Consider the following 57,671-nt stretch of genomic DNA (forward strand, 5'->3'; position numbering starts at 1 on the left):
CTCGACTTCGAGTGCCACTCCAGCGTGACAAAGCGGACGTGGAGAGCGATGGCGGGCGTGGAGCGCGCCGGATGGCGCGGAGAGCGGGGAGCCGGCATTACCTACGACGTAATCGACATGGGTACCTGCGCGGTCGACCATCGACGCATGCCTACGTTAGAGACCGCCGACCGCACCGATATCCACTACACCGATACCGGGTCCGGGCCGGTGCTGGTGTTCACCCACTCGTGGGGACTCAACTCGGGCCAGTGGAATCAGGTGATCGACCGCCTGGTGGACAAGGGCTTTCGGTGTGTCTCCTATGACCGGCGTGGGCACGGAAGCTCGGGCGCCTATGACGGTGACTGGACCGTGGATCTGCTGGCCGACGACCTGGCCCGAGTGCTCGAACACCTGGATCTCGACGATGTGACGCTGGTGGGGCATTCGCTGGGCTGCGGGGAGATTGTGCGCTACCTCAGCAGACACGGGACGGCACGGGTGAACCGCGCGGTGCTGGTGGCGGGGCAACTCCCGCTGGTGGTCAAGACACCGGACAACCCGGACGGTGTTCCAGAGGAGATGCTCGACGGCGTCCTCGTCGAGCTGGAACGCGATGTGCGGCAATGGTGTATCGACAACGCCCCGCCGTTCTTCGGGGCCCACACCGTGGCGCCCGAGATCGTCGACTGGACGGTGGACCAGATCGCCGCCGTGCCCGTCGAGAACCTGCTCGGCACCCAGAGCATGGGCGCCCACACCGACTACCGGGCCGAGCTCGCCGAACTCGACCTTCCGGTGCTGCTGGTCCACGGCGACGCCGACGCATCGACACCCATCGAACTCACCGGGCGACGCACCGCAGCGCTGCTGCCGCACGCGCAGCTCATCGAGATCCCCGGTGCCGCCCACGGGCTGTACGTCACCCACACCGACCGCATCGTCGATGCGATCTGCGGAGTCTCAGCCGTACCCGCTGCTACTCCAGCGATCGGCAGTTAGCGGCGGGTGCCGAGCAGGTCGATCACCTGCTGGACCAGGTCGTCGATGACGGCGCCCGTCGTGTCGAGCACCAGATCGGGGTTCTCGGGGGCCTCGTAGGGGGCGTCGACCCCGGTGAGCCCGGTGAGCTCGCCGGCGCGGGCCCGGGCGTAGAGGCCCTTGGGGTCCCGGCGTGCGCATTCCTCGACGGGCGTCGCCACATGCACCTCGATGAACGGCAGCTTGGCGGCGTCGTTGAGGGCCCGCGCAGTATCCCGATCCGACTTCAGCGGTGAGACGAGCGAGGCCAGGGCCACGACGCCGGCATCGGCCAGCAGCCGGGTCAAATGTCCGACGCGGCGGATGTTCTCGGTCCGGTCGCCGGCGGAGAAGCCGAGATCATCGGACAGGCCGTGGCGCAGATTGTCGCCGTCGAGCAGATACGCCACCTGACCCGATTCGACCAGGGCCCGCTCGACCGCCACCGCCAGCGTGGACTTGCCGGATGCGGGCAGGCCGGTGAACCAGATCGTGGCGCCGCGTTGTCCCGTGCTGTTCCAGCGGTAGTCGCGGTCCAGCGACGAGGGGTGCCATTTGATGTCGGAGCGGTTGTGCCCGCTCGGCTTGAGTTCCCGGGCCTGCAGGATTATCCCGGCGCCGACGGTGTCGTTGGACACCTCGTCGATCAGGATAAACGCGCCGTTGTCGCGGTTGTCGGCGTAATTGTCGGCGACGAGCACCGAGCTGGTGCGCAGCGTGACCGAGCCGATGTCGTTGAGTGCCAGCTCAACCGGAGTCTCGACCTCGTCCAGGGTTTCCGGGTCCAGCTTGGTGTGCAACTCCTGGACCGTGGCCCGCACCGTGCGGGCGCCCTGCTTGAGCGCCAGCCGGTCGCCGGCGCGCAGCGGATCGTCGAAGAACCAGCACACCGTCGCGTCGACCTCACGGGCCAGCGCCGGCAGCGCCGGGTCCGAGAGGCCACTGACGAGGACGTCGCCGCGGCCCACATCGATGTCGTCGGCCAGCTCGATCGAAACCGACAGCGGCGCAACGCCCACCGACCGGTCATCGTCGAGCGTGTCCAGGTCCGTCACGACCGAGCGGGTACCGGCCGGCAGGCTCACTACGGGGTCACCGACCTGAAGCGTGCCCGCGGACAGACGGCCGGTGTAGCGACGGCGCTGTTCCGCAGTCGGCCGCGACACCCATTGGACGGCGAGTCGCAGACTGGCCGGATCGGCATGCGGCGCAGACAGTTCGACGTTTTCGAGATATTCGAGCAGGGTCGGTCCGTCGTACCAGGGGGTGTTCTCGGAGCGGTGCACCACGTTGTCGCCGAGCTTGGCCGCGATCGGGATGACCGTCAGATCCAGCCCGCCGAGCCGGTCGGCGACCTGCTGCAGCTCCCGTTCGACCTCGGCGAACCGGCCCTTGTCGAAGTCGACCAGGTCGATCTTGTTGACCGTCGCGACGAAGTGCGTGATACCCAACAGCTTCGCGATGCGGGCGTGGCGACGGGTCTGGCGCAGCACTCCGGCCCGGGCATCGACCAGCAGGATCGCCACATGCGCATTGGAGGCGCCGGTGAACATGTTGCGGGTGTAGCGCTCGTGCCCGGGGGTGTCGGCCAGGATGTAGCTGCGGGTGGCGGTGGAGAAGAAACGGTAGGCGACATCGATGGTGATGCCCTGTTCGCGTTCGGCGCGCAGCCCGTCGGACAGCGCAGCCAGATCGGCAATGCCTTCCGAATCGGTCACGGCCTCAAGATGATCCAGCGGCAGGCTGTCGGTGTCATGCAGCAGGCGGCCGATCAGGGTGCTCTTGCCGTCGTCCACCGAACCGGCGGTGGTGATGCGCAGCAGTTGACGCGTGGACATCAGGATCCTCGGTTCTTCGCGCGAGCGCTCATCAGAAATAACCCTCCCGTTTCCGGTCTTCCATCGCCGCCACGGACGTTCGGTCATCGGCGCGGGTCTCGCCGCGTTCGGAGACGGTGGCCGCCGAGATCTCGGTGATCACCCCGTCGATGGTGGTGGCCCGCGACCGCACTGCCCCGGTGATGGTCAGGTCGCCGACGGTGCGGTAGCGCACCCACTCCACCGCCGCCTTCTCGGCGCCGGCGGGCGCGGCGTACTCGGACACCGCGAGCAGGATGCCGTCGCGCTCGAACACCTCGCGCTCGTGGGCGAAGTAGATCGACGGCAGCTCAAGGTTTTCCAGTTCGATGTAGCGCCAGATGTCGAGTTCGGTCCAGTTCGAGAGCGGGAACACCCGCACCTGCTCACCCTTGCGGATCCGGCCGTTGTACAGCGACCACGGCTCGGGGCGCTGAGCCCGCGGATCCCACTGACCGAACTCGTCACGGAAGCTGAGGATGCGTTCCTTGGCCCTGGCCCGTTCTTCGTCACGGCGGGCGCCGCCGAACGCCGCGTCGAATCCGCCGGCCTCCAGCGCGTCGAGCAGCGTGCGCGTCTGCTGGCGGTTGCGTGAGGCACCCGGCCCCGGATCGGCCACCCGACCGCTGTCGATGGTCTCCTGTACCGAGGCCACCACCAGCTTGTGCCCGAGCCCGGTGGTGCGGCGGTCGCGGAACTCGATGACCTCGTCGAAGTTGTGCCCGGTATCCACATGAAGCACCGGAAACGGCAACGGTGAGGGACGAAAAGCTTTCTCGGCCAACCGCAAAAGGACGATCGAATCCTTGCCCGCCGAGAACAGCAGCACCGGGCGCTGCAGTTCGGCGACGACCTCGCGGATGATGTGCACCGCCTCGGCTTCCAGCAGTCGCAGCTCGTCGACGTGCACGGTGTCAGTGCATGGTGCTCTTCGCGCGAGCGGCTCATCGGCGCTCGTCATACCGGCAACCCCTCCTTCTCGGCATCGCGGCGGTAGCGGTCCGCCCATTCGTCGGATCGCTGATCTGCCTGACGTTCCAGAACCGGCTGCGGCGCCAGTCGCGGGTCGAGGCCCAGTGCCTCCAGCACCGTGGCCACCACGGTCGTCAGGTTGCGCCACAGATACGGGTACGACACGTCGATGGGGGAGATGTTCTCCTCTGCGAACCAGGCGCGCCAGCCCTCCTCCTGGGCCTGCAGCAGCCGGATCACATGGGCGATGGCACCCGCGTGGTACTCGGCGCGGGCATCGCGCACCGGATCGGCCCGGCCGCGCCACACCCTGGTCTGCACCGCCCGCCAGAACGAAACCGCCTGCGACACAACGTCAGGACGGTAGACGTGGACGAGCACCGGGTCGCTGCCGGTGACATCGCGGATCGCGGCGAGCAGGCCGGGCCCGGATCGTTCGGGCAGACCCTCGGCACGCTCCAGCAGCAGGGGTGTCTGATTCCACATCAGCTTCCCGCCCCACACCCCGTTGGGAGTCCGGCCGACGGTGCGAATGTAGTCACGCCAGATCTCGGCCGGGGCCAGGTCCGGCTTGCCCTCGACCAGCGGGTCGAGCAGCCGCAGGATCGATTCGTCCTCGACACCGGCGAACCATTCCCGCGGCTGCGGCGACATACTCGTGGTCGGCAGGTACTGGAAAAACTCCTGGGGCTCACCGGCCATGCCGGTGGCACGCAGGGATTCCACCAGCAAGGTGCTGCCGCTGCGCTGAGACGCGAGCACCAGGTAGGCCGTCGGATGATCTGGCATGGGCGAGACTCTAACCATGATTTGTTTGCGGCGCCTATTTAACTCGGCGTCAAGAGTTTTCGTTCATCGTGAGGAAAACTATTGGCGGGTATCGGTGATGCCGCGGTCGGCGGCGATGGCCGATCTGCTGGTGGCCGGGCGGCCGTGGATATGCAGATACGTCTCGGTGTAACGCTCCGATATGCGGGTGCCGGCGAATTCGGAGGGAATGACATCGAGCGTCTTCTCGCGCCAGTCGTTGAGTAACAGTGCCAGGTCGTTGGCGATCGCCTCGGCCTTGTCGGTGACGTCCGCTCCCAGCAGGTTGTTGCTCTCGGTCGGGTCCGCGACGAGGTCGTACAGTTCGCGGCCGGGACGGGGGCTCAGGACGGTATCGCCGAGTGCGCGTCCCGAGGGGCTGTCGGCGATATCCCACGGCAGGTCCAACAATGGCCGCGCCGCGTAATTCTCGATATAGCTGTATTCCTTTGTGCGAATGGCGCGAATCGGGTCGAAAGAATCGTGATAGGTCTTTGTCGTATACACCTCGGACCGGACCTCTGCCGTTTCCGTAGGCGTCGCCGTGAGGTTGCTGGCGTGCGACAGGCCCTCGACCTCGTCGGGGATCTCGACGCCGAGGAGGTCCAGCAGGGTGGGCAGCAGATCGACCCCGCTGAACAGTTCGTCATAGCGGCGTGGCGCTATGCGGGCGCCCCGCGGTGGGCGCACGATCACCGCGATGCCGGTGCCCGCGTCGTACAGCGTCGACTTGGCCCGGGGCAACGCCGGCCCGTGGTCGGTCATGAACACCACCCACGTGCTCTCGTCGAGACCGGTCGCGGCCAACGTGGCCAGCAGTTCACCCACCTTCGCGTCGGCGATCGCGATCGATCCGTAGAACTCCGCGAGGTCGTCGCGCACCTCGGCGGTGTCAGGCAGATAGTCGGGAGGCTCGACGGACCCCGAATCGGCCGGTTCGTATCGCTCACGCGGGTACGGTCGGTGCGTTTCGAAGAAGCCGGCGGTCAGCAGGAACGGTTGCCGCGGCGGAGCGGTCAGCCAGGCGTTGACCTGCTCGACGACGTATTCGCAGAACGAGTTCGACACGTCGTACTCGGCGTACCCCAGATTGGCCGGCTGCGAGGTTTCGTGTTGCATACCGAACAGGGCTGTGTGCCAGCCCGATTCGGCAAGGAAGTGCGGGAGCGTGCGTATCCCGGCGCGGTACTCCCAGCCGTGATGGGCCAGGCCCACCAGTCCGTTGCTCTGCGGGTAGCGACCGGTGAACAGCGAGCCCCGCGACGGTGAGCACAGCGGGGCGGTGGCGTGGGCACGGGTGAACAGCACCCCCTCGGCGGCGAGACGGTCGAGGTGCGGGCTGGTCACGTCCGAGTGGCCATATACGCCGAGGTAGCGCCCCAGATCATGCCAGTGCACGATCAGCAGGTTCTGCCGTTGCGGCTCCGTCACGTCACATCCTTTCCGTCCACCCTACGACCGAACAGCCTGAATGCGCCGCCCGCAACCGTTTGACTCATCGAGAGCTACTTATCCGGCGTATCGGGTGCGATGCCGTCGGTAGGGTGGACCCATGCCGACCGCCACCGATCCCGCTGCGGTCAGCGGTTATGAGGCCCGCTGGGAGCAGCACAACACCGAGCGGCGTGCCCAGATCCTGCAGGCAGCGGTGGCATTGGTCGAGGAGAATCCGCCGGGCACGGAAATCTCGATGGTGCGCATCGCGGAGCGCGCCGGGCTGGCGAAGTCGGTGGTGTACCGGCAGTTCACCGGTAAGGACGAGCTTGAGCGGCGGGTCCGGTCCTGGGTGTTCGACGATTTTGCCGCGGTTCTCGACACCAACCTCGATGTCTCGAACGGCTCCTTGCGCGACATCCTGACCCGCACCGTGGCGGCGGTTGCCGATTGGATGCTTGATCACCCGCGGCTCGATGACTTCGTCCGGCGCGGTCCGACGTTCGAGGGCGACGGCACACTCGACGCGGTCAGCGAGCTGAAGCTCCGGATGACCAGGCAGTCCGAGGAGGTCATCGCCGCGATCGCCCAAACTATCGGAGTGGACGACAGCGCGTTCAAGACCGTGCCGTTCGCGGTGGTGACGATGGTGGAAGCCACCTTGTCGGCGTGGATCCGTGGCGCGGCGCCAGAGCGCTCACGCGAAGAGGTCGTGACGCACCTCGCCGACTTCGCCTGGTACGTCCTGGACGGCGCGGCGCGCGCGAGCGGCCTGGAGATCAACCGCGACGACGAGTTCACGGCCGTGATCGCCGCGCTGACCAAGCGCTAGCTAGAGCAGTCCGGCGTTGTAATCGTCGACCAGGCTCCGCACGGTTTCCTGGGCGCAGGACTTGTTGGTCCCGATGAAGCCGGTCGGCCCACGTTTGATCCAGCCGGTCACGTACACGCCGCGCGTGACCCGGCCGCCCTCATGCGGGACCGTCGCGGTGTCTTCGTCGAACGGCAGTCCCGCCACCGGCCGGCCTCGGTAACCGATGGACGTCAGCACCAGGCCGGCGTCGATAACCCGTTCGCGCCCACTCGATTTCACCCGCACTGATCCGTCAGCCGCGGCCACCAGCTCGTTATGGACGAACTCCACACCCGTGGCTGCGGACCGGCCGCGGATCGCGGTCGGTGACAGCAGATATTCGAGCGCGATCCGGCGATGGCCCGCTCCGCGTGGCGCGGCGCGCAGAATCGCGGACCGGGGATCCGACCCGGGCAACATCCGCAGGTCCTCTTCACGCACGACGACGTCGACACCCGGTGTGGAGCACAGCCCGACCAGCTCGGGGATGGTGAACGCGGACTGCTCGATCCCGCGCCGCCCGACCACGACCACCTCTTCGATTGCACTGTGGCGCAGCGCTTCCAGGGCTGTGGGCGCGATGGCCGTACCCGCGAGCAGGTCCGGGTCGATCGTGAGGATGCGTGCGACGTCGAGTGCGACATTGCCGTTGCCGATCACAACGGCGCGTCGATGAGCCAGATCGAAGGAGCGGCCCGCGTGATCGGGATGACCGTTGTACCAGGCGACGAAGTCGGTGGCCGAGGTGACGCCGGGCAGGTCGATGCCGGGGATGTCGAGCCGACGGTCGGTTGAGGCACCGACGGCGTAGATGACGGCGTGGTGCTCATTCAGCAGCTCGTCATGGGTGATGTCGCTGCCGACCTCGACGCCCAGGCGCATCGACAGCCGGGGGTCGGCGGTGATCTGGTCGAACTGCCGGGCGACCCCGCGGGTGCGCTGGTGATCGGGGGCCACCCCGTACCGGGCCAAACCGTAGGGCTGCGTGAGCTTTTCATAGATCCGGACCCGGGCGCCGGGAATGGTCAGCACCTCTTCGGCGGCATACATCGCGGCCGGGCCCGATCCGACGATCGCCACGCGCAGGTCGCCCGCGCGCACCTGTAACGGCGGCACCACCGGGGCCAGCACCGGTCGGTGGCGCGGTGTGGCGTAGAAATCGGCGTTCAGTGTGGTGAACACGTCTTCCGCGGCGGTCAGCTTGGTATGCGGTTTGATCGCATCCACTGGGCATGCCGACACGCACGCGCCGCAATCGACACACTCGACCGGGTCGACGTAGAGCATCTGGGCGGTGCGGAAGTCAGGTTCGTCAGGCGTGGGGTGGATGCAGTTCACCGGGCAGGCATAGACGCACGAGGCGTCGCTGCAGCAGGACTGTGTGATGACGTGCGGCATCAGGCGAGCGCAACCGCTTCACGGTCCGGCACGCCGCGGTAGCGGGCGGCCTCGCCGTCGATGCCGCAGCGCTTCCACACCCACCGGCCGACCCGGTTCATCAGCCCGAGCTCCTCGCTGAGAGAACGCATCTCGCCGAAGTATCCGGACAGGATCTTGCGTGAGTGTGGGCTGCGCCAGAACGCGTCCTTGATCACCGCCCGCGGAATCCCGAACTCCTCGCCGAACGACTTCGGGGGCGCCACGATCTCATGGGCCAGCCAGCGCAGCGTCAACGGAAATGCCACACACGCGAACGCCTTCATCTGCCACGAGCGTTCCGGCATATGGGTTTTGAGGAACTCGTGCGCCCAGGAGATGTGGCGGGCCTCTTCGGCGATGTGGATCTGCATGGTGCGCAGCACCGCGGGCGGAATGTTGGCGCCCTCGCGGATCAGGCCTTTCTGGAAATGGTCGATCGGCTCTTCACCGGCGAGGATGCCCGCCATGAACGCCGTCGGCGAGTACTGGCCGACCAGGCCGATGTACGGCGACAACCGACGGAACAGCGGCCGCATGCCGGGCACGTCGACGCCTGACCGGTTGACCAGCTCCTGGAACATCTGGATGTGGTTGCACTCCTCGGTCATCTCGTGCAATGCGTAACGGAACTCGGGCGAGTTGTTGGGCAGCTTCATGATGAACGCCATCAACCCGCGGATGAGGATGCTCTCGAACGCCGCGCCGACCTTGACGGAGTTGAGCGTCCGCCACCGGCCGATCTCGATCTGCCGGGCCAGCGGCTGGCTCTGATACCAGGCGGTGGCGCCGAGTGGGTCGACGTTCGGTGACAGCACCCACCTCGGATCGTCCAGGTCGATCGCCAGATCGGGGGAGTCCCACGCGATGTCCAGATAGGGATCGAAGCGGCGGCGCACGGAACCCTCGGACAGCGTCTGCAACAGGTCCCGGTAGTCCGCATCCTGCCGTGCGGTGTCGGGAGAGGTGGAAGCCATGGCGACAATTTACCGAGACATTGGGTCTCGGTAAATACCGGATTTGTGGTGGAGTTTGCTACGGGTGGTACGGCACGCCGACCGCACGGAACACGTACTCCGGGCCGACATCGAAGGCCAGCGACCGGCGCGGCAGCCGCGTCAGCACCTCGTCCGGGATCTCGGTCTTGTAGTGCAGCGACAGTTTCCCGTGACCGCGCTTGTCGATCTGGGCCACGTCGGCCTGCAGCGTGAGCCCGGTCTCGCTGAGCTCGGCGTGCACCGCACCGACCTGCGGGGCCGACCAGGGCTGGTCGATGCTGCGGCCGGCGAGCTTGGGCAGGGTGGACATGGTGGCCAGTACCCGGTAGTTGGTGAGGACCAGTGAACCGGCGTAGCTGGCGACGCTCCCTGCCGATCGCGTTCCCGGGATCGATCCGGTGAAACGCCTGGTCACCGGGATGTACTCAGCGAGGAAGAGGATGCCTTCGGCTTCGGCCTCTGCCCGCAGACCCTCTGGCAGCCCGCCGATGTGCATCAGCTTTCGCAGGATCAGAGCCATGCCTTCGACGGTAGCGCGCAAACATGGCAAATCGATGGGAGCTGGTAGAGATTATCTGGTGGGAACTCGTGCCCGATGGCTGATCGTGACTGCGGCCCTGGCCGCCGTGCTGTACGTGGCGCTGTGGATCGGTTACGCGATGCAGTGGACCTGGCTGGCCGATGTCGACGCCGCGGGCCTGGCAGGTCCATACCGGTACGGCTCGGCGCATCCCGGCTGGGTGACCGCGTGGGACGTGTTCTGCACCGTGCTCGGGCCGTTCGCCTTCCGGTTGCTGGCTTTGGTGATGATCGTCGTCGCGCTGGTGCGCCGCCGGTGGCGCATCGCGTGGTACCTGGTGTTGACCATCGAGCTCAGCGCCGTGATCACCGAGGCGGCCAAGTTCCTGGTCGACCGTCCGCGGCCGTCCACCGCGCTGGTCCACGCCCTGTCCACCTCGTTCCCGTCCGGGCACGCGCTGGGGGTGATGGTCTCGGTACTGACTCTGTTGGCCCTGGCGTGGCCGGCACTGCGCCCCAACCTGCGGGCGTGGTGGGTGGCCGCAGGCGTGCTCGTCATCGTCGCGATCGGCGTGGGCCGGGTGGTGCTCAACGTCCACCATCCCTCGGATGTGCTGGCCGGCTGGGCGTTGGGCTACGTCTGGTTCGCGGCCGTGTTCCTGCTGTACCCGCCGTACCCGTCGGCGATCACGGCAGCGGACAAAACACCGGTAGCGCCCGGTACCGCACGGTGAAGCTGGCCTCGCTGAGCGCCTCACCAACCTCCCCGTCGTGGGCCAGTGTGGTGGGCCCGTCGACCACGACGAACCGGAACTCCGGCACCTGAAGCTCGTGATAGAGCGGGCTGCGTTCGAGCCGTCCCAACGCGACGGCCGTCGCGATGCGCAGCCGGCTGAACCGTCGCCCGGTCTCCAGGATCCGCACGTCAATCAGTCCGTCGTCGAGACGCGGCCGCCGTGATGGCGCGAACCCGGACGGGAAGTACGTCGAATTGCCCAGGAAGAACAGCTCCGTCTCAAGGGTTTTGTCGTCGTAGCTGATCCGCACCGGCGCTTCCCGGCGCAGCGTCAGATACAGCGCGTACATCCCGGCCAGTCGCTTGCCCATCCGGTGTTCGAGCTTCTCCCGCATCCGCACGTAGTTCGGGTAGGCGCCGATGCTGGCGGTGTTGATCACCATGCGTTCCTCGTTGAGGCACACCAGGTCGACGTAGGCCGCGGCGCCGTCCTTGATCGCCGCCACGGTGCGGGCCACCGTGTCGCAACCGATGTCCTTGGCGAAGTGGTTGAACGTCCCGCCGGGGAACACCGCGAGCGGGACCCCTGCCTCGACGGCGATGCCCGCCGCGCACGCCACCGTGCCGTCGCCGCCGCCCACCGCGAGCACGTCGACGCGGGCCGCCGTCTCGCGTAACACCGTCTCGATGTCATCGTCGTCACCGAGTTCGACGATCTCGGTGCGCGGCAGAGCGTTACGCACGTCGTCGACGATCCGTGCGCCTGTCCCGTCACCGGAGGCCGGGTTGATCACCAGTGCCACGCCGGCACCGTCCGGTCGGGGCTCGGTGCGATATCGCAGCGGTTCGGAGCGGGGCAGGGTGGCGGTCGGGATGGTCGGGACGATGCGGGCGCCGAGGACCGCGATCGCGGCGCCGATGCCGAACCCGGCGAACACGTCGCCGGGATAGTGCGCACCGGTGGCCACCCGGGACAGCCCGACCAGGCCGGCGAGCAGCGCCAGCGGCAGGCCGGCGGCCGGGGACTCCAGGCCTACGGCCACCGCGAAGGCCGCCGCGCTCGCGGAGTGTCCCGACGGCAGGGAATGCGAGGTGGGGACGCGTCGGGTCCGCCGGGCCAACGGGATCAGACTGCGGTCGGGGCGGGGCCGCCGCCAGATCCGTTTGGCCACCTGGTTGGTCACCAGGCTGGTTATCGCCAGGCTGACGACGCCTCGCGCGGCGCCACGCCGCAGCGATGTGCCGCCCAGCGCACCCATGGCGGCCGCGATGGCAAACCACAGCTTGGAATGATCTGCGGCCCGGGTCAGCCCGGGCATCACGGAATCCAGTAGCGGGCTCGGTGACTCGGCGACCGCTTCGAAGACCTCGCGGTCCAGTGTGCCGAGGCCCTTGCCGATCGCGCGCACGTCCATGTCGCCAACGTAGCCGGTCGCGACCGGATCGTGCTCCAAGCTTTATCCGCCCGAGAGGCACGCCGACGACGATGGACGGATGCGCCGACTGCTCGCCATGCTGTGTGCCGGGGTGTTGGCGCTGGCATGCGCGCCCACGGCCGGCGCCGTCGACCCGCCCTGGTTCGCCCCGTCAGTGGGCAACGCCACCCAGGTGATTTCCGTTGTCGGAGTGGGTGGTTCGAAGGCGAAGATGGATGTCTGGCAGCGCGGGCCGGCAGGCTGGCAGCCGGTGGCCGCCGGGATTCCGGCCAACATCGGCTCCAATGGCATGGCCCCGCAGACCCATGACGGGGAGATGAAGACGCCTATGGGCGTCTTCAGCCTCGACTTCGCGTTCGGTACCGCCCCCAATCCCGGTGGCGGGCTGCAGTACGTCCAGGTGACGCCTGATCACTGGTGGGACGGGGACATGAAGAGCCCGACCTACAACACCATGCAGGTGTGCAAGAAGGCGCAGTGCCCGTTCAACACCGACCCGGCCAGCGGCACCGAGAACCTCGACATCACCGCCTACAAACACGCCATCGTGATGGGCGTCAACAAGGCACGGGTGCCCGGCAACGGTGGCGCGTTCTTCGTGCACACCACTGATGGCGGGCCGACCGCCGGTTGCGTGGCGATCGACGACGCCATGCTCGTCAAGATCATGCAGTGGCTACGGCCGGGCGCCGTGATCGCCGTCGCGAAATAGCTCAAAGATTGAGGGCGGCACCGGGCTCGAGCTTGAAGTTGAGCCCCTCCAGCGAGAGGGTGGCGTCGTAGGTGCGGTCGTAGCCGGTGCTGCTGATCTTCCAGCCGTCGGCGGTGCGGCGGTAGGTGTCGTGGTAGAACGCCGAGCCGAACAGCATGAAGTTCATGCTGGGGACGATCACGCGGTCCTGGAGGTACCAGGTGGCGGTGGCGTCGTCGCCGTTGACCTCGATCTCGGGGTGGGCGACGCGATGCTCGGTGATGACCTCGGGACCCAGCGAGGCCTTCATGTACTCCACCAGCGAGTCGCGCTCGGTGAAGTGCAGCGTCTTGCCCATGGACTGTCCGTAGTCGCCCGCGACGTCCTCGGTGAGGGTGTCGGCGAACTCGTCCCAGTGCTTGGTGTCGAGCGCACGCAGGTACCGGTATTTGACTTGCTTGATGTCGTCGATGTCACCCATGCCCGACATTGGAGCACACCGGCCACAGCGGGTGTGACGCTATGCCGAACGCGTGAGGTCGCGGGTGGCCGGTCCCTCGATCAGGGTGCCGTCCGGCGCGAAGCGGGACCCGTGTAGCGGGCAGTCCCAGGACTTGTCGGCGTCGTTCCAGTTCACGATGCCGCCCAGGTGGGGGCACACGGGCGACACGGTGCGCTCGACTCCGTCGACGACGCTGCGTGCTTGCAGACGCCACGGCGGCCCGCTGACCACGCCGCAGTCCTCGGTGGCGGACCTACCGATGCGGGTGACCGGAGCGATCCAGCCCTTGGCCATGTTCAGTCCGACGGTCAGATTGGCCTGCACCGCAGTGGCGATGCCGGACAGCTCGTGCGGGCTCCAGCTTGCGAAGGCCTCGGCCCAGTCCATCCGACCGCCCAGGATCCGGCCCGTCAGCGCCAGTGCGGCGGCCACCCCGTTGGTCATGCCCCATTTGTCGAAACCCGTTGCCACCAAGATCTCTTCGTGCCCCGGCAGGATCGGGCCGACGTAAGGAAGTGCGTCGATGGGTGAATAGTCCTGTGCGGACCAGAAGTGCGTCTGGAGGGACCCGGGCCAGTGCTGCTTGGCCCACGACGCCAGCTCGTCGGTGGCGGCAGCGGGGTCGCTGCCGCGCCCGACTGGGTGGCCGGCACCGCCGACGATGAGCCGCTCGCCGTCGGCAGTCGGCGCCGAACGTATTGAGCGGGTTGGGGAGTCGGTCGAGATGAACATGCCGCGGGTGATATCGCCCGGTACCTGGAATGCCATGCAGTAGGAGCGGTGAGGAGTCAGTCGCGCGAAGAATCCACCCCGGTCCAGAATAGGAACGCCGGTGGCCAGTACGCAGCGATCGGCGACTACGTCGATCTCGTTGCCGGTATTCGTCCGCACCCGGAGTTTGAGGCGAGCCCCACCCTCATGGCTTACGCGTTGCACCCTGGCGCCCTCGACCAGTCGCCCTTCGCGTTCGTGCAGTTCGGCGGTCAGGCTGTCCAGGAACGGCATGGGATCGAACTGAGCCTGATCGGCCAACCGGACTCCACCATGGAACGGAAAGGGCACGTCGGCGTCATCGACCCATTCGACATCGAGGCCCGCGGCCTGGCAGGCCTTCAGTTCGGCCTTGGCCTTTGCCATCCCGCTGGGTGACTGCGCGTAGGTGTAGGCGTCCTCGTGCTGCAGGCCGATCTGCCGCTGCTCGCAATAGTCGATCAGCCACTGCTGACCTTCGAGGTTGCCCTGGGCGTACTGTCGGGCCACGTCGGGCGAATGCTTGCCCACGATGTCGGTCATCCGGGTGTGTTGCAGCAGACTGATCTTCGCGGTGGTGTTGCCGGTCGCCCCGGCACCCGCGGTGCGCCCCTCCAGGACCAGCACATCTCGCCCGGCCCGTGCCAGTAGGACGGCGGTGACCAGGCCGGTGATCCCGGCGCCGACCACGACGACGTCCGCGCTCCGCGCGGATTCCTCGTCGAGAGTGGGCACGATGCGGTGCTCGGGGCGGTCGGCAAGCCAGAGTGACGTCACGGATATGGCTGTACCCGCAGGTGGGGAACTCAAACGTAGGTTGAGAGCGGTGCTCCTGGCGATGGTAAAAGCGTTGAAGCGAAACAGCTTTGGGGGTGGGGCTGAGAAGTGTGCCCGATTCGCCGGTGCGGTCTCTGTCGGGTGGGGTCCCTCCCGGCCGCTGTGGCGAGTGTGCAGGCTTTCGTGACGGACACTCGATGTCCGGCTCAAGAAGCTGCACACTCGTCGCAGCCGCCCGGACAATCGTTGCCAGGCGTCCTGCCCGGCAACCATCTGCAGTAACCATCTACGTTCCTGTGTGTCGCATGAGCGTTGCTGAAGCAGTCAAAACCGCACCGGCGGAACGGGCTTCGCCGGGCTACTGCGGAGTGTCGAGGGGCCCAGGGGCGGCAGTGCGGCTATCGTGGCGTGCGTTATGAGCGGCCCGTTGGGGTTGTCGATCGGGACCACCAACTTGGTTGCGGCGCGTGTCGGCAATCAACCTGTCAGCCGGCGTTCGGTGTTGACCTTGTCGACCGACCGGACGCCGCAGGTCGGCGTGCCCGAATCCGGTCCCGGTGTCACGCTCGGCGGATTCGTCGACCGGGTCGGCGACCCGGTTCCGTTGGTGGCGCCCGACGGAGCGTCCTACCCTGCCGACACCCTGTTGGTCGAGGCCCTCGATGCGATGGTCGAGCTGGTCGGCGGACCCTCCGACCAGCTGGCGATCGCGGTGCCCGCGCACTGGGGTGCGCCCACCTTGCGGGCCCTGCGCAACGCGCTGCGGCACAACCCCAGCCTGTCGCATGACGGTCGGCCCGCCCGGCTCGTCCCCGATGCCGTCGCCTCGCTGGCGGCGCTGCGTGCCAACCCGGGCCTGCCGTCCAACGGCGTGGTGGCCCTGCTGGATTTCGGCGGCGGCGGTACCAGCATCACGCTGGCCGACGCCGCGGCGGCCTTCGAGCCGATCGACGAGACCACCCGCTATTCCGATTTCTCGGGTGACCAGATCGATCAGGCGCTGCTGACCCATGTGCTCGACGGTGTCGCGCAGGCCGGCGGCATCGATCCGGCCGGCACCGCGGCGGTCGGCTCCCTGGCCCGGCTGCGCGAGGAGTGCCGTCAGGCCAAGGAACGGTTGTCGGCGGAGACCGCCACCGATCTGGTGGTCGAGCTGCCCGGATATTCGGCCACGGTGCGGGTCACCCGCACCGAACTCGAAGGGCTGATGCAGGCACCGCTCGCCGGTGCGTTGGATGCGCTGGAAAAAGCCTTGGAGCGCAACGGGATCAGCTGGCCGGCGGTGTCGGCAGTGGTGACCATCGGTGGTGGCGCCAGTATTCCGCTTGTCACCCAACAGCTTTCGCAGCATTCGCAGGCGCAGGTGGTGACCACGCCGCAACCGGCGCTGGATGCCGCCATCGGGGCCGCGTTGTCCGCCGCCTACTCCGCAGACGCCGAGGCGCAGACGGGCGTGGCTCCCACCCTTGGCGCGGCGGCGGTGCCCCCGCTGGCCGAAATGCCTGCCGGTGCAGGAGGTTCTGAGGCGTCATCGACGTTCCGGGCGCTGGCATGGTCCGAGGACGACGCGGGCGACGACGTGGTGCCGTACACCGGTCCCGATCTGGTGGAGTCCTACGGCAGTGAGACCGCGGCGCGTCCGGCGGTGCAGTACGTTCCGCCGACGGGCCCCATCGAGCAGCCGCGTGGCGGGTGGGAGCGGTTGCCGCTGACGGTTTTCGCGGTGGCCGCGGCGTTGGTCCTGGTCGCCATCGGTGGTGTGACGTATGCGTTGACCAGTGCGACTGGTACCGCGCCGAGTTCGGAGGTCAAGCCACCCGAGCCCAAACCGTTGCCTCCGCAGGAAGTGGCGCCGAGTCCGGTCGCACCCCCGCCGCCGGCCGAGCCGCCGCCGGCTCCCGAGCCCGTTACCCAGGCACCCGCGCCGCCGCCGGTCACCGTCACTCAGGCGCCCCCGCCCCCGCCGCCGCCCGTGACAGAGACACACGTCGTCACGCAGACGACGACGCCTCCTCCGGTCACGACCACCACGACCACGACGACGACCACCACGACGCCGCCGACCACCACCACCACAACGACACCGACCACAACCACCACGACGACGAACCCGATGACGACGACGTATGTCACCGTGCCGTTCGTCCCGGTGCCCATTCCGATCCAGGTGCCGAACCGTGGCGAGACGCAGCAACCCCAGTACCCGTATCAGCCGCAGTACCCCTACCAACAGCAGCCGCAGAATCCGTTCCAGCCCTATCCCTGATGGTGTTGCTCGGCTCGAAAAGTGTTGCGCGCATTCTCAATACAGTGAACTGACAGCAGCGCAGCGGTCCGCGCCATGTGGGCGGGAAGGGTTGGCCTCGGGCGACGACTGACGGCGTGGTTGGGCAATACGCTGCCGGCCGCGTGGTTCGGCTGTACCTTCTCGGTCAAAACCGGGAGGAACGATGAAGCGCATTCATGCCGTCGCCGTGGGCGCCATGGCAGTCGTCGCCGCAGGGATGTCGGTCGGCCCCGCTGCAGCAACTCCGGCCGAGGGCGACGTCGTGCGCACCGATCTCGGCAAAGGCACCACCACCGCGCCGATCTGGGTGTTCACCGCGGGTCAGCCCACCACGCTGCATGTCCACGGGCTGGTGCTCAAACCCGGCGCCGGCAGCGGTTGGCACACCCATCCCGGACCGGAGCAGTCGGTGATCAACGAGGGCGCCGTGGTGGTGCAGACAGCGGTCGACTGCGTACCTGCGGAGTACACCGCGGGCCAGGCGGTCGTCATTCCCGCCGGCGTGCCCCACCGGGTGAACAACGAGGGCGCTGTCGACGCCGATGTCGTCGTCACCTACACGCTGCCCGCCGACGCTCCGGTGCGGGACGACGCGCCCGCACAGTGCCTCTAGCTGGGGAAACGGGCTTGCGACCACGAAACTTTGGGCAGGGGGCGAATATCTCGGTAAGAGTTCGGTTAAAGTTCTGCTGTGCCTGAGATGGATCGTCGCAGTGTGATGTTCATGATGGGTCTGGGGGTGGCGGCGGCAGCGCTGCCGGCCGGGACGGCCAACGCCGACCCAGCCGCACCCGGTCCCGCCGCGCCCGGAGCGCCCACCCCGCCGGCTGCTACCGCAGCGTCGCCGACGTTCCTGTTCCAGGACGAGTTCAACGGCCCGGCCGGCTCTCCGCCGGACCCGGCGTGGTGGCATCTGATCCCGGAGCGCGAGACCATCAAGAACCCGGTCGAGTGGGACAAGCCGTTCAACATGGGCCGCTACGTCACCGACACCGAGCACGCGTTCCAGGATGGCAAGGGCAACCTGGTGATCCGCGCGACGCGCGGTCCCGGCACCACCATTCAGGAGAAGTACGCCAGCGCCAAGGTCGTCGGAAACTGGCGCGGTGGCATCGGCACCACGTGGGAGGCCCGGGTCAAGCTCAACTGCCTGACCGACGGCGCCTGGCCCGCGTTCTGGCTCCTCAACGACGATCCCGTCCGCGGCGGTGAGGTCGACCTCGTCGAGTGGTACGGCAACCGTGACTGGCCGTCGGGCTCCACGGTGCACGCCCGGCTGGACGGCGAGTCCTTCGCCACCAACCCGCATCCCATCGACAGCGGCTGGCACACCTGGCGGATGTCGTGGACGCCGCAGGGAATGTACTTCTGGAAGGACTATGCCCCGGGCATGGATCCCTTCTTCGAGGTCCCGGCAAACTCGTTGGAAGACTGGCCTTTCAATGATCCGGGCTACACCCTGGTGCCGGTGTTCAACATCGCCGTCGGCGGCTCCGGCGGCCGCGATCCGAGCGGTGGCAGCTACCCGGCCGAGATGCTGGTCGACTGGATCCGCGTCTTCCAGGGCTGAGCTTTCGTCCGGATCTTCCTCCCGCTATACCTTGCTTTGTCACGCTGGAGTGGCGCTCGACTTCGAGCGCCACTCCAGCGTGACTTTCGGCGCTGCAAGGCGACCCGGTCGCCGGTCAAGGGCAGACTGCCGTCCGGAGCTTGCCGGGCGGGGGCGAATGCAATGCCGACGCGATCTGCTTCAGCGGCACCGGCGCGACGACGAGCGCGTCCCACGGATGGCGCTCGCGCGTGCGGTCGAGGAACTCCACGGCCCGGTGTAGGTGTCTGGGCTCGTAGTTGTGCACGCCGGTGATGGTCAGCCATTGCCGCACAACAGTTTCCGGATCCACCGCAAGCGGCGGTCCGGGGGTGACCGATCCGGCCAACACCAGGGTGCCGCCGATGTCGAGGCGTCCCAACGCATCCGCCACGGCTGCCGAGGAACCCGTGTAGTCGATCGCCACATCGACCCGCCCACCATCGGAGGCGCGGCCACCGAATCCCGTCGCCAACGCCAGGCGGTCGGCATTGCGATCGACCACCTGCACATCGGCACCGGCGTCTGCACAGGCCGCGACTGCGGTAAGGCCGAGCATGCCCGCCCCGCCGATCAGCACTCGACGGCCGCCCAGTTCGCCTGCAGCTTCCAGGGTGGCCATCACCGTCGCGGTCGCGCAGGCCGCGGGTGCGGCGACGGCATCGGAAAGTGCGTCGGGGACCACGACGATGGTGGTGCCGCGCGGCAGGACCACATGTGCGGCATAGGAACCCGACAGTGCCCAGTCCCCGTCGAACGGCTCGTGGCCGACCTTGCGCACCGACAGACATTTGGCGCTAAGACCCGACCTGCACCGTGGGCACTCACCGCAGGCCACCGTCACCGACCAGATAACGCGTTGCCCGACTTGGATATCCGCACCCGGACCGGCAGCGACGACGTCGCCGACGGCCTCATGACCGAGAACCGACGGGCAGGCGGCGGGACGCCGGCCGGTGACTGTGTGCAGGTCGCTGCCGCACACCGTGGCCAACCGCACCCGGACCAGGACCTCACCGGCGCCGAGCGCGGGAATAGGCACCGTCCGCACGTCGACACCGGCGCCGGTCCAGACGGCGGCCATCGTCACACGAGGCGGGATCGGATCCATCCGGACAACCTTTCGATGGCGTAGACGATGACGAAGATGACGAGGACGATTGCACCGGCGACGTCGAAGTTCAGGGTGCGGATCGACTCGAACAGCAGGTAGCCGACCCCGCCCGCACCGACGATGCCCAGGATGGTCGAGGTCCGCACATTCACGTCGAACAGGTAGAGGCTCGACCCGACCATGGCCGGCATGGCTTGCGGAATCACGGCGGAGAACAACGTCTTCCACCAGCCGCCGCCCACCGAGCGCACCGCCTCCAGAGGACCGGGATCGATCTCCTCGACCGCGTCGGCGACCAGTTTGGCCAGGAACCCGATGGAGCCGATGGCCAGCGCGCAGGTACCGGCGATGGGACCGAGCCCCAATGCGGCGACGAACACCACGGCCAGAATGAGTTCGGGTACTGCCCGCACCAGCAGGATCCAAGCCCGGGCCAGCCAATAGACCGACGGGTGGGGTGTGACGTTGCGGGCCGCCAGGATGCCGACCGGGATCGACAACACCACACCGATCGCGGTGGACACCACGCCGATGGCGACGGTTTGTCCTGCAGCTGCGAACAACTCACCGCCCAGCGCCGAGAAGTTGGGCGGGATCATCCGGGTGAACACCTCGGCGGCCGGGCCCACCCAGGTCATCAGGGACAGCGGATTGATCTTCAACACCGCCAGGGCCGCGAGGCAGGTCGCGAGCAGTGCACCGCCGAAGAAGAGCCGGGCGGCGCGCTCGCGTGCCGGGTTCGACTGCGCCGAATCCAGCAGCATCCGCCGGATCACGATCGACAGCAGCTCCATCGCGGCGATGATCGCCAGGATGACGCAGGCGATGCCGAGAGCCCGCGGATAGATCAAGCCGCGCAAGGCATCCTGCAGGGCGAAGCCGATGCCGCCCGCGCCGACGAAGCCGAGTACCACCGACATGCGCAGATTGATGTCGATGCGGTAGATGAAGGTGGCGATCCAGGACGGGATGGCCTGCGGAACGACAGCGTTGAGCATCTCGCGGAAATAGCCGACACCGGTGCTGCGGACCGCTTCCCGTGGGCCGGGGTCGGTCTGCTCGATCGCATCGGCGAACACCTTGCCGAGCATGCCGATGGAATGGATGGCCAACGCGAGAATGCCTGGCAGCACGCCGATTCCGAGAGCGCGGACAAACAGGACCGCGAACAGCAGGTCCGGCATGGCGCGGCAGAAGGTGATGATCCCCCGGGCCACCGCCTGTACGGCCGGGTGCGGGGTGGTGTTGCGGGCGGCCAGGAAAGCCAGGGGCACAGAGGCGATCGCTGCGAGCACCGTCCCCAGCACGGCCATCAACAGGGTTTCGACCGCGAGGCCGCCGATGCGCCCCGGATCGTCGAGTCGGGGCGGAATCATGCGCTGCAGCAACGCGATCACTTCGTCGAACCCGTTCAGCAGCGTCGCGGGGGCGAAGTCGATCGACCAGGCCGCGACGAGGGTGGCCAGTACCGCGGCGACGCCGACCAGGTGCAGAAGGTTCGGTAGCGGCCGGGGCTGGCGTGTCGGCGGTGCGGACGGGGTCGGACGTTCGGTCAGGTCGGTGCTCACGAGGGCCGGGCCGCCGAACGGGCTGCGGGGTCGACGCGTTGGTAGATCTCCATGACATCGTCGCGGGTCATGCCGACGGCGGGCCGGTCCAAGATCTTCTGGCCGTTGCGCAGGCCGACCAGCCGGTGGGCCCAACCCAGCGCGAGGTCCACCTGGTGCAGCGTGCAGACCACGGTCAGCTTCTCCTCGATGCAGACCCGGAACAGCAGATCCATGACCACACCGGCGTTTTCGGGATCAAGTGAGGCGACGGGTTCGTCGGCCAGCAGCAGGCCGGGCTTCTGCATCAGGGTGCGGGCGATGGCGACGCGCTGTTGTTGACCGCCGGAGAGGGTGTCGGCGCGGCGGTCGGCGTAATCGGCCAGGCCGACGCGGTCCAGGTAGGTCAGGGCTTCGGCGCGCATCGTCTTGGGGTAGGTCAGGGCGCCGTAGCGGGGGAGCCGCAGCTGCCCGAGACCGCCGATCAGGACGTTCTCCAGGCAGCTCAGCCGCCCGACCAGATTGAAGTGCTGGAAGACGAACCCCACGTTGCGGCGCAGTGCGCGTAGCTGTTTGGCCGAGGCGGTGTCGACGTGGGTGCCACCGACCTCGACCCTGCCGGAGGTGACCGGGTGCAGTCCGTTGAGGCAGCGCAGCAGGGTGGACTTGCCAGACCCGGAAAGGCCGAGCAGCACCAGCATCTCGCTGCGCCGGACGTCGAGGCTGACCTGGTCGAGGGCCAGGGTGTCACCGAAGCGTTTGGTGACGTCGCGGGCGATGACGACGAGATCGTCGCCCGCGACGGAATGATGGGGTCCGTCCGCGCTCATGGGATCTCAGCCCTTGCACTTCTCGGAGCCGGTGACGTCGCAGACGTGGCGCACGCCGCTGTAGTCCGAATCCTCGACGGGGACGAATCCCCACGCGCGTTCGTCGGTGATCCGGCAGGCGTCGCCCTGACAGAAGCCCTCGGCCTCCAGGTTGGGCACGTTCACCTTGTCGGCGAAGAGGGTCTTCAGCTTGCCGATGGCCTCGGGACCGAGGGAATCGTTGGCGGCGAACACCGACCCGGCGATCATCTCCGACTTCCAGACCGTCTTGAGCTGACCAGGTTTGAGGTCACCCTTGGCGACCATGGTCTTGTCCACCATGGTGTCGAAGGCGAAGCCGGCGTCGCAGTCACCGTTGGCGATCGCCAGGGCGGAGGAGTCGTGGCCGCCGGCGAAGATCGGCGACATGGCCTTTGACAGATCGCCCTCTGATCCGGATTTGATCACCCCGGCCTCGATCAGCCCGGCAGTGGGGTAGAGGAATCCCGAGGTCGAGCTGGGGTCGACGAAGCAGACCTTCTTGCCGGCGAAGTCCTTGAGGCCGTTGACGTTCGCTTCGTCCGTCCGCGCCAGGCCGTAGGACTGGTAGCCGGGCTTGGCGCCCTGCTCCTGGATGACGGCGCCAACCGGGGTGACCTTGGCGCCGTTGACGCCGGCCACCACGTAGGCGAACGGGCCGAAGAAGGCGAGGTCGACGTTGTTGGCGATGATGCCCTCCACCCCCCCGGCGTAGTCGGAGGCCTGCACGAACTCGACCTTGGAGCCGGTCTCCTTCTCCAGCAGCTTGATCAGCGGCTGGTAGCTGGCCTTGAGGTCGGTGGAGTTCTCGGCCGGGATCGCGGCCAGGGTGAGGGTTTCGGGGAAGCTCTGAGCGGTCTTGGCGTCGGAGTTGTCGGAGCTCGAACAACCGGACAAGACGAGGGCGGCGCTGGCGGTTGCCACGGCAGCGATGCGGGCTGAGGTGCGAGCGGTACGGAACTTCATGGCGCGCGAGACCTTTCGGGCGGGGGACGTTTGACGGGCAGTGCGCGAGCGGGGGTGCGCAGCTGCCCTGCCTCACACCCTGTGGGTTGGTCTATACCAGCGGGTGCATCAAAGTTGGCGAGGAGGTTAACAACACGGCAAGTCTTGGTCTATACCAAAACTTGCTACTGTGGGCAGGTGTCCGCGAGTGCAGAACCAAGGGTTCTCAAGCACCAGTTTGTCCGTGCGCAACTGGAGCGACTGCTCGACGACCTGGAGGTCGGAGACCCGTTCCCGGCGGAACGAGACATCGCGGATCGGTTCGACGTCGCCCGCGAGACGGTCCGGCAGGCGTTGCGAGAGCTGTTGTTGGCCGGACGTATTGAACGACGCGGCCGCACCACCATTGTCGCCCGGCCCAAGATCCTGCAGCCCCTGTCCATGGGGTCCTACACCGAGGCCGTCAAGGAGCAGGGCCGCAGCGGTGGGCGCATCCTCGTCGGCTGGAGCGATCTCATCGCCGACGACATCCTGGCCGGCCAACTCGCCATCGACATCGGTGCACCCATCCTGCAGCTCGAGCGCGTCCTCACCACTGACGGCATCCGGGTCGGGCTGGAGACCACGAAGCTGCCCGCCGCCCGCTACCCGGGCCTGCGGGAAACCTTCGACTACCGCGACTCGCTCTACGCCGAGATCCGCAGCCGCGGGGTTCATTTCGCGCGGACCGTCGACACCATCGAGACCGCGCTGCCGGACTCACGCGAATCGGCCCTGCTCACCGTCGACACCCGAACCCCGATGTTTCTGCTCAACCGGGTGTCCTACGACCAGCACGGAATCCCGATCGAGCAACGGCGTTCCCTGTACCGGGGTGACCGGATGACCTTTACCGCGGTGATGACCGCGCCGTAGCAGGTCGCTGTGTGCTCAACGGCGGTCGCGGTAGGCGCGGGGTGACACCCCGACGCGGCGTCGAAATGCACTGGAGAAGTGGCTCGGCCGCGAAAACCCGACCAGTGCACTGACTTCGGCAATCGTCCGCGAGGTATATCGGAGTAGATGCTTGGCGCGTTCGAATCGTAAGTCCAGTAGGTACTGATACGGCGTGGTGTGAAACGCAGCGCGAAATGCGGTGATGAAGACCGGCACCGGCATGTTGGCTTGCTGTGCGAGAGTATCCAGTCGGATGTCAGAGTCCAGGCTGTCCTCGAGGAACTGGATGACCTTCGAGCGGGCGGCCGCATCCAAGGTATCGGCCCTGCGCTCGACCGCGACAGGAGGGTTCTCCGTACAGGTGCTGGCGATCACCAGCCGTAGGGATTCGCCCATCGAATCAGTGAGGAGTCGGGCGGCAGCGTCGCCGCAATCAGCGACGGCGTAGATGCGCTCCACCATCTGATGGATCAGCGGATTGCGGTGCTTTATACGGGGAACCAGCGTCGGTGCGTTCAGCAGGCGCATAGGGATGGCGATCTCGCAGGTGTCGACGGTATCGCCCTCGACCAGGGCCGCGCACTCGTCGCCGGCCGGCACCACCCAGGTATCGCCGGCCTCGGGCAGTACCCGGCCCGAGGGACCCCAATCCAAGTCGGTTTCCATGGAGCGCACTTTTCCGGCGCGGTGCACGAACAGCAGGTGGTGGTCCTCCTCGAGGCAGCGCCACTCGATCGTGGAGTGGATCTGCTCGGTCGCGAACCTGACGGACATGCCACCGGTGGCGACGTGCATCTCGCTCAACATGATGCGCTGCCTCGGAGGTTGGTCGTCGTTCCACGGATTCGTTGCCACGCGTGAACTTCCTGAGTTATTAACGGCTACGTTCAGTATGGGCAGTAGGTGGGCGGGTCGAGTCGAGTGCAGTGGCGGTGTCGATTCAAAATCATGGCAGCCCAGGCGGGGCGACCACTTGACGCTCGTGTGCAACTGGCAGGAACCTCCCTCCAGGGAGGAACGGCCGCGCCAGCTGAACAGGCTGCGTCAATTTGAGTTCAATGCCAAATCAGTCGCTACGGCGTTCGTGACTGGCCGAGTATGCGTCGCCCCTCGGTGGTGGCTTAGGGGCGACGCATCGGCTACTTGGAAGCCTCCGAGCTGGCGCTGGGACCCTTGTCGGTGGACTTACTTGTCGACTTCTTCTCAGGCTTGGCGAACGCCTTCTTGACGCCCTCGCCAATCTTGTTGACAGTGGACGAGATTCCGTCGCGGACATCTGAGGCGACTTTGTCGGCACGCTTGCTCGTGGCGCCTAGAGTGCCGGTCTTGCCCGGAACCGAGATGACGCTCCCTCGAACTAGGGGGGCTGCCGTTCTTTTGGCCAGCTCAGGCGCAGGCGGCGCTGGAGAATCCGCTGCGGCAGTCCCCGGTGCAGCTGATGCCGAATCAGTCGGGCTGGCGGCGACACTATCCGGTTGTACAGCCGCGGTCTTCGCCGCGGTTGGCGACTGGAAGGCCGGCAGGGTCACTGTCGTTTCCACCGAGGTGTCTGGAACTGTCGACGCCTCGGCAGGTGTGAGAGCGAGTGGTGGCTTCGGCTTCGGCTTTCCGATCGCTCGTGCGACGGCTTCAGTTGCTTTCAAGAAGCTATTGAGGGGACCGTACTTACCTAGCAACCCGCTATCGCTCCAGGATGAATATCCGTTCAATACCGCACCGGCCATCACAGCCGGGAAGTTGATGGCAATACTCGCCGCAGTTTCGGCGTCGCCAGCCTTCACGGCATCCACAAAGCCTTGAGCGCTATCACTCACCGCAGTAGTGACGGCGCTCATCATGCCGTTGAGGAACGATTGGCCCGGAATGACAACGAGACCAGGCAAAGCCCCGACGAATTTGCCAAAGTTTGTAGCTGTGCTCGAGACGGCGTCTCCGAGTTGCAGCACTGTGGCGAGCTGCCCGAAGTCTCTAGCCGGGCTGGCGACCAGCGGATCCCAGAGTGTGAGCGCATTGAATCCCAACTGGGTGGCCGGTGCTGTGACAAGCCCCATCCAGGCGTACGTGATGGCATCGCCGACTTCTCCGGCCAAAAGATCGTTGAAAGCCAGTTGGAGTCGGGTCACCGATGAGTAGGGGTTGTTCGGATCCAACAGGCCCTGTGCGGCGGCAGCCAACGACTGCAAGATGGTGCCAACTTGCGTTGCATTCGCTATCCGATTGGCGACAATTTGCTGCACAACTGCGCCGACCTGCTGCCAATCAGGATCGAAACTGCCGATCGGCTTCGATGCGTTGGCGGTCTGGTTGGCGATGATCTGTCGCAAGATCGGGAACGGGTTATCGACCGCTATCTGACCTAGAGCTTCGGCGTTGGTGGTTGCCTTAGTCAGTAATTCAGCCCAAGTGCCCAGCGGGTTGGTGAATGACGACAGCTCGACCGACGCTTGCGACGACAGTGCTGGCAGGTGGACTTCCGGGGGTGGGGTGAGGGGCGTGGCCGCGATGACGCTGGCGCCGACGAGGGCGATCCCCGCAGTCGCATAGGGCCGTAGAGCGAGGTTCAACTCGGTCTCCTTGGGTTCAGATGAGGGCATCAGCTATCACTGACCGGACGAAAATACGGACTGAACTGCAGATGCGCATTCACATTCTTTCTGGCTTTCGAAATATTCCGACTGGGGCAGCTGAAATGTGGTTACTCCGGCCAAATTGCCGGCCTCGGGTGGGCGGCGGGCGTACCCTGACGCCGTTCGTGATGGTGTGGCCTGGGGGTTGCTCGGATGGGTATGAAGCCATGGGATGGGGACCGGCCGCTGACCCCACGCGTTGTGTTGGAGCAGAAGGATGTTGCGGCGCGTGGCCTGGCGTTCACGTTCGGCACTGAGCGGATATCCGAACCCACGGATTGGTGCAGCTTCAGCGATACCCACCATCTGGTTTACGTATACCGCGGTGGTGCAATGCATTCGATGCAGACCGCCCTCGATTGGGGGCCGTCCGGGCAAACGCTGCCGAGGGCGGGGGATGTCTGGTGGAAACCCGCCGGGGTCCCTTGCGCGGCCCTGGTCCAGGGAGACATCGCGGGATACTGCGAGATCGCACTGCCGCGCCGAACCATCGGCGACACCGCGCTGCTTCCCCGCATCAAATACCGGGATCCGCTGATGCACCACTTGGTCGAGGAGATCTACAGCGTCGCCGACCGTGATGATGCGATCGCTCGATTGCTCACCGACTCTGTCGCCGAGACCATGGGGCTGCTGATCAGGGACAAATATGCCGAGGCGCCGCCGAAGGAGCGCGAACTCCGGACCCTGGATGCCGCAACTCGCACGATGCTTGTCGAGTTCCTCAACGACAGCCTGGATTCCGAGATCCACCTGGACGCGCTGGCGCGGCTGACCGGGATGCCGGTCCAGGGATTCATCGGTGCTTTCCGTCGCGCCTTCCACACCACGCCCTACCAATTCCTGCTGGATCTGCGGATCGATCGGGCCAAGTCGCTGCTGTTGACCACCTCGCAGACGGTCGCGGAAATCGCTTCGTCAGTGGGGTTTTCGACACCGAGCCATTTCGCGACGGCATTTCGGCGGCGTGTGGGGGTCTCACCCAGCGGCTACCGTCAGCGTTCGTGATCTCCTGAGCGAGCGTTCCCGCCCGAGGCCGGGCGGGAACGACGCGTCTACTACTTGGCATCCCCCGAACTGTCGCCCGATGCGCCTGCCGGCTTATTGGCCGGCTTGCCCAGGGCTGACTTGATCCCTTCGCCAATCTTGTTGGCAGTAGCCGAGACTTGTTCGCTCACGCTTGAGGCAATCTTGTGGGCCTGGGCGTTCCTCATCGTCTTCAGACCGGGTTTCCCTGGCGCCGCGACGAGGCTGTCTCGAACAAGAGGCTTCGTCTCGAGCGTCGTCTCAGTCGTCGCCGTCGCCTCCGGGGACGAAACGACCTCGGTCGCCGCTTTGGGTTCCGGCTCCGGCGGTGTTTCGACCGACGGTGCTTCGAGCGTCACTGCCTGTGCGGCCGGTAGGGACTTCGCCAGATCGGGAACCACCTTCGCGGTCCGGAACTCTTCCTCCGGGTCCGGCGGCGGTGGGTTCAGGATGTCGCGGAAATTTTGACGTGCGTCGTCGAGGGACCACCTCCACAAGTCGGCAGCGCCGAGGGCCGCCGTTGCGATATTCGCGGCACCGTGCTGGATGACGTTGACGATCTTGCCGGGATCACCTGTGGGCACTGCCTTTACGAGCTCGCCGAGCGTGTTCGTTACCGCGCCGATGACGCCGTACACCGACAGCAGCTGCCCGGGGCCGAGGGACCATGCGGTCACGATCGCGGCGCCGGTCAAATCCCTCGCGACATCGAACTGGGTTTTCACGAAGCTCTGGACGTTCATCAGCTGCATGAACGTGGTCATGAACGGTCCCATGGCGATGGGCATAAACGCGCCAACCGCTCCGGTGAAATCTCCGGCTGCGATTTTCTGGGCGTACGTCGTCAACGCCCCTGGGAGGCCGGCCACCAGCCCCGCGTAGGACTGGCCGAGAGTACTGGCGATGTCGCCGAGCGTCTTGCCGTCCGCGGCGAGCTTGCCGGCCAGCCCGACAATGATGGGGAACGGATCGTCGATCTCGGCTTGGATCGCATTCTGAATCACGGTGCTCGCCTGGGTGAACACCGGGGAGAAGACCTCGATGGGGTCATCGATTGCCGCACTGAGTTGTATCGAGTGGGACTGTATCTCGGGCGGGGGCGCGGCCACCGGGGTGACTGCGATGAGGCCGGCGCCGACCAAGGCGACACCGGCCGTCATATACGGCCGTAGAGCGAGGTTCAAGAAGGTCTCCTTCGCAACAGCGGGATGTCAGCTATTGCTGACCGCGCGAAGGTATCTGGAAAGTCGCCGAACAACATTCGCATTCTGTTCGACGTTTGAATTATTGACGCGGCGAGGCCGATGTCCTTGCTCAGCGAGGGTCGCGGTAGTTGCGGGGTGACATGCCGACCCGGCGCCGGAAGGCGGTGGCGAAATGATTCGGCGTCGAGAACCCCACCATCGCGCTGATCTCGGTGACGGTTCGAGTCGTGTGCAGCAGCAGTGACTTCGCGCGTTCGATACGTCGATCGAGCAGGTACTGGTAGGGCGTGGTGTGGAACGCTGCCCGGAATGCCTTGATGAAGGCGCCGACGGACATCTTCGCTTGCTGCGCAAGCATTTCGAGAGTGATCTCCGAGTCCATGCCGTCCTCGAGAAACTCGATGATCTTTGAGCGGGTGGCGGCGTCCAGGGTGTCTGGACGGTGCTCGGCGCGTTGCGGCGGGTCCACCGTGTACATGTCGGTGAGCAACAGCCTGAGAGTTTCGCCCACCGAGTCGGTGAGCAGCCGTGCGAGCGCGTCGTCGCGATCGGCAACTTCATAGATGCGCTCCACCATCTGATGGATCAGCGGGTCGCGGTGCTTGACGCGCGGAATCAACGTCGTCTCGCCGAGCAGTTGCTCGGGTATGGCGATCTCGCAGTACGCGGCGGTGTCGCCCACGACCAGTGATGCGCATTTGTCGCCGGCCGGCACCACCCAGATGTCGCCCACGTTGGGCACGCCCCGGCCAGACGGACCCCAATCCAGATCGGTCTCCATGGAGCGCAGGCGCCCTGACCGGTGGACATAGACGAGGTGGCGGGTGTCGTCGAAGCAACACCAATCCGTCGTGGTGTGAATCTGCTCGGTGGCGTACCTGAGGGACAGTCCGCGGGTAGCTATGGTCCGCTCGCCGAGTACGACACGGCGGGTCTGGGGCCGGTCGCCGGTCCACAGCGTCATTGCCACCCGCGTACCTCCTGCGCGCCTTGCGGCTGCGTCAATCCGGATCGGAGCGTAGCGGCGGCGAAGTGCACGAGATGGTGTTTTCGACTTGAAATATCGAACTGGTGAGCCTTAGGAAACTCTTAAGTTCGTGACCAATTTGTGACTAATGACCTGCGGAAACACGCCGCGTAGATGCTTGACACGTTTCTGAGGAAACTCGTAGATCGGGGGAGGGGTTGCTGCGTTGTCACAGAAGTGCCCGTATGGTGCCCGTGTGGGCCGACACGCATTAGCCAGCCCCAGCCAGCGCAAACTGCCGGCTGTTGCGGCTGCAATCCTGGCGCCGGTCGCTGCGTTCTTCGCCAGCGGTGGCGATTCCCATCCGTACCCCGCTGAGCACCTCTCCAAACCCATAGCGCAGCCGGCGGCCACTGAGACCGCGCAGTGCTGCATGGAGATCGTGGCCGCATCGGCCGCTCCCGCGTCGGCGCCCTCGGTACAGGCCCTCTCGTTGAGTGCGGCGCAGGCACAGCCGGGCACCGCCTCGCGCTGGCGCGTCCTCAACATTCCCCAGCTGTTGCCGGTCGGCATCGCACCCGAGCGCGGCCTGCAGGTCAAGACCATCCTGGCCGCCCGCAGCGTCCACGCCGACTTCCCCCAGATCCGCGAGATCGGCGGCGTGCGTCCGGACGCGCTGCGCTGGCACCCCAACGGCCTGGCGCTTGACGTGATGATCCCCAACCCGAGCAGTTCTGAAGGCATCGCGCTCGGCAACCGGATCGTCGCCTATGCCTTGAAGAACGCCGATCGGTTCGCGTTGCAGGACGCTATCTGGCGCGGCACCTATTACACGCCGGACGGCGGCGCGAAAGCCGGCAGCTACGGGCACTACGACCACGTTCACCTGACGACCAAGGGCGGCGGGTACCCGACAGGCGGCGAGCAGTACCTGCGCTGAGCGTGTCGGCCGATCACGGGTGCGCCCGACGTTTAGATTCGCGTCGTGGCGCGCAGAATGTCGTTCCGCCGGGCGCGATCGGTGATGAGCGCCGAGATCGGTGCGATCCGCCGCAGCGATCCTGACCTCGACGCGAGTGACATCGCCGGATTCACCCTGCCGATCCTGGTGCGCGCCCTCGGCGTGGTGGCCATCGGTGTGGTGCCGCTCCTGGTGGTCCGCAACGGGGAAACCGCGAATGAGCAACTGGTCCCCGTAATCGGCTCACTGGCCCTGGTGATCATCTGCGCGGCCGTGGTGGCCTGGCTGATCTCGATCATCATCTCCGGGCTGGTGGTGATGATCCTCTACCGGACCAGGCCGGCGTCCTCCTCGCGTCTGGTGATGCGCATCCTGACCGACTCCTTCATGCGCATCGACGACTCCACCTCCGCGCTGATGCTGCTGGCACTGCTGGCCGGCCTGCTGTCGTTGGCGTTCGGTCTACCGACGCGGACCGCGGACGAACTGGCCAACTCGGTGCTCGACGATCTGCTGGCCGCACAGATCGGTGTCCTGTTGGTGGCGTTGGGTTTTGCGTTCATCGCCGAGTCGATCCGCTCGGCCGCAGATATCGTCGATGACCAGTCGCTGTTGCTTGCCTGGCCGTGGGCGCTGATCATCGCCTCACTCAGCTGGGTGCTGTCCACGGTCGCCGGCCCATTCGAGGCCACCCGGATGCTGACCATCCTGTTGCACGAATGGCTCCCCGCCGAGGTCGACGGCCAACCCAGTGCGCACGTGATCGCCGAACTTGTCCCGCCCTCAGCGCGGTGGCTGGTCGCGTTCGGCCCACTGCCGATCATCGCCGCGATCTGGGCCTACGAGGCCTACCGACACGGCGGGTTCCTCACCCTGCGTGAGTTCTTCGACGACGACGCGCCGACCGCCCGGCCGAGTTAGTCGGCGTCGGCGTCGGCCTCGGGTTCCGCATCGGGCACGTCGCGTCGTCGCGAGAACATCAGCACGATGTCCCGGATGGGGGCCTCACGCCGGCCGCCCCATTCCGGGCCGACGGCATAGTCGGCATCGGTGGCGACGAACCGGTAGCCCGGCAGATCCCGTTGCGGAGCGAACGGAAACTTCATGTGCCACAAGCGGTCTGCGACGGCGACGGCGGCGTCTGGGGGCATCGGCCGGTCGATCCCGAGCGGGATGCAGATATCCTGCGTATGAATCAGGATGTCCAGCAGTGGGTCGACCTCTTTGGTCAGCGGCGGGCGTTTACGCGACCCCGCCATGGCGCGCAGTCGTGCGGTGATGGCAGCAGGGTCGGATGGACCCTCCAGCGCCGCCCGGCGGACCATTGCGTCGAACCGGAAGCCCGACTTGAGCGCCGCGGGCAACATCTCGCCGATGCTCGCGTGGGACTGCGTGATGTGGATGGCGACCTCGCGCACCGTCCAACCCGCGCACAGTGACGGCGTGGCCCACTGTTGCGGTTCGAGGGTGTCGAGGAGATCCGCGAGGTGTCCGCGCTGTTCATCGACATTGCGCCAGATCGTGTCGGAGTCCACGGCCCGCTCCTATCGTCAGGGTTCTCTGATCAACCTAGTCGGGCCGGACGCTGTGGCGAGCGTGCAGGATCTTGCGCCCGATTCGCAGTTCCGCCTCAAAAAGCTGCACGTTCGCCACAGGGCCTGCAAACAACACTCTGGCCCAGCACCCGATGCTGGGCCAGAGTGTCGGCGTCAGTAGCTCAGTCGGTCGCGAATGCGGCCTGCGCCTCCTTGTCGAGGTCGATGTATTTCTCCTCGCTCACGTCGACCGCGACGCCCTTGATGGTGCCGCCGGTGAACCGTCCCGGGTTCTGGTACAGGTCCGACACGTTGTCGCCGCTGTCGAACCCGACGCACAGCCCGTCACCGGCCAGGGTGAACTTGCCGATCTGCGCCCGCATCGGTCCCTTCATGGCCTCCTTGCCGTCTACGTAAAGAATTGTGGTTCCCAGGGATTCACCGTGATCACCCTTCTTCTCCCAGACGAACTCCATCCCCAGTGCATGCTTGCCTTCTGGAAGCGGACCGGAGACGAACACCTGCTCAGGTTTGATACCGAGGAAGTTGTAGACGTAATGCAGCTTGTTGTCCTTGATGAACAAGGCGTGCCCGCCGAACCGGGAACCGTGCGCGAACAGCACGCCCTGGGCATCCTTTGTCATATCCACGTCGGCGATGACCTTGTAGGACCGCCCGCGGATGTTGACTGCCACGCCCTCGGGCACCGGCGCGGTGTCCGGGTAGTAGAGGTAACGGGTGCGGGGCGGTTCGAACTGGGGCCGTTGAATGGTGATCAGGTCGACGGCGGTGCGGTCGTCCAGGGGCAGGACGTAGTTGTTCTTGGCCTCCTCGTTCCACGCGTCGATCAGCTCCTTGAGCTTGTCCGGATTCTGATCGGCGAGGTTCTTGGCCTCGGAGCGATCCTCGTCGACGTGGAAGAGCTCCCACTTGTCCTGATCGAAGTGACCCTTTCCGCTGATGGGCGCGTGCAGTGCCGACGCCTTCCAGCCGTCCTGCCAGATACCGCGAGTGCCGAGCATCGCGTAGTACTGCCGCTTCTTGGTCGTGGGGGCATCGGCGCCGTCGAAGCTGTACCGCATCGACACCCCGTTGACTGGGTACTGCTTGATGCCGCGGTACTCGTCGGGCATCTTGATTCCCGCGACGTCGAGAATCGTCGGGACCACGTCGGTGGCGTGGTGGTACTGATGGCGCACCTCGCCCCTGGCCTTGATGCCCTTGGGCCAGTGGATCACCATCGGATCGCAAGTGCCGCCCGAGAACTGCGAGTACCGCTTGAACATCTGGAACGGTGTGGAGAACGCCACCGCCCAGCCCGTCGGATAGTGGTTATAGGTATCCGGGGTGCCGAGCTTGTCGAGCATCTTCATGTTCTCTGCCAGATCATCGGGGTAGCCGTTGAAGAACTTGTTCTCGTTGACCGACCCGTTCGGCGAACCCTCACCGGACGCGCCGTTGTCGGCGCAGTAGAAGATGACAGTGTTATCCAGCTGCCCCGTCTGCTCCAGGTAGTCGACGACCCGCCCGACCTGGGCATCGGTGTACTCGGAGAAACCGGCGAACACCTCGGCCATCCGGCTGAACAACTTCTTCTCATCGGGGTTGAGTGAATCCCACGGCCGCACCGCGTCGGCCTCCGAAGCCACGTCGGCCGGCAACGGGTTGATCGGGGTCAGCTCGGTGCCCTTGGGCATGATGCCCTTGTCGATCATCCGGCCCAGCACCCACTCCCGGTAGGCCTCGTAGCCATCGTCGAACTTGCCCTTGTACTTCGCGGAGTACTCCTCAGGGCTGTGATGCGGAGCGTGGTTCGCGCCGGGGCAGAACCACATGTACCAGGGCTTGGACGGGTTGCTGGAGCGCTGGTCGCGCAGCATCCGAATCGCCTGATCCGCAAGGTCTTTCGACAAGTGATAGCCCTGTTCCGGGGCGTACGGCTGATCGATGAACCGATTGTCCTCGGACAGGTCGGGATACCACTGATTGGTCTCGCCGCCGAGGAACCCGTAGAACCGGTCGAAGCCCTTCTGCAGCGGCCATTCCGATTTGCTACCGCCGCTGGAGACGTCCTCCTCCGGCACGTTGTGGTCTTTGCCGACCCAGAAGGTGCTGTAGCCGTTGTCCTGCAGCACCTGCCCGACCGTCGCGCACTGCGCGGGCAGTCGGGCCGCGGCACCCGGGAAGCCGTCGGAACCCTCGGTGATCGTTGCGAACCGGTTCACATGATGATTGCGGCCGGTCAACATGCAGGACCGGGTGGGCGAACACAGCGCCGTGGTGTGCCACTGCGAATAGGTGAGCCCGTTGTCGGCCAGCTTCTGCAGCGTCGGCATGTTGATCCGGCCGCCGTACGGCGACCACGAGGCCATACCGGTGTCGTCGAAGAGCACCACCAGGACGTTGGGAGCGCCCTCCGGGGCGTGCTTGAGCTCGAAGGGCTTCCAATCCGGCTTCGAGTCACGAACATCCAGTTCGATCTTCCCATCGAAGCCTTCGTTGATTCCGGTCCCGTAGTCGGGAGGGCCGGCTTTTCCGGCGGCGCCCGGCTTTCCAGAGTTGTCTTCGCATCCGGCGACGAACGCGCCGGCAGCGGCTACTCCGACTCCGGTGGCAGCGATGCCTCCCAGCATCGAACGTCTCGACAATTTGCCGCGCTTGTTGTCCTCGGACTGGGCCATGTCATCGGTATTCGATTCCATGTCAGCTGACACTATGCCGGATTGAACGGATTGTCCGGATAAATCACGGCACGAGTCGCTAACAGTCGATTTGCATTGTGGGCCAATGCATCACCCATTATGGGTGATATTCCTACAGCGGTATCGGACGATCCAAATCATCGGCGTCATCGTTGATGAGCAATTCATGGAAACTGCGCAATACCGACGCGCACGCCGCCCGCTCGGCCGGATCGAGCCGATCGAGTACCTTGCTGAGTTCCCTCCGGCGGCGGTTGTTCACCTGCCGGACCAGTTTGCGGCCACGGTCGGTGAGCGCCAGGGTGACGACACTGCGGTTGCTCGGGTCGGAGCCGCGTGTCAGATGGCCGGAGGCATCCAGCCGGTCGGCCAACCGCGTCACCGTCGACCCGACCACCCCGAGCGCCTGCGCGCACTCCGTCGATGTGGACTTCCCGCGCGCCTGGAGCACGAGCAGCAGTCGGCACTGGGGCAGTGAGATCTCCAGTTGCTCGACGCTTCGCAGCGCCACGCCGACCAGATCTCGGGTTGCGACTTCGAATGCCGATAGTTCATCGACCGGAGTTCGGGTCATCTCGTGCTGCGGCGCGCTGCCCATCCAGGGAGTATCCCATGCGAAGGGGCCAGGTGGTTGTGAGTCTGCTGTGGAGGCCTGATGTTTTGGCCTATACATTCAATGCATTCGGGCCGGCCGAACATATCTCTTCCAAAAATGCTGTGCAACAGTACAATTCGAAAATATGAATCGACTCACGATCGTCGCCGCATTCGGATTTCCGGCGCCGGGTGAGGTGTGGACGCAGGGCGACCCTCGTCCGTGTCGGTGCAATCCCGGCGACGCCCAGCCATCACGCCCATACTGATTATTGTGCGCCCGAGGTCATGGCCGGCGGCGGTGTGGAGATATGTGCGCAGCGCCCCGCTGACCTATGCGTGGCTGGCCGCGCTGCTGGTCACCACGATCCTTCAGCGCCAAATGCACGGGCGCGAGCTGCATGCCCTGTTGGTCGAGAGCTCCACCAACATCCACCACCTGGGGACGGATCCGCTCTACGTGTTGGTCACCAGCCTGTTCTGGATCGACGGCCGATACTGGACGCCATACCTGGTGTTGTTCAGCCTGATACTTGCCCCGGCAGAGCGCTGGCTCGGCCAGATCCGTTGGTTGGCAGTAGGTTTGATCGCCCACGTGCTGGCGACCTACATCAGCGAAGGCCTGCTGTACCTGGCGATCCACGATCACGTCGCACCCGAGCGGCTCGTCCATGTCCGCGACGTCGGGGTCAGTTATTTTCTCGTCGGAGTAGGCGCGGTGTTGGCCTACCGCATGCCGCAACCGTGGCGCTGGGTCTATCTCGGCGCGGCGTTTGTGTACTTCGGTGCCGCGTTGGTCAGCAATATCAACTTCACCGCGATCGGCCATATGGCGGCGCTGCTGATCGGGCTGTGCTGTTATCCGCTCACGCGGAGGGATGGTCGGGGTCGGCGGGTGGCGCGGCGGCCGGCGGCGCCGTTTTCTACCGCAGGGTCGTGACTACCGCCGTTCAACAGCCCGGGTGTGGAAAACCGTAGCGGTCAAGACCACGGTTGGGTCAGCAACGCCACCACCGCGTCGGTCAACGTCGCGCGGGCGATCTCCAGGTCCGACGTGAAGCCGATCTGGCGCTCGTTGCTCAGTCCCCGGATCGCGGCGGGCAACAGGCACCGCACCCGGTACAGCTGGTCCGGGTCGAGATCGAGCCCGTCCATCAGATAGTCGAACCCCTGAATCCAGTCGAGTTCGCGTGCCGCGAAAGCCGCTGCGGTCAATGGATACTCGGCTGCGATATCGGAACGGCGGGCAGGCAGTGAGGTGCGCAACGCCGTCAATGCCCGACCTTCGGTGGTGTCCAAGTACGCCCAGACCGAGTCGATGGCTGTGGTCACCCGCTCCCGCAAGGTGCCCGTGCGCGCCGGTCTGTCTGTGTCGGACGACCAACTGCGGGAGTGAATCTCGGTGATCACCGCTACCCACAGCCCGTCCAGATCGCCGAACTGATGCTGCACCGTGCCCCAGGTGACGCCTGCATCCTTGGCGATGCGATTCGCCGACACCGGCTCGCCGCCGCTGTCGGCCAGGCAGCGGATGGCGATGTCGAGTAGGCGTGCCCGGGTCTCCAGGCCGCGCTTGTTCAACCGCGTGCCCGCGGCGGACTGGATGGCCGCAGACGGGACCGCGGCCACCCACTGTTCTCGAGCGCGGGTGGCCTGCGGGGATTCGCGGGAGTTCAGGCGAACCGCCCGGGGTTCGCCGCGACCGGACGTCGTAGCGTCGGCCGGTTGGCCCGGTATGCCTGCACGACGGGCGCGAGTTCATGTGGACTCGCACCATGCATGATGACCGAGTGAGTGCCCAGGTCATACTGCCGGGCAACGGTTTTCGCGCAGTCCTGCGGCGATCCCTTTGCCACCGAGTCCAGCCATTCGGCGGGAATCAGGTCGGCGATGCGCTGCAGCGTCTCGAACGAGGCACTGGCGTCGATTGGTCCCGCCGCGGCTGCGTCGGCGAACAGATCGGTCTGCTTGATCCGCTCCCACACCGCGGGATCCCAGCCGTTGGCCGACACCAACACGTCCGCGTACGCCTGCAGGTACGTGGCGAGCCGCCCGACCCCGCGACGCATCTGATCCTCCGGCGACAATGCGTCGGGGACCGTGGCCAGGCACGCCCAGATGCGGACACTGTCGGGATCCCGGCCGGCGCGTTCCGCGCCCCGGCGCACTGCCTCGACCGACGAAGTCGTCGCCTCGTCGGAGAAAAAGGTTTGGAGCACAACGAAATCGGCAATCTCGCCGGCGAGCTCCATCGTCTTGGGGCCGACCGCCACCAGTCCGATCGGCGGTCCGTCGGGCAGGCCGCTGGCATGGCGCAGGAACGGCCACTTCCCGGCTGGGCCGTCGTGGTCCAGGATCATCTCGCCGGCCCAGAGCCGGCGCAGGATGCCGAAGAAGTCGCGGAGTCGTGCCTCGGTCACCACCGGCAGACCGATCGCCTGCCAGTACGCCGCCATCCCGCGGCCGAACGCCATGGCGAAGCGGCCTTCGGTGAGTGCGTGCATGGTCGAGCCGATCGTCGCGGTGACCGTGGGATGGCGCGTGTGGTAATTCGTCGACGGCGCGATGCCCAGCGTGGTGCTGGCGCCCGCGACCGCTCCCGAGAGGACCGCCGGGTCCTTCACCGTGAAGCGTTCACCGATGTGGCAGGAGCCCAGGCCGAGCGCATCCGCGGTACGGGCTTCGGGCAGGACCACCCGGACGTCCGCGGGGTGCCGGGTCACGGCGTAGTAGCCGAGCTCGTTGAGCTGGTCTTCGGGCTGGTTCGCGCTCAATGACATGCCTTTCGTTCCGCGGACGTCTAGCACTGTCAGGCCGGCGAGGGCAATTGTCAATGAGGGTTCTCAATGAATGGGAGGATGGGGCGGCATGAGCTGAGCGCTGGCAAGTTCAAGCGTGTGTGCGGCGGTGAACAATGCCGTCAGTCATAGTTCGTTGAAGTATTGTGCTGCAACCACTCTCGTGGTCTTCTGGTGCTAAAGCGGCAGCAATCATCGACGGGCGGTGACCGCTCGCCCGCTACCGGTCCGGCTTACCAGCGAGTGCCGTCGAGCCCGGGAATCACGCACCGGCCGTCAGCGGCCACCCGCCCAATCACCATGCCGTCATACCCCGTGCACGATGAGTTGAGCGGCTCGCAGGTGTTGACGGATGTGATCACCTTGTCGGGGCCGCAGGGGGAGCCGGGCGCCGGCGGGTCGGCATAGGCGACGGCCGTGCTGAAGCCCAGCGTCAGCATTGCTGCAGCAGTAACGACGAGTGAGTGGGTCGCGTTGAACATGATCGGTACCTCCGGCCAATGGCCCCCGACAAGTGGCAATGCTACTCGTGTGGTCGTAGTCGGTTCCGATGATCGCGCGCGAGATTTGCCAGGTGAGCTGGAAATGCTTGTCGCAGCGGGAAGCGCTCGCCCCTCACGGACACTTCAAATGGTTGACACCGCACAGCTTCCGACTACTACCGCCACTGTTGTCGGGGATGGGCTCGGCGTCGAGGCCGCGCGACTCAGCTCGGGCCCGCGCAGCTCGCGACCACCGAAGGGCACTATGTGCCGCGGGTGATCACTGGTCCGCCGACTCGAACTAGCTGGCTGATTACTATGCGCCGCTGACCTGCATGTATGGAGCCGATGACGGGAATCGAACCCGCGTATTCAGCTTGGGAAGCTGATGTTCTGCCATTGAACTACATCGGCATGGTGCTGACGAAGGATAGCAACCCGGCCGGCGATGTGGGTAAGGCGGGCGGACATCGTCTCGGCGAGTCTAAGAAATTGACGCCGGTTCATGCCGGGGTCAATAGCCGGCAACTGGCGAAGGTCGCCGGCGCGCTCGACGCGCGGCTGCGCAGTGCGGACCCGGAGCCTCGGACGGCGTGGCGAAACATATGACCCCAGAACGTGATTGCTGTCCACGCCCGACCCTGAGAGTCAGGTAAAACCTCGGGCCATAGCTCTCAGGCGCCGCCTCTACCGTCGGTACCCGTGGGCTCCATCCGGCGCTGAATGGAGCGAACAGGTCCGCACGACGGGCCGAACCAAGCAAGGGGTTCTACCCATGGATGTTGTTATCGGTATTGCCATGACCTCGCGCGACGCCCGGCTTCTCCTGGTGGAGGGCGCTCAGGGCGACGGCGCGGTGATCGACCACGACTCGCTCGACACGGACACGCGCATCGGTGTCGAGCACCCTGGCTTTCACGAGTACGTCGTCAAGGCGGTGCTCGATACCTACGCCGACGCGCCCGCGAACGGATACACCGTCACCCGCGTCGCGCTGACCTGGACCGACGCCGTCGACACTCACGCCAAACTGGTGCTCGACGCCCTCGCGGAACAAGGCGTCGCGAATGTGGCAGTGGTCTCCACGACCGACGCGTTCGAAGCCGCTGCCGAATACACCGTCCAGGTCGCTGACTGTGACTCCATCGCCCTGTGCGTGGTGGAACCCGAGGAGACCATGCTGGCCGTGATCGGCGCCGAGCAAGAGGACGGCACACGACGTTTGCGGAGTCGCCGTCTGGACGAGGCTGACGAGGCAACTGCGGTGCTGTCGCTTCGCGGCGTCTGCGAGAGCTTCCCCGAGCCGATCGCCGAAGTTGCCATCGCGGGATCCGCCCCGGACGTGGAAAACCTTGTCGAGGAGGTTAATTCAGTGATGTCGCGGCCAGTCGTGCTCGGCGACGACGCGGCCCTGCTGCTGGCGCGCGGTGCGCTGTTCTCGAGCTCCGAGTTTCGCGACGAGGCTGCGCCGGCTCCCAAGTACGACCCAGTGATGCGAACTCTGGCCACGATCCTGACGACGGCGATGCTGATCGTGGCGGGTTCGGTGTTCCTGGCGATCACCGTGCACGGGAACGACGACACCCCTCCGTCGCAGGCATCGACCCCGGTCGAACAGACTGCGCCGCCCCCGCCGGCCGAGCCACCCATCCACACCGTCGTGCGCAAGGTGGTGCCGCTGGCGGGTCGGGCGGCTGAGAAATCGTTGACCGCGCCCTACGCCGACACCTCGGGGCCGCCGTTGACGGGGGTGGTCCGTCGCTAACCGATACGCTCGTCGGGTGCTGCTCTCCGATAGGGACATCCGGGCCGAGATCGCCGCGAAACGCCTGGCCATCGAGCCGTTCGACGATGCCCTGGTGCAGCCGTCGAGCGTCGATGTCCGCTTGGACAGCCTGTTCCGGGTGTTCAACAACACCCGATACACCCATATCGACCCGGCCAAACAGCAGGACGAGCTGACCACCCTGGTCGAACCCGCCGAGGACGAGCCGTTCGTGCTGCATCCGGGTGAGTTCGTGCTCGGCTCCACGCTCGAGGTGTGCACGCTGCCCGATGACCTGGCCGGACGCCTGGAGGGCAAGTCCTCGTTGGGCCGTCTCGGATTGTTGACGCACTCGACGGCCGGGTTCATCGACCCCGGTTTCTCCGGGCACATCACCCTCGAGCTGTCGAACGTCGCCAACCTGCCCATCACGCTGTGGCCCGGCATGAAGATCGGTCAGCTGTGCCTGCTGCGGCTCACCAGCCCGGCCGAGCACCCGTATGGAAGCGACAAGGTCGGCTCGAAATACCAGGGTCAGCGTGGTCCGACGCCGTCACGCTCGCATTTGAACTTCATCAAGTCGTAGGGCACCGCCTGCCTGCGCCGTTTTCTACCTGTGGGCTGCGGCAATTGCCGAGCGACAGCCCAGGTGTCGAAAGCGGCGACGCGGACGCCCAGCGGGCGCGAGCGTGCGCAGACTGCTGCCTAAACACGGCGTGGCGGGCAGCAGACACGCACGCTCGGCGAAACGAGCCGCACACACATAACCCGGTGAACTTTCAGTAACCACACCGCAACACGAAACACGGCTGAAACACGCTTGCCGCGTGGCTGAAACGCGGGCCGGAGATTCTCGTCGAGACCAAAGGAGCTCGACGTGCCCGAAATCGATCCGGCTGCCACTGCCTGGCTGCTGGCCAGCACCGCGCTGGTCCTGCTGATGACCCCCGGCCTCGCCATCTTCTACGGCGGCATGGTCCGCACCACCGGCGTGCTCAACATGATCATGATGAGCTTCATCTCGATCCCGCTGGTCACGGTGGCCTGGCTGCTGGTCGGCTACACCTTGGCGTTCTCGGATGACGCGGGTGGCGGCTTCATCGGCGGGCTGCAGCACTTCGGCATGCTCGGCATCACGCCCGGCACCGCCCACGGCGCGGTGCCGGAGCTGCTGTTCGCGACGTTCCAGCTGACCTTCGCGATCATCACCGCGGCCCTGGTCAGTGGGGCCATCGCGGACCGGGCGAAGTTCGCCGCCTGGATCGTGTTCGTCCCGCTGTGGGCCGTCGCGGTGTACGCCGTCGTCGCGCACTGGGTCTGGGGTCCCGGCGGCTGGCTGGCCGGCCTCGGCGTCCTCGACTACGCGGGCGGCCTCGTCGTCGAGATCGTCTCCGGCTCCTCGGCCCTGGCGCTGGCCTTGGTGCTCGGCCCCCGCATCGGCTTCAAACAGGACGCGATGCGCCCGCACAACCTGCCCTTCGTGCTGCTCGGCGTCGGCCTGCTGTGGTTCGGCTGGTTCGGCTTCAACGCGGGCTCGGCGCTGGCCGCCAACGGCACCGCCGCCGCGATCTTCCTCAACACCCTGGTCGCCGGCTGCCTGGGCATGCTCGGCTGGCTGACGGTCGAACAGGTCCGCGACGGCAAGCCCACCACCTTCGGCGCGGCCTCCGGCGTGGTGGCCGGCCTGGTGGCGATCACCCCGTCGTGCGGCACCGTCAACACGCTCGGCGCGGTCGTGGTCGGCCTGGCCGCCGGTGTGGTGTGTTCCTTTGCAATCGGCCTGAAGTTCCGCTTCGGGTACGACGACTCGCTCGACGTGGTGGGCGTGCACTTCGTCGGCGGCGTGGTCGGCGTGCTGCTGATCGGATTCCTGGCCACCGAGGTGATGACCCAGGGCCCGCAGGGCCTCTTCTACGGCGGCGGGCTGACGCAGTTGGGTAAGCAGCTGCTCGCTGCGGTCGTCGTGGCCGCCTACGCCTTCACCATGTCCTACCTCTTGGCCAAGGCCATCGACCGGTTCATGGGCTTCCGGCTCAGTCCCGAGGATGAGACCACCGGCGTCGATTTCACCCAGCACGCCGAGTCCGCCTACGCCGAAGGTGTGCACGGGCATCTGCCTCAGCGTCGGCCCGGTTTGTTCGGTGGAACCCTGGGCCAGTTGGGCCAGCCCGGCGGCCTGACGCATCGCCCCGATCCGGCCGAGGAAGACAGCGCGGGATGAACCGGGCGGCGCTGTTTGTCGTAATGCCGAGTAGGGTCTAACTAACCGGCGCCGGCGCGCAGCATGCCGTCGCGGTCCGACCAGATTCTAGCGGCGCAGCTAATGCGGTCAGGTGTAACGATCGACCTGGTTACGCCGAAAAAGGTTCTAGTTGTCGGTTCGTGCGGAATGTGTGCGCAATGGCGACAAAGGCAGTGCAGCAAACACATTGGAGGGCTTGGTGGACATCGTATTGGGTGTGGCGATGGCACCTACGACGGTCCGCATGGTGCTGGTCGAGGGGGAGAAGGCCGACGGGGTCACAGTCGATCACGACGTCTTCGATGTCACCGCCGGTGATGATTCGGCAACCACCACTGCGTCCGATCAGGTGGTCTCGGCCATCCTCGGAACTCAGGAGAGCGCCACATCGGGCGGGCACCATCTGAAGGCGATCGGCGTCACCTGGACGGACCATTCGGACGCCGCGGCGCTGCGCGACACACTGTCCGCGCACGGCATCGACGACGTCATGCTGGTTTCCGAAAGTCACGCTGCCGCGGCACTGGCCCAGGCGGTCGGCCGCGCGGTCGGCTACGACACCACCGCGCTGCTGTTCATCGACCGTGACGCCGCGACCTTGTCGGTGGTCAAGACCGACGACGGCTCGGTGGTCAAGGTGCTGGCCCAGTCGTTGCACACCACCGACGCCATGGCCGTTCTCTCCGAGATGGCCGCGGCGGTCGAGGCTTCCGACTCCGCACCGCAGGGCATCTTCGTCCTGGGCTCAGGAGTGGACGTCGCCTCAGTGAAGGCGCACCTGCAGAACTTGGTGTCGCTGCCGGTCAGCGCCCCCGACGAGCCGGAGATGGCGCTGGCCCGCGGCGCCGCGCTGGCCTCGGCCAATGCGCCGGCATTCGAGGCGACCACGGTCGGGCTGGCCTATTCGCAGGACCCCGACGGCACCACCGCCGGCAGCGCCTACGCGCTGGCCGGTCTGGCCACCGAGATGGCCCCGCTGGGCGACGCGCCGGTCGACGGTGTGGAGCTCGTCGGCGACGAGATGCCGATGGAAGGCGAGCGCAAACCGTTCCTTCTCGTCGGGTCCGCGTTGACATCGGTGTTCGTGGTTGGCGTTGTGGCCCTGGTTATTTCGCTTGCGGTGAGCATCCGGCCGACGGTCGACCAACGGCCTTCTCCGGCTCAAGGTGCGGTGGCGCCCAGCGCTCCGGCCAAACTTCCGGCACCCGCGCCGCCGCCGGAAGCGGCGGTGCCCCCGCCACCGGCTCCGCCGCCCGAGACCATCAAGGCCCCGATCCCGGTCGTCCAGGAAGCCCCGGCGCCCGCACCGCAGGCGCCGCCGCGCACGGTCTACGTCGAGCAGCCCGCCGCGGCCCCGCCGCCGGCACCCGAGGCGCCCGCTCCGGCCCCCGAAGCCCCGCCGCCGGCCCCGGAGCCTGTGGCGCCGCCGCCGGCACCGATCTACAACCCGCCGGCGCCGTACATCCCGCCGCTGGTGGTACTGCCGCCTGCGCCGCGGCTGCCGAACATCTTCCGTCCTCCGTGGGACCCGCCGCAGCGTCAGCGGCCGTGGGATCCGCCGTCGCGCCACGAACCCCAGACCCCGCAGTGGCCGGGCTCGGGCTCGGATGACTGGAACCCTGGTCGGGGGTCCGGCGATTGGAACCCCGGTCGGAATTCGGGCGACTGGAACCCCGGCCGCTCGGGCGGCTCGGGTGACTGGAACCCGGGTAGCTCGGGATCGGGTGACTGGAACCCTGGCCGGTCCGGTGGTTCGCGCAGTGGCGGTGACGGTGGAGGGCTGTGGCCCTTCCCGTCGTTCGGTGGGCACTGACGCCAATCGCGTCGAATGCAACGCCATGGTTGTCCGCAGCGCGCGACCACGACCATGGCGTTGATCTCGTGGGTCTAGGCCTCCGCCTCCAACCGTTACCTGACGTTGGCCTGCCGCTCAGTGTCACGTAGCGGCTAGCTCATCCTCGGCGCCTATCCAGGCAGTATGCGATGCACCGTATTCGGTACCGGCTATCTGGGCGCGACACATGCGGCGGGGATGGCCGAGCTCGGCCACGAGGTGATCGGGGTCGACATCGACCCGGGCAAGGTGGCCAAACTCGCTGCCGGGGACATCCCGTTCTACGAGCCCGGTCTGCGCAAGGTGCTCAACGACAACCTGAGTGCCGGACGGCTGCGGTTCACCACCGACTATGACGAGGCTGCCGACTTCGCCGATGTGCATTTCCTCGGCGTCGGCACCCCGCAGAAGAAAGGCGAATACAGCGCCGATCTGCGCCACGTGCACGCCGTCATCGACACCCTGGTGCCACGCCTGCGCCGCAACGCGGTGATCGTCGGCAAGTCGACCGTCCCGGTCGGCACGTCCGCCGACCTGGCCGACCGGGCCCGCGGACTCGCCCCGGCGGGCGTCGACGTCGAGGTGGCCTGGAACCCGGAGTTCCTCCGTGAGGGCTACGCCGTGCACGACACCCTGCACCCGGATCGCATTGTGGTTGGGGTGCAGCATGATTCACTGCGCGCCGAGACCGCGGTGCGCGAACTCTACGCGCCGTTGATCGAGGACGGGGTGCCGTTCCTGGTCACCGATCTCCAGACCGCCGAGCTGGTCAAGGTGTCGGCCAACGCGTTCCTGGCCACCAAGATCTCCTTCATCAACGCGATCTCCGAAGTGTGCGAGGCCGCCGGCGCCGACGTGACACTGCTGGCCGACGCCCTGGGTTACGACCCACGCATCGGGCGGCGATTCCTCAACGCCGGCTTGGGTTTCGGTGGCGGCTGCCTGCCCAAGGACATCCGCGCCTTCATGGCCCGCGCCGGTGAATTGGGCGCCAACCACGCCCTGACCTTCCTGCGCGAGGTCGACAGCATCAACATGCGCCGTCGCACCGCCATGGTGGAGCTGACCACCCGGGCCTGCGGGGGATCACTGCTCGGCGCCAACATCGCCGTCCTCGGCGCGGCGTTCAAACCCGAGTCCGACGATGTGCGCGACTCGCCCGCCCTCAACGTCGCCGGCATGCTGCAGCTGAACGGGGCCGCGGTCAACGTGTACGACCCCAAGGCCATGGACAACTCGCAGCGGGTGTTCCCCACACTGAATTACTCCACTTCGGTCATCGAAGCCTGCGACCGGGCCGACGCGGTGCTGGTGCTCACCGAGTGGGCCGAGTTCGTCGACCTGGACCCGGCCGAGCTGGCCGACACGGTGCGGGTCAAAGTCGTTGTGGACGGCCGCAATTGCCTGGATGCCGAGCGGTGGCGGGCAGCCGGGTGGCGGGTGTACGCGCTGGGACGGCCCGTCGCCACTGTTTGACGCTTGTAGAACAAATTCCGCGGTCGTAGGCTCGGGCCATGCGGGAACGAATCCGGTGGATGGCCCTGCACGGGGTGGTTAGAGGCATTTCTGCGGTCGGCATACGTCGCGGGGATCCGCAGGCTCGGTTGATCGCCGACCCGGCGGTGCGGGCCGACCCGGCGCCCTTCGCCGACGAGATGCGCCGGCACGGGCCGCTTGTGCGCGGCCGCGCCCTCCTGATGACCTTCGACCACGACGTGGCCACCGACCTGCTGCGCTCCGACGACTTCCGGGTGTCGCGGCTCGGCGGCAACCTGCCGAAGCCGTTGCGCTGGGTGGCCGACAAGACCGACACCGGGATGCTGCATCCGCTGCTGCCGCCGTCGCTGCTCGCGACGGAGCCGCCCGATCACACCCGCTACCGCAAGCTGGTCTCCTCGGTGTTCACCACCCGCGCGGTGGCCCGGCTGCGGGAAGGTGTCCAGGAAACCGCGAACACCCTGCTGGACTCCATGGACGACGACGCCGGAGTGGTCAACATCGTCGACCGCTACTGCGCTCAACTGCCCGTCGCGGTGATCAGCGACATCCTGGGTGTCCCCGACGCCGATCGGCCCCAGGTCCTGCGCTTCGGTGAACTCGGCGCGCCGAGTCTCGACATCGGACTCAGCTGGCAGCAGTACCAGCAGGTGAACTCCGGCATCCACGGATTCGAGACCTGGCTGACCGATCATCTGCGCCACCTGCGGCGTAACCCCGGTGACGACCTGCTCAGCCAGATCATCGCCGCCTCCGACGCCGGCGCGGCCGGAGAGCCGCTCAACGAGTCCGAACTGCGGGCGCTGGCCGGGCTGGTGCTGGCAGCCGGATTCGAGACGACGGTCAACCTGCTGGGCAACGGCATCCGCATGCTGCTCGACCATCCTGAGCATCTGCACACCTTGGCGGCCCGCCCCGAGCTATGGCCTAACACGGTGGAAGAGATCCTGCGGCTGGACTCACCGGTGCTGATGAGCGCGCGCGTTGCCCTGCGCGACACAGAGGTGGCCGGCACCGCCGTGCAGGCCGGCGAACTCGTCATCATTCACCTGGCCGGCGCCAACCGCGACCCCGCGGTGTTCACCGACCCGCACCGCTTCGACATCGAACGCGACAACGCCGGACGGCACCTGTCGTTCTCCGGCGGCCGTCACTTCTGCCTCGGCGCGGCCTTGGCCAGAGCTGAAGGCCAGGTGGGTCTGCAGACCTTCTTCGACCGCTTTCCCGACGCGCGGGCCGCCGGCGAAGGCAGTCGCCGCGATACCCGAATTCTGCGCGGCTGGTCGACTCTGCCGATCACACTCGGAAAGGCACACACAGCGGTAGGTTCGTGACGTGGACTTCCGAGCCGCTCTGCTCGACCAGACCCGGAGCTTCGGGGAGCTGATCGCCTCCAGCGATCCGGAGACGCCGGTGCCGACCTGCCCGGACTGGACGCTCAAACAACTGTTCCGCCATGTCGGGCGCGGAAACCGTTGGGCGGCACAGATTATCTCCGAGCGCCGGGTCTCACCGCTCGATCCGCGCGAGGTCCATGACGGGAAGCCGCCCGACGATCCCGACGCTGCCATCGAGTGGCTCAACGCGGGCGCGGCCCAGGTCCTCAAGTCGGTGGACCAGATCGGCACCGACGCCAGGATCTGGACCTTCCTTGGCCCCAAACCCGCGGGCTGGTGGGTGCGGCGACGCGTCCACGAGGCGGCGGTTCACCATGCTGACGCCGCGCTGGCCGTGGGAACCGAGTTCGTGCTGCCGGCCGACCTCGCGGCCGACGCGGTCAGTGAATGGCTGGAGATCGCCACCTCCATGGCGAAGAAACGGCATGGAGAGCCGCTCGCATTCGGCACCAGCATCCACCTGCACGCGACCGACGACGGTCTGGGGCCGACGGGGGAGTGGACGGTGGAGCACGACGAGGACGGGCTCGGGTGGGCCCACAGCCACGGCAAGGGCACCGTCGCGCTCAAGGGCCCGGCCCAGAAGCTGCTGATGGCGGTCACGCGGCGGGGCACGGCTGCCGATCTCGGGCTGGAAGTGTTCGGCGACACCGCAACCTGGGATGCGTGGCTCGACCGCACACCGTTCTGAGAGGCGTACGTTTCGTTCATGACCACATCCGAGATCGCCACGGTTCTGGCCTGGCACGACGCGCTGGACGAAGACGACATCGACACCCTGATCGCGCTGTCCAGCGATGACATCGAGGTGGGCGATGCCAACGGTGCCGCCCAAGGGCACGCCGCCCTACGTGAGTGGGCTGCAACCGGCGGGGACACCGTGACGCCGGGGCGGATGTTCGTGCACGACGGCGTGGTCGTCGTCGAAGAGACCATCATGGCGGCTGACGGGACCACCCGCACCGGTGCTGCGGCATTCCGGGTGGTGCACGATCACGTCACGTCGGCGTTCCGTCACGACACCCTGGCCGCCGCGCTGGCCGCCACCGAACTCACCGAAAAGGATCTCGTCGGCTGATTCGACGGCTCACGGCAGCCCCGGCAACACCTTGTCGAGGGTCACCGGGAGCTCGCGGACCCGCACTCCGGTTGCATGGTGGACGGCGTTGACCACTGCGGCCGCGGTACCGACGATACCGATCTCGCCGGCGCCGCGGGACCCCATCGGGTTCAGGTGCTCCTCGACCTCGTCGAGCCAGATCGCTTCGATACCAGTCACATCCGCGTGGGCGCTGAAGTGATAGGACGCGAGATCCTGCGTGACCACATGACCGAACCGGATGTCACGCACACTCTCCTCGTGCAAGGCCATGGACAGGCCCATGGTCATCCCGCCGATCAGCTGTGAGCGCAGGGTCCGTGCGTTGATCGCCCGACCCACCGAGAAAACGCCGAGCATGCGTGGGATCCGGATCTCTCCGGTGTCGGAATTGACGTGGGCCTCGACGAAGTGTGCTCCGAACGACTGCACGGTGTACTTGTCCGCGTCGGGGTTCTGCGGCGCCTCGGCCTCCGCTGTCACACCGATGTGCGGGTGATCCCCGTGCTCGCGGCGAAACTGATTGGCCGCGGCGACGATTGCCGAACCCCACGACGTGATGCCCGACGAGCCGCCCGCCACCGAGGCCTGCGGTAGGTCGGAGTCACCGATCTGCAGATCGATTGCCTCGACGCCGCAACCGAGCGCGTCTGCGGCGATCTGGGCCAGAGCGGTCCATGTGCCGGTACCGATGTCGGCGGCACCGATCTGGACCGTATAGCGGCCTTGTCCGGTGTGGGTGACGCGGGCGGTGTTGCCTTCCATCGCCATCCCCGGGTACGTCGCTGCCGCCACGCCGGTTCCGATGAACCAATGGCCGGCCAGGCGTTTGGCGGGGCGGGGATCCCGCGGAGCCCAGTCGAACCGCTCGGCACCGAGCCTCAGGCACTCGACGAGGTGACGGCCCGACCACGGCTTGCCGGATTCGGGATCGACGTCGGGTTCGTTGCGTAAGCGCAGCTCGATCGGGTCCAGATGACAGGCGACCGCGAGCTCGTCCATCGCCACCTCCGCGGCGAACGTGCCAGGGCACTCACCCGGTGCCCGCATCCAGAACGGGACGGCAACGTCGAGTGCGGCCAGGCGGTGCGTCGTGCGCCGGTTGGGGCTGGCGTACATCTTGCGGGAGGTGACGGCGGTCTGTTCAGCGAACTCTTTGACGGTCGAGGTCTGTTCGATCACGTCGTGCACCAGTGCGGTCAGCCGGCCGCTCTTGTCCGCGCCGAGCCGCAGCCGTTGGATGGTCGGGGTGCGGTAGCCGACGAGGGCGAACATCTGCTGTCGGGTGAGCGCCAGTTTCACCGGGCGACCCCCGGACCGTTGGGCGGCCAACAGGGCCAGGACGTCGTGGGCATGGGGCGCGCCTTTCGACCCGAATCCGCCACCCACATGTGGTGCCACGACGCGCAGTTGCTCGGGCTCCAGGTCGAGCATCGGTGCCAGGGTCTTGCGCACGACGTGCACGCCTTGGGTCGAGTCGTACAGCGTCACCGCCGGGCGGCCGTCGCGCATCGCCCACTGCGCGACACATGCGTGGGGTTCCATCGGGTTGTTGTGCTCTATCGGAGTCCGGTACGTCGCGTCGACCGTCACCTCGGCCGCCGCCAGTGCCGCCTCGACGTCGCCTTCGTCGGTGTCGGCGGGAAATGACGGATTGACCGACTCGGGGGTGTACAGGCCCGGATGATGCGCGGTCAGTTCTGCGTCATGCGGTTCTCGCCGATACTCGACCCGCACCAGAGCGGCTGCCTCCCGGGCGATCTCAGCGGTCTCGGCGACCACCCCGCCGATGATCTGTCCGCGAAAATGCACCCGGTCGTCCTGCAGGATGGCCAGTTCACCGTCCGAGGTATCTGCCAGTGTCGGGGCGTCGAACACGGTCAGCAGGTCGAGGACCCCCTCCATGGCGAGGGCTGCGGTGACGTCCATGGCGGTCACCCGGCCACGTGCGATGGTGGCTTGGATCGGATGTAGATACGCCGGATGCTCGACCTGCTGCTCGAACGCGTAGCGGGCGGTACCGGTGACCTTGGCTCGGCCGTCGGCGCGGGCCAATGGCTTTCCGATTGCGTGTGGTTCGACGAGAGTCACGGCCGCCTCCGTTCTGTGAGCATGCGCAACTGCGCCATCATCGTGCGGCGGGCCAGGTCCACCTTGAACTCGTTGCCCGGCAGAGGTACCGCCTGCTTGAGTTCGGCGTCGGCCGCAGCGGCGAACGTCTCCGCAGAGGGCTGATCGCCGGTCAGAACCTGCTCGGCTCGCCGCGCCCGCCATGGTTTGTGCGCCACCCCGCCCAATGCGACTCGCGCCGAACCGATCTGGAACGTCGACGTGAAGGTCAGCTCCGCAGCGACCGACACCAACGCGAAGGCGTAGGACGCGCGGTCGCGGACCTTGCGGTAATCCGACACCGCCCCGCTCGGTGGCGCGGGCAACTCAACCGCGGTGATCAGCTCGCCGTGCCGCAGCACCGTGTCACGGTCCGGTTCGTCGCCGGGCAGCCGGTAGAACTCGTCGAGCGGGATCCGACGCTCGCCATCTCGGGTCTGCACCACCACCTGGGCATCGAGGGCACACATCGCCACTGCCATGTCCGAAGGGTGCACGGCCACGCAGTGCGGGGATGCTCCGAGGATGGCGTGGTAGCGCACGTAGCCGTCGAGCGCCGAGCAACCGGTGCCCGGAGATCGTTTGTTGCATGGCGTGGTGACATCTTGGAAGTACACGCACCTGGTTCGCTGCAGCAGGTTGCCGGCCGTGGTGGCGACGTTGCGTAACTGTCCGGACGCACCGGACAGCAAGGCCCGGGCCAGCATCGGATAGCGCGCGCGGATCACCGGGTCGGCCGCGAGATCGCTGTTGCGGACATTTGCGCCGATGCGAACGCCACCGTCTGCGGTGTGAACGGTCTCGGTCAGATCCAGCCGGCTGACGTCGACCAGGAGATCAGGTTGCGCGACACCGAGTTTCATGTGATCGACCAGGTTGGTGCCTCCAGCGAGAAACGCGCCGTGCGGGTGGTCGGCCAGCACAGCCACCGCATCGGCGGGACTCGCTGCACGGTGGTAGTCGAACGGCTTCATCGAGTCGCCGCCCGCCCGATCGCCGCGACGATGTTCGGATACGCGGCGCACCGGCAAAGGTTGCCGCTCATCCGTTCCCGGATCTCATCGTCGGTGAGCACCGGGCTGAGTTCGACATCGTCGGTGACGAAGCTGGGAGCTCCGGACTTGGCCTCGTCCAACATGCCGACCGCAGAACAGATCTGGCCGGGTGTGCAGTAGCCGCACTGGAAGGCGTCCTCCTCGTAGAAGGACTGCGCCACCGGGTGCAGTTGACCGTTCTGCTCGAGGCCGGCGGCTGTGGTGATCTGTGCCCCGTCGGCGGCAACGGCGAACGTCAGGCAAGTCGTGACGCGGCGTCCGTCGAGCAGCACCGTGCACGATCCGCACTGGCCGTGATCGCAACCCTTCTTGGGTGCCGTGACGCCCAGCCGTTCACGCAGCGCGTCCAGCAGTGTCATGCGGTTGTCGACCGTCAGATCACGACGGGTCCCGTCGACCTCGAGGGACAACTCGCTGTGATGACGATCGGGCTGGCTCACCGTCGCCGGGTACCCCGGCTGATGGTGGCCAAACGTGACGGCTCAGTGCCTGCTGCTCTGCCTGCTGGTCTGCGGAGTGGCCAGCACCGCGGCAATCCCCGTCGTCAACGGAACCGACAGCGCCAGGGCGATGCCACCCACCGCGGAGCGAGCGATCTCGATCGCCACACTCTCACCCGTCAGTACGTCGCCCAGCGACCGGTTGGCCACGCTGAACAACAGCAGCAGTGGCAAGGCGCTGCCGGCATAGGCCAGCACCAGCGTGTAGACCGTGCTGGCGATGTGGTCGCTGCCCACCCGCATGGCGCCCACGAAGATCGAGCGCCGGCTGCCACCGTGCTCGGCGAGCTCGAACACCGCCGAGGCCTGGGTGATGGTCACGTCGTTGAGCACACCCAGTGAGCCGATGATGAACCCGGCCAGTAGCAGTCCGGTGATGGACACGTTGCCCATATACGCCGCGACCTCGTTGTTCTGGTCCTCGGACAGTCCCGTCAGATGGGCCAATTCGATTGCCGCCCAGGACAGTATCGCCGCCAGCAACAGCGAGGTCAGAGTGCCCAGCAGGGCCGCGCTGGTGCGCAGGCTGACACCGTGGGCCAGATAGATCACCGCGTAGAGGATGGCCGCCGACGCCACCAGAGCCACTGGGATCGCCGGGGCACCGTCGCGCAGGGCAGGCAGCAGGAAGATCATCAGTACCGCGAACGCCACGACGATGCCGACAATGGCCCGCAGCCCGCGCCAGCGCGCCACCGCAACGATCACCACAGCGAACGCCACGGCCAGAGCGACGAGCGGCCAGGTGCGCTCGAAATCGAAGAACGCATAGGTCGTCGTGCCGGCCTCGTCGACCTGCCGGCTCACCCGAATGCTGTCTCCGGCAGCAAGATTCGGCTGCCCGGGGCCGGTGGTGAATTCGAGTAGCGTCTTGGCGCCCTTGTTCGGCCCGGAATCGATGGCAACCAGGTTCTGCACGCAGGTACCGCCGCCGGGTTCGGCGGGCCTCGGTGTCGACGTCAACACGCCTCCGGCCGACGGGCTGCCGCAATCGGCCAGAGTGCTGGACGTGACGTGCCCGGCCTCGGTGGTGACGGCACCGCCCGCAGCGTTCTGGAAGGGCAGCGGAATGTCGACCTTCTGGTGGCTGGGCCACAGCACCGCGGCGCCGATGAGCATCGCGAGACCGATGGCAATCAACAGGCCGACGACGATGCGGGCGGCCAGCGGGCCCAAGGGCGACGGACCGGCCAGAGAATGGGAGTGGGAATGCGTATGCGCCACCCGGACAGCGTAGAGGGGGTGGCTGTCGGGTTCCTGGCGTCCGCACCGGGCACTGCACGTCAGGCGGCGATACTGAGCGGGTGGGTAGGTGGTGGGTCTGGCTGCTGTGGGGTGGCCTGGCGTGCTGGTTGGTCGGGTTCTGGTGGCACTGGTCGAGAACATCGTGGTGGATCTTCGACATCCTGATGAACCCGCTCATGGGGGCGCTGTACTTGCTCGGGTTGGCCGCGGTGGTGGCCGCGGCGATAGGAGGCCGCCGTTGGGTGGTTCTCGCGACGGTGGCGCCGGTACTCGTCGTCGTCACCATAGTGGTGAACTCGACGTGGAAGGTAGCACCCCGAACGTGGTTCGCGATGCACCGGCCGTTGTTCGAGCGGGCACTGCAAACCGACCCCGGCAAGGAGTACTACGGGAACCAATTGCCTTGGACGCTGAGGTTTCTCGTAGCGGAGGGAAGAGTATCGGTCCGGGACGGAAGCCGCTTCTTCCCGCAGTGGATCGGCATTCCCGACGATGCCGGCGGCTACTTGTACGACCCCGTCGAGTCTCCCGAAGGGGTCGACATGTACGGCTTCATCTGCGCCGATCCGGTCGATCTCGGTGACGGCTGGTGGATGTGCGGGCTACGTGACAACGGGTGGTAGCAGGCCTTACTGGCGGTAGCCGGCCAGGAAGTTACCGAGACGCTCGATGGCCTGGGCCAGGTCACGCGACCACGGCAGGGTGACGATGCGTAGGTGATCCGGTGTGGGCCAGTTGAATCCCGTGCCCTGGGTCAACAGGATCTTCTCCTGCAGCAACAGGTCGAGCACCAGCTGCTCGTCGTCGTGGATGTCGTGCACCTCGGGGTCCAGGCGCGGGAACGCGTACAGCGCGCCCGACGGTTTCACGCAGGAAACTCCCGGGATTTCGTTGAGCTTGGTCCACGCGGTGTCACGTTGCTCGAGCAGCCGGCCGCCCGGCAACACCAGGTCGTCGATGCTCTGGTGGCCGCCGAGCGCCACCTGGATCGCATGCTGGGCAGGCACATTCGGGCACAGCCGCATGTTGGACAGCAGGCTGATGCCCTCGATGAAGCTGGTCGCATGCTCCTTGGGACCGGTGATGACCAGCCAGCCGGAGCGGTAACCCGCCACCCGGTAGGCCTTGGACAGCCCGTTGAACGTCAGGGTCAGCAGGTCGGGCGCCAGCGTTGCCAGCGAGATGTGCTTGGCGTCGTCGTAGAGGATCTTGTCGTAGATCTCGTCGGCCAACAGCAGGAGCTGGTGCTTGCGGGCCAGCTCCACCATCTGTTCCAGGGTTTCGCGGCTGTACACCGCGCCTGTGGGGTTGTTCGGGTTGATCACGACGAGCGCCTTGGTGCGCTCGGTGATCTTGGATTCGATATCGGCGACGTCGGGATTCCAGCCCTGGGTCTCGTCACACATGTAATGCACCGGGGTGCCGCCCGCGAGCGCGGTCGAGGCCGTCCACAGCGGGTAGTCCGGTGCGGGGATGAGCACCTGGTCGCCGTTGTCCAGCAGCGCCTGCAGGGTCATGGTGATGAGCTCGGAGACGCCGTTTCCCAGATAAACGTCTTCGATGTCGAACTTGGGAAAGCCCTCGACCAGCTCGTATCGGGTGAACACCGCCCGGCGTGCGCTGGCGATGCCCTTCGAGTCGGAATAGCCCTGCGCGTTCGGCAGCGCCTGGATCATGTCGCGCATGATCACGTCGGGCGCCTCGAAGCCGAACGGCGCGGGGTTGCCGATGTTCAGCTTGAGGATGCGGTGCCCTTCAGCTTCCAGCCGTGAGGCGTGCTCGTGTACCGGTCCACGGATCTCGTACAGGACGTCCTGCAGCTTCGTGGACTGGGCGAACGTACGCGGCTTCGGGTGCTGACCGGTCTGCCACGGCAACTGATGGGTAGTCACGTTCACCATGGTCTCATCACCGTCCACTGAATTTGGAATTTGCCCATGTGGTAGGTGGCCACCGCCACAATGCGCTGATTTGCCGAGGCGCGCCATCCGTGCCCGTTCCTGGCAGTCATATGCAAGCCGCCTGTGTGTTCGCTTGGGTGGCCGCGCACTGTCCCAGAACCTGCGCAACTATGGCTGGAACGCAAAAGGCCGATTATCTACCCAGGTCAGACGGTGTTTTCGTCGGCAACAAGTTCAACCAGATTGGCAATCCAGATGGCACGAATTACCAGCATCCTCCGAGTCAACACCTTGGCTGCGGTCCTCGGCGGCAGCGCCGTGGTCACAATGGGCGTCATCGCCGCCACCATGAGTGGAACACCGGAGGGCCCGGCCACCGTCGTCTCCGGCGGATCGATGACCCTCGGTGAGACCACGACCGTCACCTATACCGGCACGATCGCGCCGGCTGTGGCGGCGCCGGCGGTCAAGGCGCCACCCTATGGCGGTAGCGGCGGCTGATCGGCGCAGGCCTCCGCTGGATAGTCCGGTGGCGCACTGTGACGAGTGTGCAGGTTATCGCTCCGGCAGGTGTCGGACGGCGCAATAAGCTGCACACTCGTCACAGGGGCTGGGACAGGACATCAGGGGGCAGAACGCCGAACGGCCACCTCCTCGCGGAGATGGCCGTTCGGTGCGTTACGACGTGCTCAGCGCTTACCGGGACGCTTGGCGCCCGGCTTGATGCCAAGGCCCACGACCGGCGGTTCCGGCTTGGCGGGCTCGGCCGGCGCCTCGGCGGGCTTCTCAGCAGCCGGTTCCGGCGTCGGCTCGGCGGCGGGTGCAGCCGGGGCCGGGGTTGCCGGAGCAGCCGGAGCGGCTTTCTTGGCACCGGGACGACGTGCGCCCGCAGCGATGCCCAGACCCACGACCGGCGGTTCCGGCTTGGCCGGCTCAGCCGCCGCGGGAGCGGCAGCCGGCGCCTCTGCGGCGGGAGCTGCAGGAGCAGCCGACGCAGCAGGGGCCGCAGCCTTCTTGGCACCCGGACGCTTCGCGCCGGCCGCCATGCCCAGACCCTTCACCGGCGCCGCGGGAGCTGCCGGAGCGGCAGGCGCCTCGGCAGCCGGAGCGGCAGAGGCGGCAGGGGCCGCGGTCTTCTTGGCGCCGGGACGCTTGGCGCCTCCGGCGATGCCCAGGCCCTTGACCGGAGCTGCCGGAGCGGCGGCCTCGGCAGCCGGAGCTGCCGACGCAGCGGGAGCCGCGGTCTTCTTGGCGCCGGGACGCTTGGCGCCTCCGGCCATGCCCAGACCCTTGACCGGGGCCGCAGCTGCGGCCGGGGCTGCGGGAGCTTCGGCAGCGGGTGCTGCCTCAGCCGCCGGAGCTTCCTCGACCACCGGTGCCGGAGCCGGTGCCGCCGCTGCGGCCTTGGCCTCGGCTTCCGCGCGTGCCTCGGCTCGCTTTTCGGATTCCTTTGCCGCCGTGCCCTTCTCGGGCAGCGTGATGCCGCTCTTGTCCAGCGAGTTCAGCAGCAGCTGAGCCACGTCGAGCACTTCGGCCTTCTCGACGTTGCGCGCCGCGGCCACGTCGTCGACACCGTCGGTGATCATCACGCGGCAGAACGGGCAGCCGGTCGCGATGGTCGAGGCGGTGTCCATCGCCTCTTCGGTGCGCTCCACGTTCACGCGCTTGCCGATGTGCTCTTCCATCCACATCCGCGCGCCACCGGCACCACAGCACAGGCCGCGGTCGGCGTGGCGGGGCATTTCCTTGAGCGTCACGCCGGAGGCCTCGACCAGCTCACGCGGAGCCTCGTAGACCTTGTTGTGACGACCAAGGAAGCACGGGTCGTGGTAGGTGACCTCGGGGCCGCCGGTGGACTTGACCGGCACCAGCTTCTTGTCCCGGACCAGGCGGTTCAACAGCTGCGTGTGGTGCACGACGGTGTAGTTGGCGCCCAGCTGCGGGTACTCGCGGCCGATCGTGTTGAAGCAGTGCGGGCAGGTGACGATGATCTTGCGGTCGACCGTCTCGACACCCTCGAACAGCTCGTTGATGGTCTCGACGTTCTGCGCGGCCAGCTGCTGGAACAGGAACTCGTTGCCGGAGCGGCGGGCCGAGTCACCCGTGCAGGTCTCGC

The 57,671-nt window shown here is 66.7% G+C and carries 53 protein-coding genes and 1 tRNA gene (1 of these 54 running past the window's edge); 23 read left to right on the forward strand and 31 right to left on the reverse strand.

The window, feature by feature from the left end; genetic code table 11:
- The first annotated feature begins 147 nt into the window (after positions 1-147).
- Positions 148-984: an alpha/beta fold hydrolase gene (locus tag A5779_RS00015; RefSeq protein ID WP_064877831.1), complete on the forward strand. Its 837-nt coding sequence runs from the start codon at positions 148-150 to the stop codon at positions 982-984.
- Here the strand turns inward: A5779_RS00015 and cysC are convergent.
- The 4 genes from cysC to A5779_RS00035 form a co-directional block, all read right to left on the reverse strand.
- Positions 981-2,840, reverse strand: coding sequence for a sulfate adenylyltransferase subunit CysN (gene cysC, locus A5779_RS00020; protein WP_064877734.1), 1,860 nt, complete (start codon positions 2,838-2,840; stop codon positions 981-983). The genes A5779_RS00015 and cysC overlap by 4 nt on opposite strands.
- 31 nt (positions 2,841-2,871) lie before the next feature.
- Positions 2,872-3,819: a sulfate adenylyltransferase subunit CysD gene (gene cysD, locus A5779_RS00025; RefSeq protein WP_064877736.1), complete on the reverse strand. Its 948-nt coding sequence runs from the start codon at positions 3,817-3,819 to the stop codon at positions 2,872-2,874.
- Entirely contained in the window at positions 3,816-4,619 is an 804-nt protein-coding gene (gene stf0 / locus A5779_RS00030; protein ID WP_064877741.1) for a trehalose 2-sulfotransferase, read from the reverse strand. Before stf0 ends, cysD begins: the two co-directional genes overlap by 4 nt.
- 78 nt (positions 4,620-4,697) lie before the next feature.
- Positions 4,698-6,068: a sulfatase family protein gene (locus tag A5779_RS00035; protein WP_064877743.1), complete on the reverse strand. Its 1,371-nt coding sequence runs from the start codon at positions 6,066-6,068 to the stop codon at positions 4,698-4,700.
- 121 nt (positions 6,069-6,189) lie between these two features.
- On the opposite strand from A5779_RS00035, the gene A5779_RS00040 reads away from it, so the two are divergent.
- On the forward strand, positions 6,190-6,903 hold the full coding sequence (locus A5779_RS00040; protein WP_064877745.1) for a TetR/AcrR family transcriptional regulator: 714 nt from the start codon (positions 6,190-6,192) through the stop codon (positions 6,901-6,903).
- On the opposite strand, the gene A5779_RS00045 is transcribed toward A5779_RS00040, so the two are convergent.
- From A5779_RS00045 to A5779_RS00055, 3 genes are read right to left on the reverse strand one after another with little or no spacing between them, the layout of a single operon-like run.
- A complete protein-coding gene (locus tag A5779_RS00045) occupies positions 6,904-8,322 on the reverse strand; it encodes an FAD-dependent oxidoreductase (protein WP_064877747.1) in 1,419 nt (472 codons plus the stop codon).
- On the reverse strand, positions 8,322-9,317 hold the full coding sequence (locus A5779_RS00050; RefSeq protein WP_064877749.1) for an AurF N-oxygenase family protein: 996 nt from the start codon (positions 9,315-9,317) through the stop codon (positions 8,322-8,324). The genes A5779_RS00045 and A5779_RS00050 overlap by 1 nt, the downstream gene beginning before the upstream one ends.
- 58 nt (positions 9,318-9,375) lie before the next feature.
- Positions 9,376-9,858 (reverse strand): hypothetical protein, encoded by a 483-nt coding sequence (locus A5779_RS00055; protein WP_064877751.1) that lies wholly within the window; start codon positions 9,856-9,858, stop codon positions 9,376-9,378.
- 58 nt (positions 9,859-9,916) lie between these two features.
- Between A5779_RS00055 and A5779_RS00060 the strand changes: the two genes are divergently transcribed.
- Entirely contained in the window at positions 9,917-10,591 is a 675-nt protein-coding gene (locus A5779_RS00060; RefSeq protein ID WP_413784882.1) for a phosphatase PAP2 family protein, read from the forward strand.
- On the opposite strand, the gene A5779_RS00065 is transcribed toward A5779_RS00060, so the two are convergent.
- Positions 10,545-12,008 carry a bifunctional phosphatase PAP2/diacylglycerol kinase family protein gene (locus tag A5779_RS00065; protein ID WP_064877833.1) on the reverse strand — a complete coding sequence of 488 codons (1,464 nt, stop codon included), beginning with the start codon at positions 12,006-12,008 and terminating at the stop codon, positions 10,545-10,547. The genes A5779_RS00060 and A5779_RS00065 overlap by 47 nt on opposite strands.
- Before the next feature lie 79 nt (positions 12,009-12,087).
- Here A5779_RS00065 and A5779_RS00070 point away from each other — a divergent pair, with 79 nt between their 5' ends.
- Entirely contained in the window at positions 12,088-12,741 is a 654-nt protein-coding gene (locus A5779_RS00070) for a L,D-transpeptidase family protein (RefSeq protein ID WP_207549004.1), read from the forward strand.
- A 1-nt stretch (position 12,742) separates the two neighbouring features.
- Here A5779_RS00070 and A5779_RS00075 read toward each other — a convergent pair whose 3' ends face one another.
- On the reverse strand, positions 12,743-13,201 hold the full coding sequence (locus A5779_RS00075; protein WP_169619053.1) for a nuclear transport factor 2 family protein: 459 nt from the start codon (positions 13,199-13,201) through the stop codon (positions 12,743-12,745).
- Between the two features lie 39 nt (positions 13,202-13,240).
- Complete coding sequence (locus A5779_RS00080; protein WP_064877755.1) at positions 13,241-14,749, reverse strand: FAD-dependent oxidoreductase; 1,509 nt, start codon at positions 14,747-14,749, stop codon at positions 13,241-13,243.
- 415 nt (positions 14,750-15,164) lie between these two features.
- Between A5779_RS00080 and A5779_RS00085 the strand changes: the two genes are divergently transcribed.
- The 3 genes from A5779_RS00085 to A5779_RS00095 all read left to right on the forward strand — a co-directional run bounded on the left by A5779_RS00085 (position 15,165) and on the right by A5779_RS00095 (position 18,606).
- Positions 15,165-17,015, forward strand: coding sequence for an Hsp70 family protein (locus A5779_RS00085; protein ID WP_064877757.1), 1,851 nt, complete (start codon positions 15,165-15,167; stop codon positions 17,013-17,015).
- Between the two features lie 184 nt (positions 17,016-17,199).
- Complete coding sequence (locus A5779_RS00090) at positions 17,200-17,649, forward strand: cupin domain-containing protein (protein WP_064877759.1); 450 nt, start codon at positions 17,200-17,202, stop codon at positions 17,647-17,649.
- 87 nt (positions 17,650-17,736) lie between these two features.
- The gene (locus A5779_RS00095) at positions 17,737-18,606 is read left to right on the forward strand and encodes a glycoside hydrolase family 16 protein (RefSeq protein WP_064877761.1); all 870 of its coding nucleotides are present in this window, start codon (positions 17,737-17,739) and stop codon (positions 18,604-18,606) included.
- A 115-nt stretch (positions 18,607-18,721) separates the two neighbouring features.
- Here the strand turns inward: A5779_RS00095 and A5779_RS00100 are convergent, their stop codons facing one another.
- The 4 genes from A5779_RS00100 to A5779_RS00115 are packed head-to-tail and all read right to left on the reverse strand — an operon-like array spanning position 18,722 to position 23,099.
- On the reverse strand, positions 18,722-19,735 hold the full coding sequence (locus A5779_RS00100) for a zinc-binding dehydrogenase (RefSeq protein ID WP_064877763.1): 1,014 nt from the start codon (positions 19,733-19,735) through the stop codon (positions 18,722-18,724).
- Positions 19,711-21,306 (reverse strand): phosphonate ABC transporter, permease protein PhnE, encoded by a 1,596-nt coding sequence (gene phnE / locus A5779_RS00105; RefSeq protein ID WP_064877765.1) that lies wholly within the window; start codon positions 21,304-21,306, stop codon positions 19,711-19,713. The genes A5779_RS00100 and phnE overlap by 25 nt, the downstream gene beginning before the upstream one ends.
- Positions 21,303-22,115 (reverse strand): phosphonate ABC transporter ATP-binding protein, encoded by an 813-nt coding sequence (gene phnC / locus A5779_RS00110; RefSeq protein WP_064877767.1) that lies wholly within the window; start codon positions 22,113-22,115, stop codon positions 21,303-21,305. Before phnC ends, phnE begins: the two co-directional genes overlap by 4 nt.
- Before the next feature lie 6 nt (positions 22,116-22,121).
- Positions 22,122-23,099: a phosphate/phosphite/phosphonate ABC transporter substrate-binding protein gene (locus tag A5779_RS00115; protein ID WP_064877769.1), complete on the reverse strand. Its 978-nt coding sequence runs from the start codon at positions 23,097-23,099 to the stop codon at positions 22,122-22,124.
- A gap of 177 nt (positions 23,100-23,276) precedes the next feature.
- Between A5779_RS00115 and A5779_RS00120 the strand changes: the two genes are divergently transcribed.
- Entirely contained in the window at positions 23,277-23,993 is a 717-nt protein-coding gene (locus A5779_RS00120; protein ID WP_064877771.1) for a GntR family transcriptional regulator, read from the forward strand.
- Positions 23,994-24,008: 15 nt separating this feature from the next.
- Here the strand turns inward: A5779_RS00120 and A5779_RS00125 are convergent, their stop codons facing one another.
- Together A5779_RS00125 and A5779_RS00130 are read right to left on the reverse strand one after the other, a co-directional pair.
- On the reverse strand, positions 24,009-24,869 hold the full coding sequence (locus tag A5779_RS00125) for a helix-turn-helix domain-containing protein (protein ID WP_110776727.1): 861 nt from the start codon (positions 24,867-24,869) through the stop codon (positions 24,009-24,011).
- Positions 24,870-25,153: 284 nt separating this feature from the next.
- Positions 25,154-26,608 carry a hypothetical protein gene (locus tag A5779_RS00130; protein ID WP_064877773.1) on the reverse strand — a complete coding sequence of 485 codons (1,455 nt, stop codon included), beginning with the start codon at positions 26,606-26,608 and terminating at the stop codon, positions 25,154-25,156.
- Positions 26,609-26,794: 186 nt separating this feature from the next.
- On the opposite strand from A5779_RS00130, the gene A5779_RS00135 reads away from it, so the two are divergent.
- A complete protein-coding gene (locus A5779_RS00135; protein ID WP_082941449.1) occupies positions 26,795-27,649 on the forward strand; it encodes a helix-turn-helix domain-containing protein in 855 nt (284 codons plus the stop codon).
- A gap of 50 nt (positions 27,650-27,699) precedes the next feature.
- Here the strand turns inward: A5779_RS00135 and A5779_RS33930 are convergent, their stop codons facing one another.
- Complete coding sequence (locus A5779_RS33930; protein ID WP_064877775.1) at positions 27,700-28,827, reverse strand: hypothetical protein; 1,128 nt, start codon at positions 28,825-28,827, stop codon at positions 27,700-27,702.
- A 154-nt stretch (positions 28,828-28,981) separates the two neighbouring features.
- Complete coding sequence (locus tag A5779_RS00145) at positions 28,982-29,836, reverse strand: helix-turn-helix transcriptional regulator (protein WP_064877841.1); 855 nt, start codon at positions 29,834-29,836, stop codon at positions 28,982-28,984.
- Between the two features lie 259 nt (positions 29,837-30,095).
- On the opposite strand from A5779_RS00145, the gene A5779_RS00150 reads away from it, so the two are divergent.
- Both A5779_RS00150 and A5779_RS00155 read left to right on the forward strand, forming a co-directional pair.
- Positions 30,096-30,779: a VldE C-terminal domain-containing protein gene (locus A5779_RS00150; protein ID WP_064877777.1), complete on the forward strand. Its 684-nt coding sequence runs from the start codon at positions 30,096-30,098 to the stop codon at positions 30,777-30,779.
- Positions 30,780-30,836: 57 nt separating this feature from the next.
- On the forward strand, positions 30,837-31,721 hold the full coding sequence (locus tag A5779_RS00155; RefSeq protein ID WP_064877779.1) for a hypothetical protein: 885 nt from the start codon (positions 30,837-30,839) through the stop codon (positions 31,719-31,721).
- Here A5779_RS00155 and A5779_RS00160 read toward each other — a convergent pair.
- From A5779_RS00160 to A5779_RS00170, 3 genes are all read right to left on the reverse strand, one after another.
- Positions 31,718-32,335, reverse strand: a complete 618-nt coding sequence (locus tag A5779_RS00160; RefSeq protein WP_064877781.1) for a maleylpyruvate isomerase family mycothiol-dependent enzyme — start codon at positions 32,333-32,335, stop codon at positions 31,718-31,720. The genes A5779_RS00155 and A5779_RS00160 overlap by 4 nt on opposite strands.
- A gap of 182 nt (positions 32,336-32,517) precedes the next feature.
- Positions 32,518-35,037 carry an arylsulfatase gene (locus A5779_RS00165; protein ID WP_064877783.1) on the reverse strand — a complete coding sequence of 840 codons (2,520 nt, stop codon included), beginning with the start codon at positions 35,035-35,037 and terminating at the stop codon, positions 32,518-32,520.
- Positions 35,038-35,149: 112 nt separating this feature from the next.
- On the reverse strand, positions 35,150-35,635 hold the full coding sequence (locus A5779_RS00170; RefSeq protein WP_064877785.1) for a MarR family winged helix-turn-helix transcriptional regulator: 486 nt from the start codon (positions 35,633-35,635) through the stop codon (positions 35,150-35,152).
- Between the two features lie 309 nt (positions 35,636-35,944).
- Here A5779_RS00170 and A5779_RS00175 point away from each other — a divergent pair, with 309 nt between their 5' ends.
- A complete protein-coding gene (locus A5779_RS00175; RefSeq protein WP_413784883.1) occupies positions 35,945-36,571 on the forward strand; it encodes a rhomboid-like protein in 627 nt (208 codons plus the stop codon).
- Between the two features lie 41 nt (positions 36,572-36,612).
- Here the strand turns inward: A5779_RS00175 and A5779_RS00180 are convergent, their stop codons facing one another.
- The 4 genes from A5779_RS00180 to A5779_RS00195 form a co-directional block, all read right to left on the reverse strand.
- The gene (locus tag A5779_RS00180; RefSeq protein WP_064877790.1) at positions 36,613-37,260 is read right to left on the reverse strand and encodes a TetR/AcrR family transcriptional regulator; all 648 of its coding nucleotides are present in this window, start codon (positions 37,258-37,260) and stop codon (positions 36,613-36,615) included.
- A 44-nt stretch (positions 37,261-37,304) separates the two neighbouring features.
- Positions 37,305-38,411, reverse strand: coding sequence for a TIGR03857 family LLM class F420-dependent oxidoreductase (locus A5779_RS00185; protein WP_064877792.1), 1,107 nt, complete (start codon positions 38,409-38,411; stop codon positions 37,305-37,307).
- 251 nt (positions 38,412-38,662) lie between these two features.
- Positions 38,663-38,911 carry a hypothetical protein gene (locus tag A5779_RS00190; RefSeq protein ID WP_064877794.1) on the reverse strand — a complete coding sequence of 83 codons (249 nt, stop codon included), beginning with the start codon at positions 38,909-38,911 and terminating at the stop codon, positions 38,663-38,665.
- A 340-nt stretch (positions 38,912-39,251) separates the two neighbouring features.
- Positions 39,252-39,325, reverse strand: a tRNA-Gly gene (locus A5779_RS00195).
- Here A5779_RS00195 and A5779_RS32685 point away from each other — a divergent pair.
- From A5779_RS32685 to A5779_RS00235, 9 genes are all read left to right on the forward strand, one after another.
- Positions 39,311-39,520: a hypothetical protein gene (locus A5779_RS32685; protein WP_131811542.1), complete on the forward strand. Its 210-nt coding sequence runs from the start codon at positions 39,311-39,313 to the stop codon at positions 39,518-39,520. The two genes, A5779_RS00195 and A5779_RS32685, sit on opposite strands and share 15 nt — an antisense overlap.
- Positions 39,521-39,686: 166 nt before the next feature.
- On the forward strand, positions 39,687-40,676 hold the full coding sequence (locus A5779_RS00200; RefSeq protein ID WP_461786794.1) for a DUF7159 family protein: 990 nt from the start codon (positions 39,687-39,689) through the stop codon (positions 40,674-40,676).
- Positions 40,677-40,692: 16 nt separating this feature from the next.
- Positions 40,693-41,262 (forward strand): dCTP deaminase, encoded by a 570-nt coding sequence (gene dcd, locus A5779_RS00205; protein WP_064877797.1) that lies wholly within the window; start codon positions 40,693-40,695, stop codon positions 41,260-41,262.
- A 291-nt stretch (positions 41,263-41,553) separates the two neighbouring features.
- Positions 41,554-42,897 carry an ammonium transporter gene (locus A5779_RS00210; RefSeq protein WP_064877799.1) on the forward strand — a complete coding sequence of 448 codons (1,344 nt, stop codon included), beginning with the start codon at positions 41,554-41,556 and terminating at the stop codon, positions 42,895-42,897.
- Between the two features lie 220 nt (positions 42,898-43,117).
- Entirely contained in the window at positions 43,118-44,731 is a 1,614-nt protein-coding gene (locus tag A5779_RS00215) for a DUF7159 family protein (protein WP_082941453.1), read from the forward strand.
- Positions 44,732-44,896: 165 nt separating this feature from the next.
- Positions 44,897-46,228: a UDP-glucose dehydrogenase family protein gene (locus tag A5779_RS00220; RefSeq protein WP_064877803.1), complete on the forward strand. Its 1,332-nt coding sequence runs from the start codon at positions 44,897-44,899 to the stop codon at positions 46,226-46,228.
- 38 nt (positions 46,229-46,266) lie between these two features.
- A complete protein-coding gene (locus tag A5779_RS00225) occupies positions 46,267-47,583 on the forward strand; it encodes a cytochrome P450 (protein WP_064877805.1) in 1,317 nt (438 codons plus the stop codon).
- Between the two features lies 1 nt (position 47,584).
- Complete coding sequence (locus A5779_RS00230) at positions 47,585-48,337, forward strand: maleylpyruvate isomerase family mycothiol-dependent enzyme (protein WP_064877807.1); 753 nt, start codon at positions 47,585-47,587, stop codon at positions 48,335-48,337.
- Positions 48,338-48,355: 18 nt separating this feature from the next.
- Complete coding sequence (locus tag A5779_RS00235) at positions 48,356-48,724, forward strand: nuclear transport factor 2 family protein (protein WP_055110724.1); 369 nt, start codon at positions 48,356-48,358, stop codon at positions 48,722-48,724.
- Between the two features lie 9 nt (positions 48,725-48,733).
- Here the strand turns inward: A5779_RS00235 and A5779_RS00240 are convergent, their stop codons facing one another.
- Genes A5779_RS00240 through A5779_RS00255 form a run of 4 tightly spaced genes read right to left on the reverse strand, consistent with a single transcriptional unit; the run spans position 48,734 to position 53,633 of the window.
- Positions 48,734-50,836: a xanthine dehydrogenase family protein molybdopterin-binding subunit gene (locus A5779_RS00240; protein ID WP_064877809.1), complete on the reverse strand. Its 2,103-nt coding sequence runs from the start codon at positions 50,834-50,836 to the stop codon at positions 48,734-48,736.
- Complete coding sequence (locus tag A5779_RS00245; RefSeq protein WP_064877811.1) at positions 50,833-51,828, reverse strand: FAD binding domain-containing protein; 996 nt, start codon at positions 51,826-51,828, stop codon at positions 50,833-50,835. Before A5779_RS00245 ends, A5779_RS00240 begins: the two co-directional genes overlap by 4 nt.
- Complete coding sequence (locus A5779_RS00250; RefSeq protein ID WP_064877813.1) at positions 51,825-52,349, reverse strand: 2Fe-2S iron-sulfur cluster-binding protein; 525 nt, start codon at positions 52,347-52,349, stop codon at positions 51,825-51,827. The genes A5779_RS00245 and A5779_RS00250 overlap by 4 nt, the downstream gene beginning before the upstream one ends.
- 42 nt (positions 52,350-52,391) lie before the next feature.
- Positions 52,392-53,633 carry a YibE/F family protein gene (locus A5779_RS00255; RefSeq protein WP_064877815.1) on the reverse strand — a complete coding sequence of 414 codons (1,242 nt, stop codon included), beginning with the start codon at positions 53,631-53,633 and terminating at the stop codon, positions 52,392-52,394.
- Positions 53,634-53,713: 80 nt separating this feature from the next.
- Between A5779_RS00255 and A5779_RS00260 the strand changes: the two genes are divergently transcribed.
- Complete coding sequence (locus tag A5779_RS00260) at positions 53,714-54,277, forward strand: hypothetical protein (RefSeq protein ID WP_064877817.1); 564 nt, start codon at positions 53,714-53,716, stop codon at positions 54,275-54,277.
- Between the two features lie 6 nt (positions 54,278-54,283).
- Here the strand turns inward: A5779_RS00260 and A5779_RS00265 are convergent, their stop codons facing one another.
- Positions 54,284-55,573: a pyridoxal phosphate-dependent aminotransferase gene (locus A5779_RS00265; RefSeq protein WP_064877819.1), complete on the reverse strand. Its 1,290-nt coding sequence runs from the start codon at positions 55,571-55,573 to the stop codon at positions 54,284-54,286.
- A 237-nt stretch (positions 55,574-55,810) separates the two neighbouring features.
- Here A5779_RS00265 and A5779_RS00270 point away from each other — a divergent pair, with 237 nt between their 5' ends.
- Positions 55,811-56,056: a hypothetical protein gene (locus A5779_RS00270; protein ID WP_064877821.1), complete on the forward strand. Its 246-nt coding sequence runs from the start codon at positions 55,811-55,813 to the stop codon at positions 56,054-56,056.
- Positions 56,057-56,244: 188 nt separating this feature from the next.
- Here the strand turns inward: A5779_RS00270 and A5779_RS00275 are convergent, their stop codons facing one another.
- Positions 56,245-57,671, reverse strand: the 3' portion of a protein-coding gene (locus A5779_RS00275; protein WP_236734598.1) for a heterodisulfide reductase-related iron-sulfur binding cluster. The gene runs 1,561 nt beyond the window's last position; the window shows 1,427 of its 2,988 coding nt (coding positions 1,562-2,988); its start codon lies off the right edge, out of view; the stop codon is at positions 56,245-56,247.

Origin of the sequence: Mycolicibacterium peregrinum (genome assembly GCF_001665625.1) — a bacterium.
Lineage (GTDB): Bacteria > Actinomycetota > Actinomycetes > Mycobacteriales > Mycobacteriaceae > Mycobacterium > Mycobacterium peregrinum_B.

Bases quoted from the DNA above. Each gene is read 5' to 3' on its own strand.
- A5779_RS00100 (WP_064877763.1), bottom strand. From the start codon at position 19,735: ATGGATCCGATCCCGCCTCGTGTGACGATGGCCGCCGTCTGGACCGGC.
- A5779_RS00115 (WP_064877769.1), bottom strand. From the start codon at position 23,099: ATGAAGTTCCGTACCGCTCGCACCTCAGCCCGCATCGCTGCCGTGGCA.
- A5779_RS00155 (WP_064877779.1), top strand. From the start codon at position 30,837: ATGTCGTTCCGCCGGGCGCGATCGGTGATGAGCGCCGAGATCGGTGCG.
- cysD (WP_064877736.1), bottom strand. From the start codon at position 3,819: ATGACGAGCGCCGATGAGCCGCTCGCGCGAAGAGCACCATGCACTGAC.
- A5779_RS00200 (WP_461786794.1), top strand. From the start codon at position 39,687: ATGGATGTTGTTATCGGTATTGCCATGACCTCGCGCGACGCCCGGCTT.
- A5779_RS00185 (WP_064877792.1), bottom strand. From the start codon at position 38,411: ATGTCATTGAGCGCGAACCAGCCCGAAGACCAGCTCAACGAGCTCGGC.
- A5779_RS00235 (WP_055110724.1), top strand. From the start codon at position 48,356: ATGACCACATCCGAGATCGCCACGGTTCTGGCCTGGCACGACGCGCTG.
- A5779_RS00245 (WP_064877811.1), bottom strand. From the start codon at position 51,828: ATGAAGCCGTTCGACTACCACCGTGCAGCGAGTCCCGCCGATGCGGTG.
- A5779_RS00090 (WP_064877759.1), top strand. From the start codon at position 17,200: ATGAAGCGCATTCATGCCGTCGCCGTGGGCGCCATGGCAGTCGTCGCC.
- A5779_RS33930 (WP_064877775.1), bottom strand. From the start codon at position 28,827: ATGACGGCCGGTGTCGCCTTGGTCGGCGCCGGCCTCATCGCAGTCACC.
- A5779_RS00145 (WP_064877841.1), bottom strand. From the start codon at position 29,836: ATGACGCTGTGGACCGGCGACCGGCCCCAGACCCGCCGTGTCGTACTC.
- A5779_RS00050 (WP_064877749.1), bottom strand. From the start codon at position 9,317: ATGGCTTCCACCTCTCCCGACACCGCACGGCAGGATGCGGACTACCGG.
- A5779_RS00045 (WP_064877747.1), bottom strand. From the start codon at position 8,322: ATGCCGCACGTCATCACACAGTCCTGCTGCAGCGACGCCTCGTGCGTC.
- A5779_RS00190 (WP_064877794.1), bottom strand. From the start codon at position 38,911: ATGTTCAACGCGACCCACTCACTCGTCGTTACTGCTGCAGCAATGCTG.
- A5779_RS00225 (WP_064877805.1), top strand. From the start codon at position 46,267: ATGCGGGAACGAATCCGGTGGATGGCCCTGCACGGGGTGGTTAGAGGC.
- A5779_RS00065 (WP_064877833.1), bottom strand. From the start codon at position 12,008: ATGGACGTGCGCGCGATCGGCAAGGGCCTCGGCACACTGGACCGCGAG.
- cysC (WP_064877734.1), bottom strand. From the start codon at position 2,840: ATGTCCACGCGTCAACTGCTGCGCATCACCACCGCCGGTTCGGTGGAC.
- A5779_RS00015 (WP_064877831.1), top strand. From the start codon at position 148: ATGCCTACGTTAGAGACCGCCGACCGCACCGATATCCACTACACCGAT.
- A5779_RS00165 (WP_064877783.1), bottom strand. From the start codon at position 35,037: ATGGAATCGAATACCGATGACATGGCCCAGTCCGAGGACAACAAGCGC.
- A5779_RS00040 (WP_064877745.1), top strand. From the start codon at position 6,190: ATGCCGACCGCCACCGATCCCGCTGCGGTCAGCGGTTATGAGGCCCGC.
- A5779_RS00085 (WP_064877757.1), top strand. From the start codon at position 15,165: ATGAGCGGCCCGTTGGGGTTGTCGATCGGGACCACCAACTTGGTTGCG.
- A5779_RS00075 (WP_169619053.1), bottom strand. From the start codon at position 13,201: ATGGGTGACATCGACGACATCAAGCAAGTCAAATACCGGTACCTGCGT.
- stf0 (WP_064877741.1), bottom strand. From the start codon at position 4,619: ATGCCAGATCATCCGACGGCCTACCTGGTGCTCGCGTCTCAGCGCAGC.
- A5779_RS00270 (WP_064877821.1), top strand. From the start codon at position 55,811: ATGGCACGAATTACCAGCATCCTCCGAGTCAACACCTTGGCTGCGGTC.
- A5779_RS00220 (WP_064877803.1), top strand. From the start codon at position 44,897: ATGCGATGCACCGTATTCGGTACCGGCTATCTGGGCGCGACACATGCG.
- phnC (WP_064877767.1), bottom strand. From the start codon at position 22,115: ATGAGCGCGGACGGACCCCATCATTCCGTCGCGGGCGACGATCTCGTC.
- A5779_RS00130 (WP_064877773.1), bottom strand. From the start codon at position 26,608: ATGCCCTCATCTGAACCCAAGGAGACCGAGTTGAACCTCGCTCTACGG.
- A5779_RS00170 (WP_064877785.1), bottom strand. From the start codon at position 35,635: ATGGGCAGCGCGCCGCAGCACGAGATGACCCGAACTCCGGTCGATGAA.
- A5779_RS00135 (WP_082941449.1), top strand. From the start codon at position 26,795: ATGGGTATGAAGCCATGGGATGGGGACCGGCCGCTGACCCCACGCGTT.
- A5779_RS00055 (WP_064877751.1), bottom strand. From the start codon at position 9,858: ATGGCTCTGATCCTGCGAAAGCTGATGCACATCGGCGGGCTGCCAGAG.
- A5779_RS00095 (WP_064877761.1), top strand. From the start codon at position 17,737: ATGGATCGTCGCAGTGTGATGTTCATGATGGGTCTGGGGGTGGCGGCG.
- A5779_RS00070 (WP_207549004.1), top strand. From the start codon at position 12,088: ATGCGCCGACTGCTCGCCATGCTGTGTGCCGGGGTGTTGGCGCTGGCA.